This is a genomic window from Virgibacillus sp. 6R (assembly GCF_001895305.1).
Lineage (GTDB): Bacteria > Bacillota > Bacilli > Bacillales > Amphibacillaceae > Virgibacillus > Virgibacillus pantothenticus.
Genome location: NZ_CP017762.1, coordinates 3,113,533 through 3,171,203, shown reverse-complemented (window position 1 = coordinate 3,171,203; position 57,671 = coordinate 3,113,533). Strand labels below are relative to the sequence as shown.

Here is a 57,671-nt window from a genome sequence, read left to right as displayed (position 1 = left end):
GCAATGCAAAACGCAATCGGTCCTAAAAACCAAATCGAGTTCGCCCAATCAAGCAAGCTTATAGGTTCTGACTGTTCTATAAAGTCCTGTTTTGACATTCCCTCTTGGAAAATGGCTTCATTTGCTTCATTCATATATTGCTTCGAAACAGCGACAACACCAATTAATTGGGTAACAATCGTTAAACCGATTAGCACGAAATAAAATTTAAAAAATCTACCTAATTCAAATTCCGTTAATCGCAAATAGCTTTTCATGACTTGTACTCCTCTCTCATTACATCAATGACCGACTTACCTTCTGCTGCGCGGATTTCTTCGGTATAAAATTGCCTTTTAACAACACCGTCATCAAGCAAAACGACTTTGTCAATTAAATGTTCAATATCACCAATTTCATGGGTCGTAATAATAACTCCACGATCTTCAATTAAATGACTTGTAAACACATCGGCAATTTGTTCCCTGCTAAACATATCAATGCCTGAGAAAGGTTCATCCATGAGAATATAGTCCACATCAAGGGCAAGCCCCAGTAATAAGTTGGCTTTCGCCGTATTTCCTTTGGATAGGCTAGAAATTTTCTCTTCTGGCTTTAATTTAAAAAACGATAATAACTCTTGAGCACGATCATCATTCCATGTTGCGTAATAGTCTTTCATAAATTGCATGGATTCTTCAATTGTCATTTGTGGCAAAACAGTAATCGCATCAGGAATAAACGTAATATGATTAAACGTTGCGGGATTTAGTTTTTCACCATCAATTAAAATTTCTCCTGTCTTGATCGGGGTTAAAGCCATGATTGCATTCAATATGGTTGTTTTTCCAACACCGTTAATACCTATTAGACACGTGATTTCCCCTTTTTCCGCTGTAAAAGTTACTCCTTTTAACACCTGTTTCCGGCCAAATTTTTTGGTGATATCCTTGACTTCAATCATTGCTCCTCCTCCTTATCCTCACTTGCTTGCTCATATTTTTCTTGTAAAAGCGTTACGATTTCCTCAAACGGCACATGTACAGATTGAACCGTTGCTACAAACTCGTCTACTGCATCCATGATAAGTTCCTCACGTACCGCTTTAAGCACTTGCTCATCTCGCGTTATTTTACTAGGCAAATTTCCTTCCGTATAAATCAAGCCCTGTTCCTCCATTTCTTTATACGCACGTTGTACCGTATTCGGATTAATCTTTATTTCCCCCGCTAATTCTCGACGGGAAGGGATTTCCTGTCCTGGTTCGAACATGTTCGTCGCAATCTGCTGCTTAAAATAACGAATCACTTGCACATAAACAGGCTCCCTGCGATTAAAATTTATTTTCATAGCAACAGCTCCTATATATAACTTTGTGTGTATCAATAACTTAATACACCTCACGTAAAAAAATATGTTGAAATAACGTCCATTATCCAAATTGATATCAAGAGACAGCACTTTAAAATAATAACCCAAGTGTATGAAGCATTTAATACACTACCCAAACTGTATTATAGGCTTCATACACTTCTTTGTCAATGGTTTCTTTCACAGTAAAAATTGAACAAAAAGTGAATCCATACATCCCTTGCATAAAACTTATTTTTTTAAATGCTATATTTAGACATATCAGCTAGGCACGTCATGCAATGAAAATTCTTTACCTATGCTAAAATGAAGGGATGCTACACATCGACCCCTCATTTAACATTTTCTACACTAGCTGCTTTTTTTAAAGAAGAGCAGAAACCAAAAGTGTGTAATCTCCAATATTACGAAGGTAAAATGAAGGGAATCCAAACTGCTGGATTGTTGGGATTCATTTCTAATAGAAAAAGAACCGCAAGAAAGGAACTAATTAATCTATGAAACTCGTATCTTGGAATGTAAACGGTCTACGTGCCTGTATTCGCAAAGGATTTCTTGATTATTTTAATACAGTAAATGCAGACATTTTTTGCCTTCAAGAAATAAAATTGCAAGCAGGGCAACTCCATTTACCATTAGAAGGCTACCATCAATATTGGAACTATGCCGTCAAAAAAGGCTATTCTGGTACAGCTATTTTCACGAAACATAAACCATTGGCTGTCTCCTACGGGGTTGGCGAAGCAGCTACTGAAGAAGAAGGACGAATTATCACTTTAGAATTTGCAGACTTTTATCTAGTTAATGTGTATACGCCCAATGCCAAGCGAGATCTCTCTCGGCTTGATTACCGTCTGCAATGGGAAGATCAAATCTATGCTTACTTAGTCGAACTGGATAAGAAAAAGCCAGTCATTTATTGTGGAGACTTAAACGTTGCCCATCAAGAAATTGATATTCGCAATTACAAAACTAATTATGGTAACTCCGGTTTTACAATAGAAGAGCGGGGAAAAATGACTCGGTTGCTAAACAATGGATTTATCGATACATTGCGTTATTTTCATCCTCATACAGAAGGCTTATACACATGGTGGTCGTATATGAAAACGGTGCGCGAAAGAAACATTGGCTGGCGGATTGACTATTTTATTGTTTCCAACCGATTAAAGGAATGTTTATTACATGCAGCTGTAGACCCGGATGTGTTAGGAAGCGATCATTGCCCAATTAGACTAGAGCTAAAATAAATGAAAGTGAAATTTTGGATTATCCCCTAATGAATGTTAAAGGAAGCATCCCTTAAAACCTTATATATCAGCAGTCAACGAAAACTCCCAAAAGTAGTGAAATAATTAAAACTGACTATTGCACGTCAATTTGGCTAATTTCATATTCAACTAGCCCACTAAAGTACATGTGGGCTAGTTCCACTCCCATCCCAAAAAATAATAAGCCGCTAAATATATGACGCATATACGAGATTCTTTGAGTGGAAGCAAAGTTTGTTAATGTTTTATACGACTTAATCGATAAACATTGCTAATATCAGCCATTACTTTACTTTTGAATTCTTAAGCACTTCCGATCTTCTCATAAAGCTGAGAAACATATGCTTTTAATGAATTTGCTTTATCTACCCTTTCCCATGGTAGGTTATGATTGTCTTTAAAATGCCCATATACAGAAGTCTTAGAGAAGATAGGCTCTTTCAAATTTAATGACTCAATCATACCTTTAACAGAAAAATCAAATATATATTTGATCATTACATAAAGTAATTTCTTATTTACTTTCTCCGTATCGAAAGTATTTAAATAAATAGAAGTAGGGTTTTCAACTCCAATGGTATAAGTAAGGGAAATATTACAACGATCCGCTAACCCTGCTGCTACAATATTTTTAGCTACGTAGCGACACATGTAGGCACCTGTCCTATCCACTTTAGAAGCATCTTTTCCAGAAAAGGCGCCCCCTCCATGAGGAATAATTCCACCATATGTGTCTACCATAATCTTTCTGCCCGTTAATCCTGTATCACCTAAAGGACCGCCAATTACAAAGCGTCCTGTTGGATTAATGAGTAAACTGGTACTCTGCTTTAAGAGTCCTTTAGGAATAACAGGCTTTATCACATTTTGCACGATATCCTCAATAAGTTTATGTTGGTCTACACCATCCTTGTGTTGCGCAGATATAGTAATATTTTTGATCCCTATAGGACGATTAAATTCATCATATTCAACAGTTACTTGTGTTTTTCCATCTGGGTTCAAATAAGATAAAGTACCATTTTTTCTTACTTCACTTAACCGTTTTGCAAGTTTATGGGCTAAATCAACGGTCAAAGGTAAGTAACTAGCCGTCTCATTACAAGCAAATCCATACATGACCCCTTGATCCCCTGCTCCTATTTTCTTACAAAAACGGGACTCTATATCGACACCTTGATTAATATCAGCAGACTGCTCGTTGATATTCTTAACAATGATGCACTGATGCCCATTCATCCCCTTTACAGCATTATCATAACCAACAGACACTATCGTATTTCTAGCTATTTCTTCAATTGAAACGATCGCTTTACTTTTTACTTCTCCAGCAATAACTAGCAAATTCTTAGAAATCATACACTCAATTGCAACTCTTGAATCAGGATCTTGACGTAAGTATTCATCCAAAATATGATCTGATATTTGATCACATAATTTATCTGGATGCCCTTCTGTTACTGATTCAGAAGTGATTTGGGATGTTTCCACTTTTTTTCACCCCTTTTATTCATCAAAGGTATCAATAATTCCTACAATAGCAGCGTCGACGATTGTATCTGAACTTTTGGTAATATTTCTCGCTGCACTTCCGAGTGTCACTAAGACATATTCACCCTTGCCGGCGCCCACCTTATCAATTGCTATTACCTCTTGATAAACTTTTTTTGAAGGAATGCGAATCAAATCGACAATCATTAATTTATATCCTGTTAAACTATCTACTTTTTTGGTAGACACTACATTTCCTGCAACTTTTCCAATTTGCATCATTTTCCCTCCTAAAACGCCGTACTTTTAAGTGCAATTCCTAACGGGGTAACATATTTAGGGTGGTTAGGCTGAATAACTTGTAACTGCGTAACAACCTTAAATATCCTCGTGAACTGCGGATACATCATCATCCCACCAACTAAATATATCGTTTTAACTTTTTTTCCATAATCATCAAGGAATTTTTTCGTAATACTTGCCATTTTCTCTGCCACTGGTTGCATAATTAAAAAATTCTCATCATATTTCGTACTATCTCTCTTTAATATTTCTCCTTCTTCTAAGGTTAGCCCGTAATGTCCAGCTAAAACTAACGTCATATGGGTACCACCAGTTGCTTCGTCCCCCGAATATGCAACTTTTCCATTGTTGAATATACTTATCCCGGTAGTACCCCCTCCAATATCAACCACTGCTCCATCCTGTATATTTAAAACAGCTGCAGCAGCTGTTGGTTCATCGAAAATTTCCGTAACCTCCATACCTGCACCATGAATGACATTTTCAATGATTTTTTTATTGTTGCCAACGGTTCCAGGTGGCACAGCGCCTGCAGCCAAAGTCACCGGCCTTTGAAGCTGATTTTCTGCTTTATTCTTCAAGCGCTTTACAATGGATATTGCTTCCATAAAATTAACTACTAGACCATCTGCCACAACACTCGCATCCTCAGAAGCAACAAATACTGGATGATTACTTTCATCTACTACTACTAAAACAATTGATGACGTCCCTAGATCCACTCCTACTTTTATTTTTGTGTTATCTTCAATGATGACATTTGTAGAACAATTAGCCATTTGGCTAACCTGTTTCAATATCGTATTTGTCCTGTACACATTCTTCTTCATACTTTTTCTCCTCAAAGAATTCAGCAAAAAATAACGCCATTACGCTAATCGTTACTTTGTCATGGGTATTATTTTTTCAACGTCGGAGTGGGGTCTTGGAATAACATGTGTAGAAATTACTTCTCCCACATTTTTTGCAGCCATAATGCCTGCATCAACAGCAGATTTTACTGCTCCTACATCCCCTCTTACTAGAACGGTTACCAAACCCGCTCCAATTTGTTTATAGCCGATAATTTGAACATTAGCTGATTTAACCATCGCATCTGCGGCTTCAATGGCTCCAATAAATCCTTTTGTCTCTATCATTCCTAAAGCATCATTCATTTTCTTTTCCTCCTATTGTTTCACTTTTATTTTTCTGGGTACGCGTGTTTGATTTTGTAGTCGTTGTTCTCTTACTAGTTGTACTCACTCGTTTAGACGATTTAACGGGCTTCGTTTTATTTAGATCATTGTTAGCTTCGACCGCTTTTTGTGGCGATTTAGATTTCGTTTCCTCTTTTCTATCATTTATTTCTTTCTCTTCCGTCTTTTTGGATTGTTTTTTATTCCCGTTGGCTAATTCCTCAAGATCAGAAGTTTTATTCACAACCTTTTTCCGGGTACGTGATGCCTTTTTTTGGTTAAAAACATTTTTGAGCAGCTCATTTCCATGATCTGCACTTTGAAAAATATCATCGATTGGTCTTGGAATAACTTTAGAAGAGACAAGAGAATTTTTAAAAGCAGCAACTTTTTCCCCTGCCTCTATCGCAGCATTAACTGCTCCTATCTTTCCATTTACAGCAATCATCATCCATCCAATTCCTCTGGTGATGTTTAACTTTGTTAATTGAACATCAGCTGCTTTTAGCATCGCATCTGAAACTTCTATGGAGGAAACAAGTCCCCTTACTTCTATCATTCCTAGTGCGTCCCGCATCCGCTCACCTTCTCACATTAATTTTTAGCACACTTATACATTTCTTGAATCATTTGATAGCGATTATACCTTTTACGCGCATCTGCTTCATTTTCTTGAAGTAGTTGGTCAGCTTCATAAGCATTCAAATTTTCACTTGTTGCAAACCGCTTTTGAGTTAAAAGAAATCCACGGAAGGCTCCCCAATTTGGTTGTTTTGAATCGAACTTCATTGGGTTTTCACCTTGTAAGATTAAGCTGGGATTAAAACGATACAATGGCCAGTAGCCACATTCTGTTGCTTTTTTCCCTTCTAGCAGCATATTATCTTTGTTGCCGTTTAATATGCATGGACTATAAGCTATAATAATGGATGGACCTGGAAACTCCTCCGCCTCCGTTAGAGCTCGAATGGTTTGCTGAGGATTTGCAGGTAAACATACTTGTGCAACATAAACATGTTCATAGTTCATGGCAAATATTCCAATGTCTTTCTTTGCTTCCTTTTTGCCGCCTGATGCTAACTTTAGATTAGCTCCTTTCGGTGAAGCTTTAGAAGCTTGCCCACCCGTGTTCGCATATCCTTCATTATCCAAAATCAAAATATTCACATCTTCGCCTTTTGACAGCACATGATCAATGCCTGCAAAATCAATATCATAAGCCCAGCCATCACCGCCAATGAGCCATTGGGATTTCTCGATTACATAATGCCTTTTCTGATAAATACTTTCCAATATCTCTGAGTCCGCTCTTTCTTTATCTATGATAGAGATGAGTTTTTTTGATAGCTCAAACTGCTTTTGTTTATCAGAAGTACCTACCAACCATTGATTGAAAATATCCTTTACGTGATCCATTTGTAATGGGTTCCCTGTTTCTTTCTTTATTAACATCTTTACTTGGTTTTTAATTACCTGATTCCCAATTCGCATACCCATTCCAAATGCGGCATTATTTTCAAACAGGGAATTCGCCCATGTTGGTCCTTCCTTGTCTTGATTTAGGGTATAAGGTACAAATGGTGTCGATCCTCCCCAAATAGAAGAGCATCCTGTTGCATTAGCAATAGATAAACGTTCACCAAATAATTGTGTGAGCAGTTTTATATAGGGTGTTTCGCCACATCCAGCACATGCATTTACAAACTCAAACAATGGCTGTCTGAACTGGCTTTCATGAACCGTATGTCTTGCATTTGTTTTCCTGTCATTTTTTCTAAACATTATGAAATCCCAATTTTGCACTTCACGCTGGACATGGTTTTCCTTTGCCTCCACCATTTTAATCGCTTTATTTTTGGCCGGACATATGGATTCACATAATGAGCATCCTGTACAAAAGTTTGGGTTTACCTGAATTCTAAAGTGTTGGTTTTTATTCTTTTTTTCAATAGAGGTGCTCATTGTAGTTGGTTTGTTTGCGTTCTCCTCTTCATTCAAAACAAATGGACGAATAGTAGCATGAGGACAAATAACAGAACAAAGGTTGCATTGTATACAACTCTCACTGTTCCATTCAGGAATTTTATCCGCATAACCGTGATGTTGTTTCCAACTTGTTCCTAAAGGCAGACTTCCGTCGATCATTCCTGAGTCAATGATATCTTTTGTTGTAATGCTGGCTCCATTTAAATTTTTCATTGGGTGAATAATTTTTTCTGTAAATAAATTTTTTACGTGGATAGGCTCCGAATCCTCTTCCAGAACTTCATCACCCATTTCTTTCAACTTTACTTTTTTTATCCAATAAATAGATTCGCCCATCGCTGCATACATGTTCTTCTTATAAGCAGGGTGCTTGGATAACTTACCTCTATCTAGAATTTCTTGATATGTTTCCTTCGCTTTTTGAAATTCCAAAAAGTTAGTAAGACCAAGCATCGCTGTCATCATAATTGTATTTAAGATGGGACCTAACTCATATTTACGTGCAAGTCTGTTGGCATTAATTATATAGAAGTTTATCTTGTGCTCTATCAAATATTTTTTCACATGGTGAGGTAGCCTTTTATCTATTGCCTCTTCCCCCATAGAAGTGTTTAATAGAAAGGTTCCCTCTTCCTGTAGCCCGTCTAGAACATCATATTGTTTCAAGTACTGCTCTTTATAGCAAACTACCATATTGCTTCTCTTCACAAAATAGGACGATTGGATCTTATCATCGGCTATACGTAGATGAGATAATGTCATATTTCTCGTTTTACTTGGGCTATAATAGAATTGTCCTTGAACATCCTTTTCTGTTTCCTCGCCAATTATTTCAATAAAATGTCCTGCACCAGTTACTGCGCCATCCGAACCAAATCCCCATATTTTCGCCTGAAAAGTTCTCCAATCGGTCAAATCTTCCTCCCCATATCTTTCCAAAGATAGACCTGTCACATTATCATCTATACCGATAGTAAACCTTCTTTTAGGATGTTTTTTTTCAAGTTCGATAAAAATGGAACGGATCTGATCGGGAGTCACTTCTTTTGAACCTATGCCATACCTCCCACCAATTATTTTTGGCGGAATGTCCAAACTGTTACAAGCACTCTGTACATCTAAAAGTAAAGGTTCTCCAGTGGACCCAGGTTCTTTCGTTCGATCTAAAACTGCAATCTTTCGTATACTTTTGGGAATTAAGTTTAAAAAGGTATCCGTAGGGAATGGTCGATAAAGATGAACTGCCAGCAAACCATATTTTTTGCCTAATGCATTTTGTTCACAAACTACTTGCTTAATCGTCTCCTGAACAGAACCCATAGCAATAATGACATATTCAGCATTTTCTGCACCTTTATAATCTACAAGCGAACATTGAGTACCAAACAACGGATTTAATTTGCGAATTATTTGCTTGATGACAGACTCCATGTTCAGGTGAATAATGTTGCTAGCCTCACGTTGCTGAAAAAAGATATCTGGTGTTTCTGAAGCACCATATACTTTAGGAGCAAAATTGGACAGGCTATTATTTCTAAAAGCATCTAGCATTTCATCATCTACATATTTGTATAATATGTCATAGCTAGGTACTTCAATTTTTCTAATTTCATGGCTTGTTTGAAACCCGTCAAAGAAATGAAGAATTGGTAGTCTTCCTTTTATTGCAGCTAGATGAGCGGCTGTACTAAATAATGCAACTTCTTGTACATTACCTGAAGCAAGCATTACAACTCCTGTTTGTCTTGCCGCCATTACGTCACTATGGTCTCCATAAATACTTAAAGCGCTCGTAGCGATAGAACGGGAGGAGACATGAATAACTGCTGGCAAAAGTTCCCCTACTAATTTATAAAGGGTAGGAAGCATTAATAATAATCCTTGGGAGCAAGTATAGGCAGTTGCCAGTGCACCTGATTTCAACATCCCATGCATTGCCCCTGCAACCCCAATTTCTGATTGCATAGAAATGGTATGGACAGGATAATGAAATATATTGTTCTTCCTCTCTGCAGACCATTTTTCTATTTGTTCAGCCATAGGAGAAGAGGGGGTTATTGGGAATAAAGCGGCTACATCAGTAAAAGCATAAGAAATATAGGCTGCGGCATGATTCCCATTCATTATTTTCTTCATTTTTCCCATCTCCTAGAAGTAATCAGTCCATTCATTTATCCGCCAATTTTACAGCTCAGTTCCATTCCTTCTACCAATTCCTTTAATATGTTCATTTTTTTATCTGATGGCGGCTCCATGTTTTCCATCTTATAATCATTATCCAGAGAAGCGTATTTATTCGCACCATAACCATGATAAGGAAGTAAATGAACCATCTTTATATCACCTAATTTTTTTGCGATCATAGCAATCTCCGCTATTTCCTCAGGTGTATCATTAAATTTTGGGATTACTGGAACTCGAATGGATAATTCTACATTAGGGTAGTTAGCAATTATTTGTGCATTCTTTAGAATAAGATCATTCGGTTGCCCAATATGTTTATAGTGTTTCACACTATTTGCATGTTTTATATCCAGTAACACTAAATCAAGATGGGGAAGAACTTTCTCTAACGCCTCTTTACTTGAAAAAGCAGCTGTTTCAATCGCGGTATGCCACCCTTCTCGCTGACACGCTTGTAATAACTCCGCGGCGAAATCAGGCTGGGCCAATGCTTCTCCACCAGATAACGTAATACCTCCATTTGATTTGCGGTAATGTATTTCGTCTTTTCTAAGTTCTCTTATGAGTTCCTCTACGGTCATTTCTTTCCCAGTCATGGTTAAAGCTCCGCTAAAACATACATTGGCACACTTCCCACAATCTATGCATTTATCACGATCAATGGTTACTCCAGGTGTAAAGGAAATAGCTCCTACTGGACAAACGGGCTCACATAGTCTGCAATCAATGCAATTTTCAGTAAGAACCATTAATTGGCGATTAAAATGTTGACTCTCTGGGTTACAGCACCATTCACATCTTAAGGGACATCCTTTAAAAAATACAATCGTCCTTATTCCAGGACCATCATGAACTGAAAAGCGTTGTAAGTCAAAAATAGTTCCTGTTTTATTCTTTATCATTCTCTTTACCCTCCCTCTATAAAGTGAATTCAATCAGTGGGGGTTTTCCTTCATCCATTTAAAGTAGTAAATTAAAGGTTATAATCAAAGGCGTCCTTGAAAAAGAAAAACTTGATTTCTGTTTATCAAAACTCCTCAGGTAAACACCTTGTTTGCCACAAAGGAAACGGGGATTTGTTACCTTTCGTAAACTTTGTTGTTCTGACTTAAGCACCATAAAGTAGTCTTACAGTACCTTACATTAGAGATAAATTTAATTATGTTTAGAAAAACTTGGCTTGTCGCCAAGTCTTATGGCGGAAGCCTTTGTTTTTCTTATACTATAAACCAAAAAAATCTTATACTTTCCTATAGTGTAAAAAAGATTCTTTTATGTTTACTTATTCCTCCAATAACTGATTTGGAGGGATGTTTTAATTGGATGAAGAGCAATATATCAATTATTTGTTAAGTAAACAACTGTTAATTCCTCGTAAATATTTTAAGAGAATGTTCAAAAAACCATTAATACAAAAGTAAAAGCTTTGTCTTCGCACATCCATAACCTATAAGCTTTTCAATATATCTTTTTTTGAACACTCTCTTTAAGCAGCATGTTCGGTTAAAATTGTTGTTCTGTACGTGCTATGATATCTTGTTGAATACTTTTATCCAGAGAAACAAAATGGGCACTATATCCTGCTACACGAACTACAAGATTCTTGTATTTTTCTGGGTTCTTTTGCGCATCTAATAATGTTTCCTTACTAACCACATTAAATTGGACATGCATTCCTTTTTGCTCGAAATAACTACGGACTAATGCTGATAAGTTTCTTAAACCTTCTTCCCCAGCTAAGGCTGATGGATGGAATTTTTGATTTAGCAATGTTCCATTAGAAGCAATATGATGATCCAATTTAGCTACAGAGTTTAATGCTGCTGTAGGGCCATTTTGGTCACTTCCAGATACAGGTGAAACACCGTCTGCTAATGGCTCACCTGCAAAGCGTCCATCTGCTGAGGCTTTCGTTTCTATGCCACAAGAAACATTGGCTGATACTGGATATAACCCTGGTTGGAAAGTTCCTCCACGTGGGTTTAAATATTTTTGTACTTCTTTACAATAGATAAGTGCAACCTTTCTCACCATTTGATCCACCACGTCGATATCATTACCGTATTTCGGTGCACCGTTAATTAATAATTGACGTATATATTCTCCATCCTTTTCATTCATGGGTTGACTTGCATTGGTATCTTTTTTCTTGATGTTCGTATCGTTGTCATTAAGTAGATCTTTTAACATCTCTACTAATTCATCGGTCGAGAGTTGAGATAAATCTTTGTTCGTTCCAACAGGTTCGCTATTTGTGATTGCTTGGTTTTGCTCTTTACCAAAATTGGTATCTAATGCATTTTTTAACTCATGAATAGAGAGCTTGTTATCCTCATAGATTAATTTTTTAATCGCCATTAATGCATCTCCAGCATTCGCTATCCCTACACCTTGTGGTCCAGTAAAATTATATTTTGCTCCACCTTCTTGTAATGACAAACCTTTCTCGATACAACCTTCTACCATAGAGGATAAAAATGGTAAAGGTGCACGCTCTCCGTGCGCAACATCTACAGAATTATCGGCATTGACCAATAGCTTAACAAAGTATTTCATTTGCTCCTCAAATGCACTTTTTAATTGATCAAAGGTTGTAAATGATGAAAAATCACCAGTGGATAAGCCTATTTTTTCACCATTCGCATAGCCATTATTTAAAGTAATCTCCAGAACCTTAGGGATATTAAAGAATGCCGCATCATGCCATCCCTCTGTTTTCCCACCAACTTGTGGTTCAACACAACCAATAATGCCATAATCTCTTGCGTCAGTAAGTGAGATACCTCGATTGACTAATGACGGAATAATAACTTCATCACTATAATAAGCAGGCATTCCTAATCCCAAACGTGATACCTCCCCAGCTTTATGAATTAAAGATTCAGGGGTCTTATTCCATATACGAATAGAAATGGATGGTTGTGGTAATCTAGTATTGGCAGTAGCTTGTAAGCAAGCATACGATAATGGGTTTGTTGCATCCATTCCCTCTTTATCTTGTCCACCTACGATTAAGTTTTGGAACATTGGATATCCACCAAATGCCTTCGTTGATGCTTCATCGCGGATTTTATTTACATCATTGAATTTCACCCATAATACGTCTAATAATTTTTGCGCTTCTGCCTCGTCTAGTCGACCATTTTCTACATCTTTCTTATAAAATGGATACATATATTGATCAAAACGCATCGGCGAAATCGAATGACCATTTGATTCAATTTGAATAACTGCCTGGATAATCCAAAAAGATTGAAGTGCTTCATAAAATGATGTTGCTGGATTTGCTGGAACACGTGCACAGTTTGCGGCAATCTGTAATAATTCTGATTTCCTGTTCGAATCTGTTTCTCTATCCGCTTCTAATTTTGCTTCATCTGCTAATCGTCGGGCATAATTCATGACAGCATCTAATGAGATACTCATAGCTTTTAATGTTTGAGACTTTTTAACTATTTCAGGATCCCCGTAATCCAGACTTTTCAAAGCAGTACATACCTCTTCTTTAATTCCTTTCAAGCCTTTTTCCAACACAAGCTTGTAATCGACAGAAATATGACCCACACCATTAAAATAGTAGTTTCCAACCGTAAATACTCCAGCATTCATGGCATTCTTCGTTTCAGGAGACATTAATTCCGTAGCAAGCTCATTTGTAGTTCTTCCTTTCCAATATTTAAATGCCTCTGATAAATCTTGTTTTACTTGTTCAGGAACTATAAATTTATCCCCAGCCCTTTTTTCAATACGATCAAATTCATCTTCTAGCCAATCGTTTGAAAATTCCGGGAAAATTTGCGTTCCACGTGGTGACGTTGCTAGATTCCCTACAATTAATTCATTTGGGCGAATAACAACTTTCATCTTACCTAAGATATTTTCTAACGCTTTAGCTCTTCGGATTATCATGGGCTGATTTTCTGTTTGCTGATAAGATTCTGTTACTAATAAAGCTCTTTCTGATTCAACAATTGGATCATGATCATAGAGATGGTCAATTAATTGTTCAATACGTGAAGCTGTTCTTAGCATGTCTACTTCTCCTCTCGGGTTTTCATTTAAGTACGTGTTCAAAAAGAATGTAAAAAGGATCGAGGTTGGCCAAGGTCTCAGGCGTCCTTGAAAAAGAAACACACTTTTTCTATGTGCGATGTATTGCTGTCGTAGCTTTTCTTGTCCTGTTACGACACTAGCACGTTTTGAGCGACTGAGTTCGAGGGGCGAAGTTTCGAGATGTATGCTTGTAATAGGGTGTACTGGCTTCTATGTTGCCCACAGCGTGGGCAGTTTTAAAAGAAGATACATATGCTATACAGATACATGAGCACAAGTGAAGCTTCCTCGAAACACATTTTGACGTAGGACCTTTTACAAGGAACGGAGAAACAAGCCAACTAAAAATATCGATGTGTCATTTTTAGTGCACTTTTTGAACAACCTCTTTAAATATATTTGGGCTTCTCTTCTTCTACTCTCATTTCTTTTACTTTTGTTTTGTTTTCCATAGTTGGCACAAGAACTTTAAAGTACACGACTCCTGCGAAAATAGCTCCTAATATTGGTGCGAGAATCGGTATAATTAAACCATAATAATTCGGACCTAGTGCTACTTCTCCCCAGCCACTGATTAAAGTGAAAATTCTTGGACCCAAATCTCTTGCTGGATTCATAGCAAAGCCTGTTAAAGGTCCAAAGGCTAGCCCACACACCGCTATGGTTAAACCAATTATTGTTGCTCCAAGTCCACTGGATTGAACATTCGTATTATTAATTACAACAAATATGACTAACATTAAAATCATCGTAATAAGGAATTCAATTCCAAATGCTGTTAGTAAATTAATATTTTCTGCAGGAAAAGTCACAAATATATTCGCTGTCATCGCCCCTGAGCTTGTATTACGAACAATGGATTCCGTTTTCTCATAGTTTGCAATAATGGAATGATAGAGCCCGTAATTACAAACAGCAGCAAAAAAAGCTCCTATAATTTGTGCTAAAATATATGGAATCACTTTACGAAAAGGAAACTTATTCCATATTGCCATTGAAATGGTAACAGCTGGATTTATATGTCCACCCGATATATGCGCAGTACAATAGATAGCTAAAGCAACACTAATTCCCCAAACCATGGCCATTTCCCAGTAAGTAATACCTATGTCCATCATAATAAGCACAGCAACGGACCCAATACCAAGAAAGACGAATAAGAACGTACCAATTGCCTCAGCAATACATTCATTAAATAAATTCTTTTTCATAAGCTTTTTTTATCCCCTTCCTTAGTATAATGATAAATAAAGACCGGCCAATTCTTCTCTTGTTGGCACTCTTGGATTTGTAGTAGTACAATCATCCTGTAGCGCAAAATCAGCAATGAGATGTTTATACTCATAATAGTTGTCTTTTTCAATCGCTAATTCTGAGAAACCTTTTTCAATGGTTAATGCTTCATTTAAAAAGTTTATAGCGGAAATAAGACTCTTTGTGCCTTCCTCTGGTGTAGCTGCTGGTAAGTTGAGGAATTGGGATATTTCTTGATATTTATTTGCCGTTGGCGTGAGTTTGCCATCACATCCTGCATTGTAAGCTATTACATGTGGAAGTATTAAAGCATTGATCCTTCCATGAGAAATATGGAAAATACCACCAATGGCATGGGCAATACTATGACTAATTCCGAGAGATGCATTCGTAAAAGCTATACCAGCTAATGAAGAGGCCTTATGCATTTTATTGCGGTGTTCTATCTTACTTCCATCTCTAAATACTTCTATCAAACTTTCAAATACTAGCTTAATTGCTTTTTCAGCAAGCGCGTCAGTAAATTCAGTCGCTTTCGTCGATACATAAGCTTCGATTGCGTGGGTAAGTACGTCCATACCGGTATCAGCCGTAACTTTTGGCGGAACTGTTTTCACTAAATCCACATCCAATAAGGCAATATCTGGAATCATTACTTCATTTATAATGGGCTTTTTTTCTAACCCATTCGTAATAACTGCAAAGGAAGTCACTTCACTTCCAGTTCCACTTGTAGATGGAATGGCTATAAACAATGGTCTTTTTGCATCCCTGTCTATTTTGCTAAAAGACAGGATCATTCCCTTTGCAGCATCAATGGCTGATCCCCCGCCAATAGCAATTAGCACATCTGGTTTAAACGTCATCATTTCATGTAACCCTTCTGCAACTGTACTAAGTTGCGGATCTGGTGTGATCTTATCGAAAACTTTGCATGAATTATTTTGTTGCAAAATTTCATTTTTAATGATTTCGATAAATCCCAGTTCTTTCATCATCGGGTCTGATATAATAAAATATCTATTTCCTTGACACGTTCTAAGAAAATCTTGTGTCTTAACATCAAATAGCATCTTAGGTTTAACAAAAAAAGAATTCATATATTATCACCTTTTTATTATTTTCTACCGCTTTTACCTATGCTTCCTCTTTTGCTAATTTTTGAAGTGCAACTTCAATTAACTGTGCAATCTCTTTTTTTGAAATTTCTTTATTTAAGGAATTTAAATCTATATTATTTTGCCCATTGAATGTTATATCTTGATTCAATGTGAACCGTATATCTTCTTTTTCTCTTATTCCATAAGATGCACGACGAATGTTCAGCAGATTTAAAGGGGTGATATTATCAGACGTTGAACTTCCTCCAACAGTTCCACAGCCTAATGTTAATGCAGGAGATAGGTTTGTAGTAGCTCCAATACCGCCTAAAGCCCCTGGTGTATTAACTAAAAATCTGGACACAGGTTTCCGAAGTGCAAATTCACGAATCACCGCTTCATCGGACGAATGAATACACAAAGTATGTCCTATGCCTTCAACATTTAATAATTCAATACAGCGATCGCATGCACTTATCCAATCATTTTCTGTATAAAATGCTAATATGGGACATAATTTTTCACGAGCATATGGATTTACTTTTGATACTTCCGTTTGTCTAGATATTAAAACCGTTGTATTATCAGGAACAGTAATATCTGCCATTTGAGCAATGCTGTAAGCCGTTTTACCAACAATCTTTGGATTCATTGTCCCGTTAGATCTTAAAATAAATTTCGATAATAATTGGCTTTCTTTCTCATTTAGGAAATATGCTCCTTGTCGTTTAAATTCTTGGATAACTTTACTTTCACTAATTTGTTCAACTACAACAGATTGCTCTGAAGCACAGATAACTCCATTATCAAAGGTTTTACTGGAAATAATACGAGATACGGCCTTTTCAATATCAGCGGTTCTTTCAATAAAGGCAGGCCCGTTTCCTGGTCCGACGCCAATTGCTGGATTACCAGAGCTATAAGCCGCCCGAACCATTGCTCCGCCTCCTGTTGCAAGAATTAAAGCAACATCCTTATGTTTCATTAATTCAGATGTTCCTTGCATACTTAAGATGGTTAACGTTCCAATAGCGCCTGCTGGAGCACCAGCTTCTATTGCCGCCTTGTTTAAAATCTTTACCGTTTCCAAAATGCATTGTTTTGCTCCAGGATGTGGAGAAAATACAATTGCATTTCTTGCTTTAATTGCAATTAGTGCCTTGTAGATAACGGTTGATGTGGGATTTGTAGAAGGAATTACCCCCGCTATCACGCCAAGCGGAACAGCAACTTCCATCACCTTTTGCTTCTCGTTATCATTTAAAATACCCACAGTTTTCATATTTTTGATGCTTTCATAGACTTTCTCACTAGCAAATTTATTTTTAATTATTTTATCTTCAACATTACCAAATCCAGTTTCTTCATGTGCTAACATTGCTAACTTTTCAGCATTAGCAAAAGCTGCTTTAGCCATATGCTCAACTATCTGATCAATATCCTTTTGACTCATTTCAGCCAATTCAGCTTGTGCTTTTAGCGCAGATGCAATTAGTAATCTAGCTTCTTGGATTGATTGAAGGTCCTTATCAAATTCTGGCATTTTTAAGATTCCTTTCTTTTATCTCTTAAATAATCTCTTGCTAAATCGGTCATTTTAACTTCTGAACTTATGTCAATGGATGGATTATCTATTACATCTTTTAATGTAAGAACGTTTTTGTTCATAGCTTCCTTAACAACATATTTATCCCGCAATTGATTGGTTTCTTGTTCCTCAATTAGATTAAATAATTTTTGATCTATTTTCTGCTTTGCCTCGGAAAGTGGTACGGAAATAACACCAAATTCTGTGAGTTGCTTTTTATACTGGTTTAGCATCGTTATATAGGTTGCATTTTTATTTAATCCCTGTATCTTGCCAATTTCATTGTTAACATCCCAGGAATTTTCAAAGGCTATTATATTTTTCCCCGATAATATACTGTGTTGAGTAGCTAATAACGAAAGAGTATCCGCAATACCTAATGCGATTTTTGCTAAAGAGTTTCTCGTTAAAAATGGGAGAAGGACCATATCTATCTGATCAATAATCTTTCGAAATTGAGTAAAATCGACTATTTCACTCCCCATACTTTTCCACGTATCCGTATCAAAATTGCTTTTACATGCATTAGAAAAAATTAACAAGTAGTTACATTTATCTTGATAGTGAATAAATAGTTCTTCTACTTCCTTCGAATAATGATCCGCTCCAGTAAAAATCAACAATACATTTTTTTTGCTTTCTTTATATGAAATTAACTTGCTCAGTAACTCTTTTATTTGTTTTTCATCCAAAGAGTTCACCTCAACATTCTTTTATCAACTCCACATAATCATTTGGTTTTAGACCGGCTGCGTTTGCTTCATCTGTATCCAAATGACATTCTAACCGAAAATTATTTTTCACTCGTACGACCGTTTCCCCAAAAATAGTAGGTCTATCTCCCACCGTTTTAATGGAGACAACTTGTTGATCCTTTACACCTAATTTTTCTGCATCGTCTGGGTGCATATGGATATGTCTTTTTGCTATAATGACGCTTTGTTTTGCTTCAATGACTCCTTTTGGTCCAATGACGAATACGGAGCCTGCTTCTGTTAAATCTCCAGATTCTTGTACTGGAGCTTGAACACCGATTTTAAAAGAATCTGTCTTAGATATTTCAACTTGAGTTCTTGTACGTACAGGTCCTAACACTCTAACTTTTTCAATACTTCCTCTTCTACCAACAATTGTCACAACCTCTTGAGCAGCAAATTGTCCAGGTTGACTTAACTTCTTTAGCGGTGTTAATTCATAACCTTTTCCAAATAGTCTTTCTACGTCTTCTTGGCAGAGATGGATATGACGGTTGGATATACCGATTGGTATTTGTTTTATATTACAAGTATCTTCTGTTGTATGAGTATCCTGGTAGTTTAATCTTTTTAAAATATGCTCTGCAATTATAGTAATCTTTTCATCTGATAAACCTTTGAGCTGCATTGCTTTCTTATCCCTCCTATCCAGTATAGTTAACAGCATGTAGCGAAATTTTTTATATTAGTGTCGGAGTTGACCCTGACTTCGGAATCTCACCCATGGAACTAAGCACACTTAAACCAACCTCCTGGGCAGCTAAGAGTGATTGTTTAACAGCACCAGAATCTCCTGTAATAGAAATAATAATTTCGTTGGACCGCGCTGTCCCGTTATTTGGACTTGCGTAAGTAACTACATCCACATTGGCTGTTTTTACTGCTGTATCAGCCATTACCAGCCCAATCGCAGCTGGAGCGCCAACAATTATTCCAAATGATTTTCCTACTAATGCATTAAATCCTTTTTCTAAAGCCATACTTGCTCTAGCAGTATAGTGAAGTTCAATATGCCCTGCGTCAGAGCTGTACACATTGCCAAAATTTTTCTCAACAGCTTCCAGAGTAATTTCAACTGCACGGCGTGCATCTGATACATCTTCAGCTGCAAAAATGATCGTTGCACCATGCCCTGCTCCACCTTTTGTATCTCTGGCCATTTCAATGGAAACAACTTCAGTATTTGTAGCCTTTACAGCTTCATCAGCAGCCATAACATGAGGAGCTCCACCAGTTCGGGCGCTTAAAAAACCAATAGAACGATATTTTTTATCTAATTTCATATATTCATGTAATTGGGGATCTAAATTGGCAATTACTAATCCAACCGTATCCCCCATAGCAGTTCCCACAAATTCAGTAACATGTCGGTGTGGCGCTGACGATTCCTTAGAAGTTCCATTCATTCTACTTTGTGTTTCTCCTAATACTTTTTCTAAAATCTCTTCATTCACTTTTATTCACCTCCATTTGTTAATGAATTAATCATTACTTTTTCAATATCTGTATGTGGACGAGGGATTACGTGAACAGATACAACTTCTCCTATATTTTTAGCTGAGGACGCTCCTGCATCTACAGAGGCTTTTACTGCTCCTACGTCTCCTCGAACCATAACTGTTACTAATCCAGATCCAATCTTTTCATAACCAACCAATTGAACATTTGCCGCTTTTACCATCGCATCAGCAGCCTCAATTAAAGCTACCAATCCTCTCGTTTCTACCATTCCTAATGCTTCTTGTCCCACGAGAAAGCACCTCCTATTAATTTAACTTCATAAACAATATACAATTTAAACGTTTCCATTTATGTGATTTACAGGACCTTCTATATAAATAAATTGATGTCTTTTGTATAACTTTTTTGACATTAAGTAATTTTGTTACATTCTTCACATTTATATAGAAATTTTTGTTTGAAACAAGTACAATAAATGGTAGAAGGCGGTTACAAATACTTTGATTTTTAAAGTTAATTATTGGAATTTTTTCGCATGGAATATTTCATCTCATAGACAAAAGGATATGATAATTTTGCTTAATACAAATGATTTAACTTTAACAGATGTCGTTGATATAGACACATTATCTAATGTACAAAGCAAATTAGCCGATTTAGTCGGTATCTCAGTAGTAACAGCTGATGCGAATGGCAATCCGGTTGGTAGATTCAATAATTTCTCTCCGTTTTGTCAATTGATTCGGTCTTCAAAAATAGGGGCGAAAAAATGTATCGAATGTGATGCTCAGGCTGAACAAAAGGCTTTTGCAACTGGAAAGCCAACTATAAGTGATTGTCACTTGGGTTTAAAAGATTGTTGTGTTCCAATAATTGTAAATAATAAATTGTTAGGTGGCGTTTTAGGCGGGCAGGTGCTAGTCGATGATCAAGAAAATCCTAAAAGCAAATTTGATATCCCGAAACTAGCTAAAGAGCTAGATTTAGAGGAATCCGAATTAGCAGTAGCTATTGATAACCTAGCCGTGGTAGAACCCGAATATTTGCAAGACTGTGTTGATTTCTATGAGGTTTTAGCAAATTACTTTACAGAGATGGGAATAAAATCACTTTTCCAACAACAACTATTAAAAGAAACGCAGGAAAAACTGGATTATGAAAGACGATTAAAATATGCTGAATTAAAAACAGTAGAAGCTCAAATAAATCCACATTTTCTATTTAACACATTAAATTCTATTTCCAGAGTTGCAATGTCTGAAAATGCTCCCTTAACAGAAGAAATGATCTATAATCTTTCTGATCTCATAAGGTATAATTTAAAACAAACAGAAGAATTTCCTTTATTGAAAAACGAAATAAAAAATATTAGACGGTACCTATCTATACAAAAGGTGCGTTATGGGGATCGGTTAAATTATCAAATAGACCTTCCAAATCATTTAGAAGATTTTTGTATTCCGTATATGATTTTGCAACCAATAGTTGAAAATGCAATCATACATGGAATAGAGCCCCTCGCCAAAGGAGGGAGTGTTTACATCTCAGTGAGCAGAAACGAAGAAGACATCTCTATCCTTGTAAAAGATACAGGGGTGGGCTTTAAAAAAGCAACAGGCTTTGAAAATCCTAGAAGGAAAAGATGGTTCTTCTGACGGTATAGGTTTCTTAAACTCACATTTACGTTTACGGGATTACTTTGGAGAAAATTACGGATTGCAAATTTTAAACGATGAAACATTTAGTACAGTTATAAAAATTTTCTTCCCTGCTTTCACTGATTATAATCATTATAAAAATAAGGTGATCATATGACTTATAAAATCATGATTGTAGAAGATGAATCTTTGGAAAGAAAGGCTTTGAAAACAATTATCTCCAGAAATTTTCAAACCATAGATATTATAGCTGAAGCAGAGAATGGTAACCAGGCAATTGAGTTTGCTAAAATATATAAACCTGATATGATGCTTTTAGATATCGGTATTCCAGAAATGAATGGTTTAGCAGTTCAAAAAAATATCATTGAGTTCCTCCCTTCTATTCAAACTATTATTATAACGGCTTATTCCAGTTTCACATATGCTCAGGAAGCAATATCGAGTCATGTGAACGATTATTTGTTAAAACCAGTTCGTCCTTCTACACTAGTTAATTCTATTCATAATGCTCTTATGAATATCGGGGAAAAGAAATGCATCCCTTGTGATATACTTCCTGAACAACTTCCTGAAAATCCAATTATCCAACAGGCCATAGCATTAATTAAAAAAAACTATATGAAAGATATTCGACTTGATTGGATTGCTGATAATGTTCATTTAAATCCTCAATATTTGAGCAGGCTCTTTAAACGAACCATGAATGCTAGTTATAGTGAATTTTTAACCTCTATTAGACTCGAAAAAGCAATAGATTTACTATTGAATTCTGACTATCCAATTTATCGAATAGCAAATGAAGTTGGTTTCTCAGATGCTTCCTATTTTTGTAAAGTGTTTGTGCATTACAAAAAAATGAGCCCACATAAATTTCGAACAAGGACAGCGAATAGGAAATAATATTGATAATGGAGCGGATAGTAATATTAACCGCTCCATTATCAATAAACAGCATTCTATCTATATTCAAAGCTAAACATATTCTCGTTGTTTAAAGTGAATACGTACAGTAAAACATTGTTGCACTTTTCAGCTATTTTTGCTTAAAAGGAGCATTTATCGGCTCCCATATGGAGGGTGCAGGCGGGTATGAATTCCGTACGGTCCATGCACATATTCTTGTGGTAAGATGGCTCACTTTATTTTCTTGGGCTGTCTATTATAAAGTATTTACACCTACGAATAAAAAACTGCTGCACTTCATGTTTGGACAGCAATTATTGGCGCCATTGGGTTAACGACAGGCATGTGGAGCTATTATTTGCGTCCCTTCAACTTATACGAAACAATAACGACTATCTCTTTTATTGCCGGAGGTTCCATTTTATTAATCAGCTTTGCTACTTTTCTCTTTTTGAAAACGGAAGATGAGTTATAAAAAGAATGGAGCCTATTCGCTAGTAAACGGGCTCATTCTTCTTTCCTTTTTTGTAAATAATCAACCATACCTAACGCACATATTTGCATATCGACATTTAAAATCACGTAAATCTCATGGTCATCCGGAATCCCTTTTGCCCGTAGATCGACTTTAATCGCAGTTAACAGTCGTTCAGCTAGTTTATCATAGCCAAGGCCTTCTGTATATGCTTTTTCAGCGATATCCATAAATACATCAAGCCATCTAGAAACTTGCTGTAATGCAGCTTTCGGTTGATCGGTCATTCCAAAATGCCCATAATATATCCGATCTACCTGTAAATCATGGAAACGTCCCCATGAATGACGTAACTCATTTGGATCAAATTGGTTTGGTGATGTCGACGGTAAAAAGAAGGAGACACCCTGATCTATTAATAATTGATAGCGCACGCCTGCTGTATCTCCAGTAAACAATCCGTTACTAACCGGATCGTAAATACTGAAATGATGTTTTGCATGTCCTGGTGTGTTAAAAAATTGCAGCTTACAGTCCTCTCCAATTTCCAACATGTCTCCATCTTCTTTTGTAATAAGTCGTTCTTCTGGTATCGGAACAATCGGATCATATAAATCAGAAAAGCTATCTCCATATACAGCGCGTGCTCCAGCAGCTAGTTTACGCGGGTCAGCTAAATGACGTTTCCCTCGAGGATGGACAACTATTTTAGCATTTGGGCAAGATTTCAACAATAATCCAGCGCCACCAGCATGATCAAGGTGAACATGGGTAACGATAATGTATTTAACTACTTCCAATGAAAACCCCAATTGTTCTATCCCTTTTTTGATATGTTTAATCGATGGACTTGGCCCTGGCTCAATAATCGTTAACTGCTCTTCATCAAGAACATACGCCCCTGTACGGTTAGGAATTTCAAAATCAAAGCCATCAATAAGATGAATGCGCTGGTCGAGTCGGATCGGATTTTTCGTCTGCATTTCATAGCCCCCTAAAGAAATAATGATTTTCTCCATCATAGCACAGGATGAATAACTACATAGCTATTAAAAACAAGATTTTATGATAAAGAATATACAGGTTTAAGCATTTTCCTGTTTAGCAAAACCAGTCTCAACTGGAATGAATCTGATTATGAGGGCTACATGAAGACATGCGGAAATAGAGGAGTTAAAAACTCCAAATCTTTCGAACAAAGGCGCAGGGCGCCCGTTTAGCAACGTAGCGAATGGAACGAATCAACTAAAGATAAAGGAATCATGCCCCTACAACAGGGGTATGCCGACGCCTGAGCGGCAAGCCCGTTTTTAGTCGGCCTTCCTCTTTTCCACGAACCGATGAGGCCTTATCGTAGGGCGCATTTCTAAAGTCGCATCGTTGCTGGGCTCATGCGCCGGACGTGGCTATTCGGTTATTTCGTTATCCCCAAGCACCTCATTTTATGCTTTCTTATCTTTCTAAAATATACTGCACGTATTTTTCTTGCCGCCCCTTAGATGCTTTCTCTCCCATTTCTCAACTGGTCTAATGCCCTTTCATTCCTTTGTTATGCCTATCCATCCGTTATTGTTCTGTAAATGGTTTGAATTCCTGTGAATAAGCGAGCATTTACGAGTAAATTGAATCTACCTAAGGGAGTTTAAGTGTTTTTAAGTAAATATTTACAAGGTAGATGCCGTTCCGTTCTGCCCTATCTTGAATAAAGTTAATTATGAAAACTACGTCTGTAAACAAGGGGGGTATATTCATGATAATAAAAAAAAGACAAAGCTGCTCTTCTCACTATCGTTATAATGGTTGTAAATGTTGTAGAAAAAAGCCACCAACTCCCAATTGCTGTACATGCAATATTGAAATCAACAATAATTTTTGTTACTGTCCTCCTGTTCCGCCGACACCGCCTCCACCGTCCAACGTCCTAAAAGCGGAGACCTCCCAATACACAGCCATATCGGATGGAGTAAAGACAGTATATACAAACCAAGATAAGGTTCCAGAATACAGTACTTCAGATATTTTAAATCCCAATGATGTATCTTATATCAATCTGTTTATCAATGGAATCTTACAACCTGCTACCATCTATAATGTTCAACCAGGGAGTCTACAACTTCTTGTCGACCAAAGCGACATCCCAAGAAATGGTGTCCCTATTATTTTACAATTCATCAAAATACTTTCAAATTAGCAAAGGAAGAGTGTCTATAAAGTGAATCTTCAATCAGTTTGGGTTTTCCATTCACCCCCCGCTGATTGTTAGTACCGATGACATGACCTAATGACCTCTTACGAAATAGGGTGTTGAAGCGATGTCATCTCTCACTTAGGCTTGTTGCGGTACAGATTATCCAACTCCTGAAGCGGGTGACTTACAGCACCTTATACGGGATAAATTATAGAGAACCATTTTAATAAGAATTCTTCATTTTGGTTTAACGTCGCTTCAAAAAAAACGCAAGAGAATATTGTATGTATCAGGGAGTAACTTCGAGAGTCTTTATTTGCTTCGTTAATAAGACGTTAAAGAAGATACTCCCTAATATAATGATAGGAGGGAAATAAATGGCAATTGTTAAACAATTTATGGGTGCCGAAAGGTTTATTGCAACAATCGGAGATGGGACAGGTACTGGCGCAACGTTTACTATTCCCGCAACAGCTTTTACTGATGATACTGGAGCAGCTGCTACAGCATTTCCAACTGCACCTGCATACTACAACCTCTACCTTAATGGCGTACTTCAAACAGCTGATACTTCAACGCTTACTACGACTGAAGTAACAATTCCAGATGGAGATACACTTAATCCTGGTGTTCCAGTAATTATTGAGTGCGTAGTAAACTAACTTCTTAACGAGACACCGAGACTGTTCCATATGGAGCAGTCTTAATATATAAGCTTATCGCTATATTATTGGCTGTTAGACCTCCATTTCATTCTACGAAGTATAAGTCTAGAAAACCAAATGCCCGATTTTTTAGATAGCGTAAAGTGAAAATCTGTGCAGCTATTTAACAAATCCGTTTTGGGCTAAGAAATCACCGATTCCCTCCAGCAACCCCTTGGCTAGAGGTAAATCTGGATTTGTATACGTAGCCAAATTTTGCTCGCGATCTTTTGGTGCGTCTTTTAATACATGATTCATCTGCTCAAGAATCAACAACTCAGCATCAGCAGCTGCTTCATAGAGGAGGTCAGCTTCCTTTGCAGGAACTTGTAAATCATGCTCTCCTTGTACAATTAATGTTGGAGCTTTTACATCAGCGATCACTGCTGCCGGTTCGTACGTCATCCAGGAAATTAAAAATGGCTGTACAGATGGTCTAAATACAGCTTGCAATTCCGTACTCACTTCGTCTACTGTTTTTCTTTCTGTTAAGCTTTTCAGGATATCTTGACTCTCTTTAAGTAATTTCTTAGGAAGCTGTTCACGTAATTGATCGTATAATCCTTGATCAATCGATCGCCCCAAACCTGCTAGCGATATATATGCATCAATATCCTGTTCCTGAGCAGCGAGCATACCTACTAAAGAACCTTGGCTATGTCCAATGATACCAATCGTTGAGAATCGATCATCTGTTTTTAATTTATCGATAAAAGCAACTGCATCATCTACAAATTGTTCTAAACGCATATCTTCTTCCTTCGTAATGGCTTGACTGTTCTTTTTAACCCCCCGTTTATCATAGCGAATCGTTGCTATTCCTTGTTCAGCTAAACCATCTGCTAACAGCTTCAAACTATTATTCTTGCCAGCCATACCAACCGTATTGCCATCACGATCTGTTTGTCCAGAGCCAGGAATAATCAACAAAACTGGATAAGGTCTTTTTCCTTCTGGTAATTTTACTTCTGCAGACAGCGTTCCATATGCCGTTTCTACTTGGAGAAATTCTCCTTCCGCATCTATTGTCTTTTTGGCTTTCGTTAATTGAAACGGAAAAGCTTGATTATTTTGCTTAAATGTCCCTGCTATTTGATCGGAATCGATTTTGCCTTCAAATGAGATAATTTGATTTTGTATTTTCATCGTAAATAGAAGCTCATTTTCTCCCTTCTGCTCAACAGTAGATAACGGATAATCACTTAATCCTTGCATGGGAATACTCATTGTTCCCGATAATTCACCGTCTTTCTTTTGCAACGTTACTTCCAATCCTAATGGCTGATTCGGAATGTCAATTTTCCCTTCATAATATCCAATAGCATCAGTGGTAGCTTCCTTTTCCTTGGACGTTTCGTCTACGGACTTACATGCTGCCACTGTTAGAACGAACACACAGAGAAGGAGAAGCGTGCATACCTTTTTCATGTAAACCACCTTCTTGTTTTTATATATAGAAAAGCTTTCACTTTTAACGAACTCTTATAAAGTAAATACTATTATACTTTACTATATACGGGATAAAATAAATCTCACTCTATGTTCGCAGCACCACTTATAAAAATAACGACACAAGCCAAGGCGCTGCATACAAGGTCATAAACTGTACGCCATAATTAACTCCTTTACGATGCAGGAAACCAGCGACGAGTGCCACAACGATTACTCCGGCAATATTAACAATACCAGCATCCATATATGCAAGCATTATCACAAGACCAAAGAACACACCAAGCATAGCTTCATGCGGTATAAACCGAAAAACAAACGCGCATATTTGCTGTGCATACTTAATCGTAATGTAGAACGTTATGCTAATGGCAATAATCGAACCAATTAGCGTCGCGACAATAAAGTCAGACATGGAAAGCAGATGATGAATATTGTTTTCTTCTGTAAATACTGGCGGAGCGTTAAATAGTGGCCCCGCTGGACCGATTGCTGTAGGTGATAAAGGTAAACCGATAGCAATAAGCGGTATAAGCGTCCCTGATAAGTAAGCTGCATTCGTTAATCCGTCCATACTGGAAATCGCTCGAGCTGCCTTCTTTACCGGATCTTTGATTCGACTTGTTAATGTTTCCCCAAGAAAAATCGTCATTCCGACTGGACTCATAAAAAAGGTTAGCACCCCTAACACTGATGCTAGGGAAGTAGTGCCAATTTCTTTTCGGTTAAGGATCTTAAATGGATTCGGGAACCCCTTTGTTTTTGCAGTCCGTCGCATCGCGATATCCTTTTTACCATAGCGGGGAAGGCTACGCCTAATTCTGCCATTAAGCAATTCTGCCAACTTTAAAATCACCGGTCCAATTGTAATTCCTAAAAAGAACGATGTAAACACCGTTTGATCTTCAGGAACAATACCTGTCTCCCAATAAAACATGCGTAAGCCTTGAATAAGAAACGCAAATGGCAAAATGGAAAGCAACGCAATCCAGCGGTTCTTTGTCATAAGTGCTAAAAAAATAGCACCACCAAGGAAAATTTGGCTGGCATATTGCGTAATTTCATCTGATAAAGGAGCAATTAAATTGGCCATTAACAAACTCATGGGTACAGCAATAATCGTACCGATGACTGAACCAGAAGCCATCTTCCGAATACTAATTTCAGGCATACCATGTTTTTTAAGGACCATCGCATGCTCAACCATCGGAGCTGACATGACCCCACCAGGGATTCCTGCGATCGCAACAGGGATAGAGTCGGTTAGTTTTTTAGCAACAATTGCTGATATAAAAAAAGCTAAAATAACTATAGGCTCAAAACCTGATAGTACCAGTACTAACGTAACCGGCGCTAAGACAGCGGTTTCATCTGTTCCGGGGGCGATACCGATAATGGTATACAAAATAGCACCAATAACGGAAGCAGCTATCAATTGCAAAATTAACACAGGATCCATTGCCTATTTCCCCTCCTCATCAACATAACGAAAGCTTCGTTTTGGTTTAATCAGCAAACTACAAATAATAAATCCAACTAAAGCACCAATTAAGCCAAATATGAGCGGTTTTGGTGGGTCATTAGGCGCTATCAAATAAGCACCTAGCGTTGTGATAGTTGAAATAATAATCGCTAGAACGAGATCTTTAATATGTACCAGGTCTTCCCAAACCTCAATATTTTCCTCTTTCTCTTTGTGATCATACCTTTGTTCCATATCGTTTCCCCTTTACAATTAAACATGACATCTGAACCTTAATTATACAATGTACAGACTGATTCTTAAAGTTGCATATATGATGGAGTTTAGTCGAAGTTCACACCGTTTACGCTGATGTTCACAAGAAATTAGCCGAAGTTCGCAATTTCCGTAGTTCGTCCGGAAGCTTTTAGAACAAACATTTGCCACCCCTCATAAATATGAACCCCAATAATGCCCTAAGGAACAAAACAAAGCACTATTTTAACATAACAAAGAGGTTGTCACGGGCAACCTCTTTGTTAATATAATAACCGATTATTGTCATCTACTTCTATGATATGCGCAGGTTTCCGCTCTTCTCCCAAACGATAACTGCCATCTCCATTGCAGATGGTGCATTGGTATTCCAACCTTCATCATCGGCGAGTAACCCAGTACCATCACATATTTTACAGCGCTCTGACTTTTCCTCTATTCTCTTACCTCCTCATGCATTTCTGTCCTACACTTGCCGTTCTTTAACCCAGTTGATAATACCTCGCCGCACTTTGTAAAAACAAATGATCATCCGGATTTTTATTATCTTCTTGGATTAAGTTATGATCAACATATTGATCAGAAGCTTCCGTTTTTGTTCGTTCTAATTCCAACATTACTAATGTACTAGTCGCATCTTGTGTAAGCGTTTGATCCATTTTCAAACCAATCTCTTCACCTGTTGTATGACTCCAGTTACGAGATGTTCTTTAATTAACTTTTGCGTTAAATTACGTGCCAATGTATAACCTCCTTGTTATTTTCACCAAAACATCCTCCCACAGCGGTTTACTTAAAACGTATGAATTAAAGTGAATCTTCTATCGGTGGGGATTTTCATTCATCCCCTACTGATTGTTAGAGGAACGAATTGAGCATTTAGGCGCTGTTATCTCCCACTTAGACTTTTAGTACAAATTATCCAACTCCTAAAGCGAGAGTCTTACAGCACCTTATATAGGGAATAAATCACGTCTCCTAATAACTTTATAAATAGTTATACTCTTTTTAGGGAAACATAACTCATGCCCGCTTAGGTCAAAAAATATCACAAGCTCAAGCTGCATGTTTCAAGCTTTAATTAGCGTAATGTAGACGCTGGAAAAAAACAGCATCCACTATAATTTAAATGGAGGTGAAACAATGGGACGAGATGAACATCGAAAGTCTAAAAACAGCTTTATGGCACAGACACCAGCAAATCAAAAATCAGATGGGGTCGATGTAGAATTTGCACAAGAGGCTGCAGATCATGCTGATTTAGAAGCTCAAGAACGAGCACGACAAGCTGACAAACGAGCTAAACGAAAGTAATATGAACAAAGGCGCGGGGCGCCCGTTTAGCAACGTAGCGAATGGAACGAATCAACTAAAGATTTAGGAATCATGCCCCTACAACAGGGGTATGCCGACGCCTGAGCGGCAAGCCCGTTTTTAGTCGGCCTTCCTCTTAGTGACGAACCGATGATGCCTTATCGTAGGGCGCATTTCTAAAGTCGCATCGTTGCTGGCGCTTGCGCCGGACGTGACTATTCGGTTATTTCATTATCCCTAAGTTTATACTTTCTTATTCTTGGACCAAACACTTCCTGTCTTTTAAAACAGGAGCAAACCGTGTTAAATTCGTTATTAAACTTCCAATTTTAGCAGTTTTTAATTAGTAAGCAAGGTGCCGTAAGATTCCCACTTCAAGAGTTAAGGAAGTTATCAAAGAGGTCTAAGTGGGAGATAACGACACTCTTACAATCCCTAATTGTTTGGGAGGTGCCTTTAAATAATAGGCAATGGAGCGCAAGAGGTGTTGCAACAGGACAAGAAAAGCTTCATAAGCAATATAACACAAAAAAGCGGTTTTCTTTTCAAGCACACGGAAAGAGCCACTTTGAATAGACATGGTACGCAGAAAAAAGTTTGGTCTTATTTTCAAGCCCATGAAAGCCACTTTAGCGAGTAATGCAAATGTGTCTTTCTTTGCAAGAGTTTTTGAGATCCTGGTCTTTGATCTTTTATCACTAGGAGGAACCCTCTTTAATAAAGTTTCACTTTATTAGTTGTATTGCACTGATAAGAAAGCAATTCTTCTTCTGTTGTTAACTAAAATTTTTAAAAGGCGATCGGACACATATAGGCATTTTTATCTATTATTTATAAATGGATACGCCTACATACCCACTTTCATTGCTTATAGAGCCATGCCTTTGTACAATAGAATTATCATAAAACAAAGTGAGGAATACAAATCATGAGCAAGAAAAATGTCGACGATTATCTCACAGAAGGAATGTATGGAACAAGACTTCCTAAAGATCATGAACGAAAACAATTTTTAGGCACGCTACGTGAACGAATTGTGCTGGCACTTACCAAAGGACAAGTGATGTCCAATAAAGGATTAGAGCAACTTGAAGAAGCGATGAAAGAGAATCCTGAGGCTAAGTTAATTATTAATGGGCATGTTTCTAATCGCTTTTTAAAAGAAGAGAAAAAAATTGCCGATAAATACAACATCCCTCATTCCACCATTACCAATCAGGAAGCAGAAGATACGGACATTGGGGCGGTATTAACGTATGATTATGCGATTGATAAGGAAGAAATTTTTATTAAAGAAGAACCAGAACAACCTGATGCTAAGCAAGAAACAGAAACAGAGGATCCATCTTTTTTCTCTAAAATAAAAAGTTGGTTTGATTAAAGACCCTCCATTCGTGGGAATCCCAGCTTGTAGAGAGAGGTTCGGGCATAAAAAAATACTATATAGCAAAAGCCGAACAATTATAAATGGATTGTCCGACTTATTTGTATGAAAAAACTCAACATCGCTATGTCAAAATACCTCGCTTCCGCAGGTAACCTCAGCTTCCTCGGAAATCAAAAATCGCTATCCTGCGTGATCTTCAGCCTGTGCTATTCACGCAGGAACCTACATAGTTTTGACTACGCTGCGTATACACATGGTCGGTTTACCGTTCATTTTTTCATCCGTTGTTTTAGTTATGACCCAGCCTCATTCTACAACTATTTTCATTTCCCCGCTCCATGATCGGCACGAACTGTTTTGTAAAAGGAAGCAGCCATTAATAATATAACAATAGAAAAAGGTAATGCAGCAATAATAAGCATATTTTGCAATCCTTGTGTACCGCCAAAATAAACAATAATCGCTGCCAAAGCCGCCTGCATCACTCCCCACATAATTTTCACCGAATTATGCGGGTTCAACGTCCCATTGGTGCTTAACATCCCTAACACAAAGGTAGCCGAATCAGCAGAAGTAATAAAGAATATCGCCACCACAAAAAGCGTAATGATGGACATTACATAACCTAGTGGGTATTCTGCTAGCACCCCAAAAGTAGACGTTTCAAGTGAGAACTCGGAAATCTTTGCAATTCCATTTTGTTCTAAGTTTAATGCCGAAACTCCAAAAACAGCAAAAAATATGAAACAAATAATTGACGGTACTGCTAATACACCTAACATAAATTCTTTTACTGTTCTTCCTTTATAAATTCGGGCAATAAAAATACCGACAAATGGAGCCCATGAAATCCACCAGGCCCAGTAGAAAATCGTCCAGTTATTAATCCATGTTCGTTTGTTCTCATCTTAAGGTGCCAAACGTAAACTCATATCAAAAAAGTCGGACACATAACTTCCTAATGTATGGGTGAACATATTCAAAATGTCAAGCGTTGGACCAGCAATAAATAACATTAGTAATAACACAACCGCTAATCCCATATTGGCATTACTCAAATATTTAATTCCTCTTCAACTCCCGACCATGATGAAGCGATAAACATAGCGGTTGCTGTCCCTAAAATGAGCAGTTGCATCCAAAAGGTGTCAGGAGTATCAAATAAAAATGCCATCCCTCCGTTAATTTGCGCTGATCCAAATCCTAGTGTTGCAGCAACACCAATTACCGTAGCAAAAACAGATAACACATCGATAATCTTGCCAGACAAACCACGCATGCTTTTTTCTCCAAAAATCGGCATTAAGGTTACGCTTATAAGACCTGGCTGATCTTTGTGAAATTTAAAATAAGCCAAAACTAATGCCACAATGCCATATACAGCCCATGCATGAATTCCCCAATGGAAAAATGTATACTTTAAACTCTCTCTGATCGCTTCGTCCGAACCCGGTTCTGCTCCAGGTGTACTCGTAAATGCATGAGAGATTGGCTCTGCTGTTGTCCAGAACACGAGACCCATCCCCATTCCAGCACTAAATAACATCGCAAACCACGATGGCAAGCTGAATTCAGGTTCGTCTTTTTCTTTTCCTAGTTTAATATTTCCATATCGAGATAAAATTAAATAAATACAAAACGCCAATATAACCATAACAGCTAGTAAATAATACCAACCAAAATAATCGGATACCGCAATCGTTACTTTTGCTGTAAAACTTTCCAACCCAATTGGAGCTACGGAACCCCAAATTACCACTGCAATACAAATTACCAGAGAATACCAGAACACACTCGTGACACTTTTCATCCACTCACCTCTTCAACAATTTACGAGCTTATAACTTTACTAGCTTAATTTATACCCCATTTAGCAGTGATTGAAACAACCATTAAACTTACTTTATGCGTTGCCACATAATATAAGAGGCTTTAATCAGTGGAGATTTTCTATTATCTCCACTTAGTTAGAATCGCAAAGTCATGGCCTAAGGGACTTTGAACAGAGTCGGGCATTTGACTTGCAAGTTGGAACCTCCACTTAACCTCTTCGTATTCATTTTCTAAAATTAAAAGGAGGTCTTACTACTAGTTACATGCGGGATAGATTATATCGTTTTAAACATAAAAGATGGAATCTTATGCAAATCTATATTAGTTTTTTATGGATGCTTTGGCATAATAAATGGGAGGCAGAAAAGAGGCTTCTAAAATAGTCAATGTAAATCAGAATGATCATTCAGGCGAATAGGTAGTCCAAGGAATGAGAAAACATTGTCAATTATATTGACAGTAAAGAGAGGTTACAATACGCTTGTTTGCTACTCACAACGACCGGGCGATACGGTTTGCAACCAGAGCTGATTATGTTTACGCTGGGAAAAGAAAGACATTCGCTGTTGTAGGAGATAACCATTTTGAAGTTAGAACGTAGTTTATACGTGCACATGTTTTCGGTTTATGCGCTTTTCTAAAATTTATTGGAAACTTACTTCATAATACAGTGTTTTGAGCATATTTACAGCCCCCGAAAAAGTCTCCCTCTTCAAGTAACCTGTAAGGGCAATAAGTGGTGAGCATTGTCATTCAGAAAAATAAAGAATATACCACCCCGAAAATATGTAAAAGCAATAAAAAGAAAATTAATGATGGAAGGCAATTTAAATGAATTTAAAGTAATGAAACATATCATGAACGAGATTGCAATTGCCGACTTAGTAACTTTTATTGCGCTCACTATTATCACATTACAACAAATCGAGGTCACGACAATGCAAGTTTGGAAGGGTATGTCGGCTAACATTTTCATTAATATATTTTGTGGAAGCGTCTCTTGTTTTTCAGATCAAACAGTGGAAACATGAAAGCAGCTCTAACCCTTCTTTCCTATTCTATTTACCGTTTTCTCTCTAGGCAGGATAGTTATTCTAGCCATATTTTCTCTCGTACTTACCATTGTTTTATTTAGTGTCCTCTATGTTTTATTTTGGATTAGTGGTATGTGAATCGTTGCTCTGTTAAATGCAACCATAAAACGAAGCTTTATTAAAGAATTGTTTTAATAGTTTATCATGACCATTATTATTGGGTCTTTAACCTTAACTACGCCAATTTCATATAGCAATTGCTAGCACGCTGTCATTACATTGGGAAGCTGTGGATGCTGTAGTAGGCTTTTTTTATCAACGAACTTTTGTTTGGTTTGGCAGATGTCGGACAATGGGAATGGAGGAATCCACCCCCAGTCCGGAGGCAATTTCTCTTCATTTACTTATTAGCTTATTGTCACTTCTACTTCCTTGAAGGTGGTGATTTCTCCTTCATTTACTACCTAGCATATCAAAAACAGCTTCAAATTCAGCCTTACTTTTATCAATCATAGAGTCGAGGTTAGCTTCTAGTTCATCTAATTGATTTGTATCAAATGGTTCACTTCGATCATTCTCATACTTCTTATCTACATTCATAAACAAATAGGTCATGATCATTTGCAGTATATTGTTTTCTAAATACACGAAGCTTCGATTGTCAACTTGTAATTCCTGACTCAATTTCTCCATGTGATTCTTTACAAATAGATGCATGGATTGTTTAAATAACCTCTCCATTTCCTCATCCTTCATCGTCATTTTCCTCCTTTACATTTCCACTGACACTGATTTGGTTTACTGCACTAATTCCCTCTTTTATTTCATCTCCGTATATAAACCCGGTTACATAACCTGCATATGACTTATTAGCCTCCCATTTTAATTGGAAATTTTGAAATGTGAGCGTTTCTTGAGGTTCCAATATTTGTTGATTGTTTGGCTTAAGCCAAAATTCCTGACGATTTTCCGCTTCATTAAATCTTAACCAAGCATTTGCTAGCTTCATTTTTTGTTGGGTATCTGGATAGAAATATTTACCAGAAAAATCAAACACATCTTCGGAGCTTAGCTTTATACAAATGTATGGATGATGTAACGGCTTAAAACCAAAATTTGTTATGTGGTACGAGCCAATAATAAAGTTTTCACCCTCTAATTCGTGATTGAGATGAAGCGAGTATGTAAAATAGCTGACGATTTGAAATTGCTGAGACTTCATTTCCGTTGCTACTATTTTTAATTCTTTTAAATACGTGTCATTCATTTTCTGCAATTGGAGCAATTTCTTTTGGATGTTTTTCATTTTTTCCAATTTATGAACCTCCTATAAAGTGAAACTTCGATCAGTAGGAATTTCGCTTACCCCCTACTGCCTTCCTCTTAGCGACGAACCGATGAGACCTTATCGTAGGACGCATTTCTAAAGTCGCATCGTTGCTGGCGCTTGCGCTGGACGTGGCTATTCGGTTATTTCGTTATCCCCAAGCACCTCATTTTATGCTTGCTTATCTTTTGAAATAAAACAAAGGGTAAAATTTTCAAGCATTCTTAAAGATTGTACCAATATACGCTCTGTCACTTCCAAATCTTCCTTTCTTCTTGGAAAAGAAGTACTTTTTCAGCGTGTGGTTTATAGATGATCTAGCTTTTTTCCCCTGTTAAATCACAAAGTAAAGCATTTTTAAGAAGCATTACCCCCTACTTGAACTTTTCTACATCCTCGATAAATCTTATAGCAAGAGTCTACGGATCTTACAATCGAATTAAAAATGAAAGAGAGGATATGCTCCTCTCTTTATATTTATGCCGACAACTTATCCGTTATCACCATTATTTGGGAAAATAACTGGGCATTGTGGCGGCATAGTTGGTGTAGGACATGGAGTGACTGGGAGAACGTCTCTTGGCTCACAGAATTCTGCTACAATTTCAAGGGTTACATCAAATGTGGATTGGATGCTTTGACATAGACGAACAGTAAGCGTTACATCAAGCTGATTTGGGTCAATGGTTTGATCACAAGCAGCGGTACACACAAAGCAATCTAAATCTGTGTAACATACATCAATATCTGTTCCTTCAGGTGCGCAAAGAACCACTTGTTCACAACGAGTGAAATCTGCTTCACATACCTCGACTGTTCCTCCTCCTAGTTCTGCTATTAAATCAACAAAAACCGTTACTTCAAAATTTTTACGAATGTTTACCAGTTGCAATGTTACCTCTGTACCATCAATAACAAAATCCTGGTCAACTCTGTCCAAAATAACAATTGGTTCCATACAATTAGGTGTAACTGCACATGTAACCGTATCTACATCGATATCTTCACATGTTAATTGTTCACCAGTATTTGGGTTTAACGGCAATTCTAAATCCATTAAGTTTAAATCAAATATTGATTCATTAAGAACCCAGTCATATACTTTCTCTGTATTAATACATAGGAGTTCTTGACCTCCAGATAAATTATTTGCTTGCATAATAGCAAACACCTCCGAATAAGATTAATTTCTTTCACTGGTAGCCTATGAACAAAGCTCCCAAACGGTATAGTAATATAGCGGAATTATCGTGATAATCATGGATTTAGTTAAACGTCATAGTCATAGCGGCATCAATACAATTTTAAAACACCCAATATATCCAATATGTTATTTAGATTAAATCGTAAAACTGGCGCATAAGATGTTATGGAAAAACCATTTTTTCAAGCCTCCAAAAAATACACATTTGTCACATATTGATGTTTCATAAATAGTATATTAATGTGCTGTAAAAGGGTGAATGAAAATGTATCGATATGAATTGTATAATGTTGATGATATTGATAAGTTAAAACAAGAGCTTCATGCCTACAAGCAAACGGTTAGGATGACAACAGAGGGAAAGTTTTTCGAAGATTATCTTAAGACAAAAGATGATTTCAATGATTTAAAAATGAAAATTTTTCAACTAGAAGGAGACATGAAGACGATGGAAAAGAATTATCAAGAAGAAATTTCTGATTATGAATTAGAGATGCAAAACCTTATGATCCAACTGACATCCATTGCAGAGTCCGTACAGCAATTAAAACAAGAGACGCAATTAATGAAACATCAATTTGAACAGCTACCATTTGTCGATCTGTCCGAAAAAATAAATCAATTATTAAGTACGCAACACACAAATGCAAAAGAGCAGAAAATAGAGTTAGAAAGGATAAAAGGAGAACTTTTACAAGTTAGAGAATGGGTAAAACCAAAGGTAGATACTGCTAAGAACAATTTGACAGTCAAGAAGTCAGAATACAGACAATTGCAAGGCATTCTTCAATCGCCAACCAATGTGGAGCAATCATTCAATCAAAAAAAAAATAACCAAATAAATAAACACTACTACAGTCATACAAAGACAAACACTAAAAAGTCTTATTACACACACCCTACCGAGCGAACAGAATCGGATACGATTTCCAATAACAAAGCAAAAAAAGTGTTCCGACACCCCAAATATGAATTAAATAAAAATATTATTACTCGGACAGCAGCTCCAAAAAATAAACCTAAACAAGTACATGTTGAAGAAAATATTCCTACAGACAACACTATATCTACTTATGAAAATCATACTCCTGCTGAAAATAACAGTATGCCCATTGAAAGTAATCGTATGCCTAGTGACAATAACAGCATGATTAATGATAATAACAGCGTTCACAATGACAATAATAGTATGATCCATGATGGTAACAACATTTCCAATCACAATAACAGCATGTTCCAGGATAGTAACAGCATTCACAATGACAATAACAGCATGTTCCAGGATAGTAACAGCATTCACAATCACAATAACAGCATGTTCCAGGATAGTAACAGCATTCACAATGACAATAATAGTATGATCCATGACAATAACGTCGAAGAAGAGAAAATAGCAAGCTCTGATGTGGAATTAGAAAAAAGCTTAGAAAATAATTCCCAATTTATTAAAAACCAAACAGACGCAACAGAAAGCAATTCTGGACATACGGAAGAACAGAATAAAAAATCTTCATTTCTTTCCCTCTTCAAAAGAGGCTAAAATGAACGATAAGCAAATAATTATCCCACTTTCTATAAACAATCAAATGATTGAGCACGGATACTCAGCATTACCCTATGAGGCATGCGGCTTATTAGCTGGCAACAGGATGAAGGTACAATCTATTTGGCAATTAGAAAATGAGCGGAAATCGGATAGACGCTTTTTTGTAAGTAAGGAAAAAGTTGAGGATACGTTGAACAAAATTAAGCTAATAAACCAGCAGGTCCTAGCTATTTATCATTCTCATCCTTTTACAGCACCAATTCCCTCCACATTCGATCTTAGAAATCATCCCACCACCACCGCAAAAATGGTTATTGTATCCTTTAAGGGAGGTTCACCCTCTGTAAGATGCTATCGAATACGTGATACAAACTATGAAGAATGCCTTTTTTGTATTGAAACCACACGATAGCCCGGCCTCTTCTGCAAAATAATACTATAATATATTATAAAACCTAAGGAGTTGAAAAAGGTTGAAGGCAAAAGAAATAAAGAAAGCAACAAGTAGTTGTACTAAATTAAAGAAACCCATGAAGCCTATTGTATTGAATTCATCACCAACGATTAAAAGGGGAATGTTCCGAAGAGGTGGCTGCTGCGGTAAAGCAAAATAACATGAAATGAATTACATCCTCCGAATAGGTTATAAGAACGAACGGTTTAGAATAATAGTTTTACATTTATAGAGGCAATTTTGGGAATTAAAATAATATCTTACTGCGATGTATATAGATAGCATTTATCTATAAAGCGGCTAGACAATACTTCTATTTCCAATTAAAAGCCTCTTTCTGTATATTTCGACATGGATTCTCCACTTTTATACAGCGAGGTCAGATTACGAATATATCAGCTGCCTATTTTTTTCATTTCCTTCCGAAAAATCAATTCTTTTAAAAGATGGAGCTGCTTTTAAAATCAATTCCACCCTCTACAGCTAGATTATAAAAGCAAAATTTCAGCCATCACCTAAGCAAATCAATTCCTACAGCTACGCTTTTCCCAAACTCCCATATTACTGCTATAGATGAGAATGAGTTTTTTTCCATCCTGCACCATAAAATAGATTCAAGTACATCTACCTATTTACATAAGCCCTATTAACCGTATGTATGCTAGGGAAATGACTTAATAATCAAAAAGTCCAATCACAAAGCGCATTTGGCTAATAGTATAATCTTGAAAATAATATTTTATTTTCGAACAGAATTCGAGAAAGGGGGGAGGATGTAATGTCCTCTAAAAAATGTTTCAATAGTGTTGTAATGGTTGGCGGCAATCACGTAAAAAAGCGCAAGCCACCAAAACATCATTCCTGCTGTAAACACGATGCAACCTGCGACTGTAATTTCAGGAAGCCACAACCTAAAGCAACTAAGTTAAACAGTGATTGTTTTCTAGTTAATTCCCTGGTAGGTACTAAATCCGTTCAAAAGGTGGCAGAGACAACGCTCCCTATTACACTATTTACTGGTTTAACTGTTCTAGAAGATATTGTTTCTATCAGCGTTGTGCCAAATTTAGCTGGAATAACACAAAATGCTAGAGTAATCAAGGATAAAGTAGTAAATATTGGCCTTATACCTGCAACAATTACGATAACAATTGCCGGCGTCGCTTTGCCTGCTGTTGTAAATACGACTCTCCCATTCCAAGAGCATACCGATTTCCCAGGCGCTTGTCCACAGGATATTTTACAAGAAACACCGCTTGAAATAGAAGGAACCTTCAGTCAACCAGGGGTACCAGTTGTAGACGTTGCTGGGGTTACTCTTGTTGAAGGTATTTTATTTAAGATTGTATTACGCACAACTATTACAGTAACTCGTCCAGTGATTAAAGATGCTGAGGGGAACTTTTGTGATGCTAATCCTAATCGCTGCGAAACCCCAGCAACTCCTCCATCATTCACTTTTCCACCGCCAGAGAATGGTGGAATAATATAGTAGTAAATGTAGCTACAAACAGTTAAATAGGGCTGCCCCAATGGCTTCCATGGCTTTTGGGGATAAGCCTATTTATATACAGCACAATATACTTTTCTCCTCATGTACTTAAAGAAAGATTAATCATGTGAATCTTCAATCAGTGGGGTTTTTTATTCATCCACCACGGCTTGTTAGTACCGTAATGGTATGACCTAAAGGTCTCTAAACGAATTGGGTATTTAGGTGCTGCTATCTCCCACTTAGACTTGTTGCAGTAAAGATTATCCAACTCCTGAAGCGGGAGACTTACAGCACCTTATATGCGGGATAAATAATAGCTCCTCAATAGCCCTTAGCTTCATATTGCCAATGTAGGATGCTTAACGAAATCTTCTACCAGAAGTTATTACTATGCAACTTCTTATTAGTAGGACTTTATCTGCTACTGAAAAGAGCAGAACAAGCATATGAACAAAGACGCGGGGTGCCCGTTTAGCAACGGAGCAAATCAAATGAGATAAAGGAATCATGCCACCAAACAGGGGTATGCCGACTTCTGGGCGGTAAGCGTGTTTTTAGTCGGCCTTCCTCTTAGTGGCGAACTGATGAGGCCTTATCGTAGGGTGATTCAGTGAAGTCGCATCGTTGCTGGACGATGGATCCGGACGTGGCTATTCGGTTATTTCGTTATCCCCAAGCTCCTCATTTTATAGTTTCCTATACAGTAAAAAACTGGGAATACGGAAAGATCCCAGTGATGACTGTAGCAATTTTCCTCGTTTTGAATTTATTCATAGTGCTTCCATCTTCCCTATGAAAGAAACAATTTGATACAATCGTATTATACGAAAACATGGAGGGATACAATGCCATTAAAGGATAAAAAGGTTATTGCACTTGTAGAGAATGAATTTGAAGACTTGGAACTTTGGTACCCAGTCCTTCGTCTGCAACAAGATGGTGCTGTCGTTCATTTGGTAGGGGATGAAGCTAAGAAGACGTATCAAGGCAAGTATGGGGTACCAGCAACATCTGACTACGCGTTTTCTGATGTGAATGCTGCTGAATACGATGCTATTTTAGTTCCAGGTGGTTGGGCTCCGGATAAGCTTCGCCGTTATGCCGGAGTCATTAAACTAGTTCAGGAAATGGATGAACATAGAAAACCGATTGGTCAAATTTGTCATGCGGGCTGGGTATTAATCTCCGCTAAAATCTTAACAGGTAAAAAAGTGACCAGTACGCCAGGAATAAAAGATGATATGAAAAATGCTGGGGCAACTTGGATAGACGACCCCGTCGTTGTCGATGGACATCTTATTTCAAGCCGCAGACCACCTGATCTGCCAGCTTATATGAAAGCCTTTTGTGATGTATTAGCAAACGAATAACATCCAGTTATCCTACTAGCCTGCCGCAATGTGCTACAAAATAGTAATTTAGCGGAGTGTAAAAAGAATCATGAATGTAAACTCTATGCATTGTCTAAGGAAATAAGAACACCCTACCGCATGAAGCCCAAAATAAGTCTCCAACGAATGAAATACGATTTGTCGGAGACTTATTCATTTACAGCTATCCTTTACATAAAGAAACCGTTTCCATATAATGAAAAGAAGGAATCATCTGATAATAAGGAGGGGTAAAATGAAGCAAGTAGAGGAAGGGATATTGCTTTGGGAGCCAAGTGAAGAAAGAAAAACAACCGCTAAAATTAACAGCTATATCAAATGGCTAGGTGAACATAAAAACATGCATTTCCAAGATTACCATGCTTTATGGGATTGGTCGGTTCATGAAATAGAGGCATTTTGGGCTAGTATTTGGGATTATTTTGACCTTCAGGCAGAAGAAGGCTATCAAACTATTTTATCCTCCCATCATATGCCAGGGGCAAAATGGTTTCCAGAAGCAACGGTAAACTATACGGAACATATCTTTCGAAACCGTGCGACTTCCAACCAACCCGCCATCATTCACACATCGGAAAGTAGAAAAATAAAGACAGTATCATGGAGGCAGCTCTATCAAGATACAGCGGCTATGCAACAAGTATTAAAACGTCTCGGCATTCAGAAAGGAGACCGCGTCGTCGCTTATTTGCCGAATATTTATGAGGCAGTCGTTGCGTTTCTAGCCACTGCAAGTGTTGGGGCAATCTGGTCTAGTGCTTCTCCTGATTTCGGTACACAAAGTGTCATTGATCGCTTTCAGCAAATAGAACCAAAATTGTTTTTTACCATTGATGGCTACGTATACGGCGGTAAAGCTTTTGACAGAACAGATGTAGCAGCTGAGATTCAATCCAGTTTACCAACATTAGAAGCAACCATTGCGATTTCCTATTTAGAAGAACAAGCAACTTTCGCTTCTTTACAGCATGTTATTCATTGGGAGCAAACAATTAAAGAAGCCCCTGTTCGTCCATTAAGCTTTACGTATGTCGCTTTTAACGATCCCCTATGGGTACTCTTCTCTTCTGGAACAACAGGAAAACCAAAACCCATTGTTCAGAGTCAAGGCGGTATCTTATTGGAGCATTTAAAAGCACTAACGTTTCATGTCGATCTCGGAGAAGGTGATCGTTTCTTCTGGTTTACGACAACAGGATGGATGATGTGGAATTTCCTTATTGGAGGGCTACTAACAGGAAGTACCATCATTTTGTATGACGGAAATCCTGCTTATCCTTCTAAAGGTAGATTGTGGCAGTTAGCAGAAGAAACGAAAATGACTGTATTCGGAACAAGTGCGAGTTACATTACTTCTTGCATGAAGGATAATATAAAACCGTATGAGAATTATGACTTGAGTCAGTTAAAAAATATCAGCTCAACCGGATCTCCGCTTCCACCAGAAGGTTTTTTATGGTGTTATGAAAATGTGAAAAAAGATTTATGGATCGCTTCTGCCAGTGGAGGAACAGACGTATGTACTGCATTTATTTTAGGAGTCCCAACTTTGCCAGTCTATGCTGGAGAATTGCAATGCCGTGGCTTAGGAGCTAAAATCGAATCTTTTAATGACAATGGGAAACCGGTGATAGAAGAGGTTGGTGAACTTGTATTAACGGAACCTTTCCCATCTATGCCGATTTATTTTTGGAATGACCCGGACGGCTCCCGTTTAAAGGAAAGCTATTTTAATGTTTTCCCGGGTATATGGCGGCATGGAGATTACTTAAAAATAACTAAACGAAAAACATGCGTCATTTACGGACGCTCAGATGCAACGATTAATCGAGGTGGTGTGCGCATTGGCACAAGCGAAATTTATCGAGCTGTGGACCATATCCCCGAAATTGCGGACAGCTTAATTGTCGATATTCCGCAACCAAATAGTGATTCCTTTGTTCCATTGTTTGTTGTGATGAAGGACGGTTGTCAGTTAACAGACGATTTAAAACAACAGATTAACCAGCATATTCGAGCACACTGCTCCCCTCGACACGTTCCTACTGGCATTTACGAAGTTCCAGATTTGCCAAGAACGTTAAACGGTAAGAAACTGGAAATTCCAGTGAAGAAAATATTACAAGGGAAACAAATGGAGCAAATTGTTAATAAAGGTTCATTACACAACGCTGCGGCATTAGATGCCTTTTACCAATTTGCCGAAAAAATAAAGACTTGAACTTAAGTCCATGCAGAAGAGTCTAGGACAAATGATGCTATTAACTCCAGACGAGTGATGCTCTGAAAATACTTGTAAACTTCTGCGGGAGGGAAAACATCAGTGAAATCCCGCAGTACATTAGCACTAGGAACTTCACAATCGTCCTAAAGTGCGCGAAGTATGTTTCCGGAGCGGATTATATGCACATTCATCATTTCTATCTAGGGGAAACTTTTGCAATTAGGCATTGTTAAAAACACGTATTATGAAAGCTGCCTAAGCTTTCACCAACATAACTATCCCGAATATTAGGTGTGCAGTACGATCCCACTTCGGGAACCAGAGTAGGTGCATAGCGGGGTTAACGATACCTAAATTCCCCATTCATTGGACCTGTAAGTGTTCAACCGCGAAAGGTGTGTCACGCATAATTTTCAAGAACGCTCTACTTCAATCAGTGGGAGATGAGTAAACCCTCCACTGATTGAAGATTCACTTTATACGTGTAATTTTGCTACCTGCTTTTGTGTAAGTAGGCTCACTACAACATAAACGAAAAATGAAATGACAACTGGCATGACGACCGAATGGATACCAAACGGCTGTGGAAAAAAGGTGTCTGATAAAATATACAGCCCGACTCCAGCAATCATGGAAGCAAGCGCACCGTATTTATTCCCTTTTTCCCAATATAATCCCAATACGATCGGCCAGATGAATGCTGCCTCTAATCCACCAAAGGCAAACAGATTTAACCAAATGATCAAATCAGGCGGGTTTAAAGCCATCAAAAATATAATCACGCCGAGCAATGCAGTAATACCAATGCTAATTCGTTTAATTGTCTGTTGTGAAGCGTCTGGTTTTACGTAATTTAAGTAGACATCCTTAACTATTGTTGAACTAACTAACAATAATAACGAATCTACTGTCGACATAATGGCCGCCATAGGCGCTGCCAGCACAATTCCCGCCAGCCAATTTGGCATTACTTCTAAGGCAATTAAAGGCATCACCTTATCCCCGACTTCAATACCAGGTAATATTGGTCTTGCAAATACACCAATTAAATGCATATTCAGCATAATAAATCCAACGACAATTGTTCCAATGATAATGGCACGGTGCATCGATTGAGAATTTTTATAAGACATCGCTCGTACCGCTATTTGCGGTAAAGCAACAACCCCGACTCCAACAAGGATCCAAAAAGAGGAAACGTAAGCAGGTGTTAATTGCCCTTCGGAACCATAAGGGGTAATCAAATTCGGATTTTCAGCACTTAAATCAGCTATAATTGCTGGTACTCCCCCACCTGCTATAATGACCGCAATAAGCAGGATAAGTGTACCACCAAACATGATACTACCTTGAATCGCATCTGTAAGAGCGACAGCTCGAAAACCGCCTACTGTAACATAAATTAACACAGCTACAGCAAAAATGAACAATGCACTCGTATAATTAATCCCCATCAACGATTCAATTAGTCTCGCTCCCCCAATCCATTGAGCAGCCATCGCGGAAAATAAAAAAACAATAATGCTAACTGCCGAAAAAATAACCACCCATTTGGACTGATAACGCTCTTTTAGAAAATCGACCATTGTCAACGCTTTGTACTTTCTCGTTATGACAGCAAATTTTTTCCCTAACACCATTAAAACGAAATAGCCTGTAGCGACTTGTGACATAGCAAGCAGCACCCAGCCGAGCCCTTCATTATATGCTGTTCCAGGTCCACCTATAAAACTGCTTGCACTTCCGTACGTTGCCGTCATTGTCATCGCAAGCACAAATCCACCAAGGCTTCTACCACCTAAAAAATAATCCTGAGCAAAATTTGTCGATGCCTTTAAATATCCTCCTGCCCAAATTCCCACTCCAAAAATAATGATTAAAATTACAATTAATGGTACAAGTGATTCCCAATTCATTCTGCGTCCTTCTCCTCATCAAATGAAATAGCTACGAAAAACTTTTTCACAACGATTGTAACGAGAATTGCCATAACAATAAATCCAAGCACACAACTATAAAAAAACCATGCCGGCAACCCCAAAATATATGTATATTGATCAGGCTGTTTATTTCCTAATCCGTAAGCGAAAGCAAACCACCACACAAAATTAAACACAACTAAACCTAGGCCTATCCATGCTTCCCGATTGGCAATTTTTACATCTTGTTTTTTCACCGATACTTCACTCCTTTACGAATCTACAATTTTTTAATTACCAACAATATATCGCAATTATTTCATGAATGTAAAGAACGGGGTAGAAAAACGACTTTGGAAAATACTGCTTCACAAAAACTGAATCTTCCATCCGTGGGGGTTTTCATTCATCCCCACGGCTTGTTAGTACTGTAATGGTATGACCTAAAGGCATCTTACGAAATTGGGTATTTAAGTGCTGTTATCTCCCACTTAGACAATTATCCCACTCTTGAAGTGGGAGTCGTACAGTACATTATATACGGGATAAACAGAATAAAATTTCACAGCATAAGGTTCCCTCTCCCGCTACGTAATGAATATCACAAATGGAAAACATACTATTCCTATTTCGAGAATAGAGGGCTACACTTATAAAATACTGAAAAATTTGGGGGGTAAATGTAGGTACCCATTCCTTTAATAAGATGTTACCCATTAAACCTTCAAAATACTGACGCTTGACAAGCATGTGTTAATAAGCCTACATTGATTAACTAAGAGATTGTTTTTATGAAGGCCAAGTCAAAAACTCTTAAAAGCAGAATTTTAAACTAAAAAAGTATATAATAAATAAAAATTTATAATGGGGTTATAGAAATGAGTAAACCTGAATTATATGTAAGTTTAGCTGTGGGGCCTGATTGCGCTATGGAATCCTATGCATTACGATCAACTCTTGAATACTTTGGGGTAAGGGTTACTATGCATTGGTTAGGAAGACCAAATGATCTTGTAAATATATTATCGGGTAAAGATCGCGAAGATAAAATAGATTATTTAATATTAAACTTCCATGGTGATGAAGGCAGATTTTGTATAAACGAATTAGCTGAGGAAATCTATGAACCTGATGAGCCAAGCGGGAAGTTTTTTGACGCTCAAGATGTACTACGATTTGCAAAACTGGAAGGCATAAGAGTTATTGCAGCAGGTTGTACGTTGGGTAGAGAATCATTGGGAAAAGCCTTCCTTAAAAGTGGATGTCATTCTTATCTAGGCCCTGATGATTATATAGATGGTAATTCTAACTTAATGTTTATCATCAGATTTATGTATGAGATGGTAAATAATAATAAAAGCCAGCAAGAAGCATTTGAAATCGCGAAGTCTATCGATCAAGAAACCTCCATGTTTAAAATTTATTCAACCTAAGAAATAAAAAACTGGAAATTAGTTTGTCTAGCGCAAACAGAAGAGTAAAGAGGCTGGGACATAAGCAAATACTATATAGCAAAAGCCGAACAATCCATTTATAATTATTCGGCTTATTTGCACTATAGGAAAGTATAAGGTTTTTTTGGTTTATAGTATAAGAAAAACAAAGGCTTCCGCCATAAGACTTGGCGACAAGCCAAGTTTTTCTAACATTAAAAAATTTTTATTACCGTTATGTCAAAATACTTCGCTTTCCGCAGGTCTCTTCAGCTTCCTAGGAAGGCAAAAACCGCTTTTCTGTGGGATCTTCAGCTCGCGCTGTTCCCGCAGGAGTCTACCTATTTTGACTACGCTAAAACTTGCGTATACACAATTGGCGATTTATGGTTCGTTTTTAATCAGCCGCTTTCGTTATGTCCCAGCCTCTTAAAAAATGACAGAACAAACATTCAAGAAATACACTGTGAACTACTCCCACCACTTACCACCCTTACGGGTTGCTTGAAGTGGGGGCTTCTTGGGTAATCGCCACTTTTGGTAGCTGACGAAGTTGACCAAGCTAACCCTCTTGTTCCAAAAGTTTATATTTTTATTAGGCGGCACTTGATAATAGGCGAATGCCTTCTTTTTTGATATTGAGTGCTGAATTATAATCTCTATGGAGACTTAGACCGCAAGTACATTGGTAGGTACGTTCAGATAACCTGACTTCTTTTACCGAACCACAATTTGAACAGGTTTTGGTGGATGGAAACCATTTGTCAATTTTGATAAGTTGTTTCCCTTGTTCTTTTAGTTTGTATTGTAAGAAAGAGGTGAACATTCCCCAACCATTATCAGCAACACTTTTGCCAAACTTTAGGGCTTGTGACATCCCTTTCATGTCCAAATCCTCAATCACAACGGCATCATAACTAGTCGCTAATTTCTTTGATTTATGGTGAAGAAAATTCTTGCGTTGATTGGCGACTTTTTCTTGAATTTTAGCTACATGAATGCGTTGTTTATTCCAGTTCGAAGACCCTTTCTTTTTACGAGAAAGTTTACGTTGTTCTTTAGCTAATTTTTCAAGCATTTGTCGATAAAACTTAGGGTAATTGGCTTTCTCACCCTCACTGTCGACAAATAGTCCATCCATCGCAAAATCTAATCCGACAACGCTTTCAATTTCCTTGTGATCAATCTCCTTCTCGTATTCTGTAAGAATAGAAATATAGTATTTTCCTGATGCAGTCATAGACAGGGTACAAGATTTGATGTTGTACTCTGAAGGAATTTCTCGATGTTGCTTGATTTTGACCATTTTTAATTTGGGTAATTTGATATGACCATCCAACAATTGAATATTACCGTTTACGACATTTGTTGTGTAGCTTTGCTTGTGTCGTTTACTTTTGAATTTTGGGAACTTGGCCATCCCTTTGAAGAATGCTTTATACGCCCTATCCAAGTTTAGTTGTGCGTTCGCTAACGCTAATGAATCTACTTCCTTTAGCCATTCATACTCTTTTTTGTACTTGGCGGGTGTAGGGTGCTTCACCTTTTTTAAGGCATCTTTATCATCTTTCGATAATTCATAAGTCCCTTTACGTTCAGCTAACATCTTGTTGTAGACTAAACGAACACATCCGAAAGTTTTGCGTATAATCAAAGCCTGTTCATCTGTTGGATACAACCTAAACTTGTACGCTTTATTTTGTTTAGCCATATCAAATCACCTCACTTTATCCCTTGATTTTCAATATATTTTTTTACCACTTCCATAGGTGAACCGCCCGTTGTCAACAAACAAAAGCTTCTTGACCAAAACATTTCTTTCCATAACTTTTTACGAACATGGGGAAAATCCTTCTTAATAAGCCTTGAACTGGCACTTTTATAGGTATTGATGAATTTATAATTCACTGTTGGGGTGTGCTTTGAACAAAATATGAATATGGTCAATATCATGGTTTCATTCGACTAATGTGATATTATATTTTTCACTCAATGACACAAATTTATCTTTGGCATAGTCTGAAATGGTATCATTTATTACTTTTCTTCGATACTTCACGACTAACACGAGATGGTAATACATCGAGAACACTGAATGATTATTACTGTCCAATTCCATTGTTATATCACCCCTTATACTTTATCAAACTGATTATACTATGTTGAACAAAAAGGGAAAAGAAAAAGCCTTTGGGCTGTCGCCCAACCGAAATTCATCTCCCCCTTACCGTTGGGCTACGCCCTTCACACGCTTGAAGAGGGAGATGAATTTCGAAAGTACTTTAAAATAAAATTGTTTTAATAACGTTATTTCTGATTTACTCTTAATAATGTCTTCAGCGTTAGATGGAGGGCATATCCCCGGTTACATGTGGATACAATAACTAGTACTAGTATAGCACTACATGTAACCCGTACCAACATAACAAGGATTAACGAATACCTTTCATGAAACGTTGAATTATTGGTGATAACAGGAATAATGCTAAACCTAGAAAAATAGCAATTGTTCCAATGACGCCAAAATATATTATTTCTGTTGCTGGTTTATAAAGCTTCACAATTTGCGCATTAATGGCCTGTGCTGAAGCATTGGATAAAAACCAAAGACTCATTGTTTGCGCAGAAAATGCTACTGGAGCAAGCTTTGTTGTTGCGGATAAACCTACAGGAGACAAGCATAGTTCTCCAATAACAACGAGTAAAAAGCTAAGTACAAGCCATATAGGGCTTACTAAGCTATCCGTTCCATTGATCGAAGCTGGGATAATCATAACTAAAAAGGATAAGCCAGCAAAGAACAAGCCGAGAGAAAACTTTTTCGACGTTGATGGTTGCCGTTCACCTAATTTCATCCATAGCCCGGCAAATACTGGAGCCAAAGCGACGATAAATAATGGATTTAGCGACTGAAACCAAGACGATTTTAGATCTATACCAAGAAATTCTAATTGTGTCCGTTTGTCCGCATACTCTGCTAAAATAATAGAGCCCTGCTCCTGTATCGCCCAAAACATAATGGCAGCGATGAACAAAGGAATGTAGGCAAGCAATCTTGATTTTTCGTCTGCATTTGTTTTTGGACTACGATACATAACGATAAAATAAAGCGTAGGTATTATAATACCTAATATACTAACAAGATAAGTAAATCGATTAATGGTTAACAATCCTGTTTGCATAGTGATAGCACCTAATAAAATGATAATAACAATACCTGTAGTGATTCTACCAAATACTTTTTTCTTTTCTTCTTTGGCAAGTGGATTCGGTACATAAGTTCCTGCTAAACCAAGGTATTGTTTTTTAGTAATTACAAAAACGATCAAACCTAATAACATACCTACTGCCGCTACACCAAAGCCTAAATGATAATTATATTCTTGTCCTAACGTACCAACGATTAACGGTGCAATAAGTGCCCCCATATTAATTCCCATGTAAAATATGCTAAATGCTGAATCTCTTCTTACATCTGATAAACGGTAAAGATCCCCAACGACACTGGATACATTTGGCTTTAACAAACCAGTACCCATAACAATTAAAAACATGGATAAAAACAATCCTGTTACTCCTGCAGGTAGTGCTAACACAATATGACCAGCCATAATCAGTACGCCACCGTAAAATACTGTCTGTTGCGTTCCTAATAATCGATCGGCAATCCACCCGCCGATAATTCCTGACATATACACGAGTGATCCATAAATTGCCATAATGGATTTAGCCGTATCATTGGCGATACCCAAGCCGCCACTAGCAACTTCGGTATACATATAATAAAGTAAAAGCGCACGCATTCCATAGTAGGAGAAACGTTCCCAAAATTCTGTGAAGAAAAGTGTAAATAGACCTCTCGGATGTCCAAAAAAACCTGTCTGGGGGACGCTCTGTACAATTTCTTCTTTACTATGTGTTGACATAATTCAAACTCCTTCAGAATAAACTGATAATTATACTTTTTGTTGTACTTATGGTACTCCTCTGTATTTCAAACGTCAAACTTCGAAAAATTGTGATATTTTCACAATGAAAACTAATTATTTATAACCAAATGACAATCGTGTTCCCTTTGATTCACGCTTGGTTTAGCCATGTTTATTATTTTTAATAGAAACGTAACTATTTATTCTAAAATAGTCTTTGGAAATAGTTAAAGTTCAAAAAATAGTCATCTATTTATATTTTAATCGTTTTCCCTATACATAACACTTGAAATAATGTACATAGTTACTTATAATAAGATTTGTGTCTATACGGGGTCATAGCTCAGCTGGGAGAGCGCTACGCTGGCAGCGTAGAGGTCAGGGGTTCGATCCCCCTTGACTCCATCACAATAAGGGGAGTGCAGTGACATTAGTTACGGTACTCCCCCTTTTGTATGCTTAAATAAAAATATGCCTCAAGCATGAATCTTTCTCTTCGCATATCTTCCTGTTCAAGCATTGTACTCTGCTTCCATTTCTATCACATGTATTTGTCTATGATGAGGAAAGCGTTTAGCAAATGTGGGATGTTTTTCTTGTTCTTATTGCCTACGTCCTAACTTCTTGTGAACAGTGTAGCTTTAAATAAAGTTTGCTCAAAAAATCCTTAAAAACCAATATGTTAAGTTATAATTAAATGAACCTGTTTTGAAAATAGATTTATCAAAACAGGTTCGTTTCCCGTGAAACTCTATACAGTTATAATAATAAAGTTTGATTATTTATTGCCTGTGATCCTCAACAATCGCTCTCGTTAATGGAGCATCTATTTAGTATTTACCAAGAAAAATTTTTTGTCACGTCTTAAATTGACAAATCAAATGATAAAAACTCAGGCAGTTCTTGTTTATGCTTGTCGAGCATAATCTGTTTCGGCTTGATGCCCTGCCCACGCAGTACTTCAATGTTCTGCACGAGGAATTCGTCGCTGCCGACAACATAGAAGAGTCCATCCTTGTCTACAGCAAGATTTTTCACTTCTTCATAGTAATCTTTACGGTTATCGACGAATTGTGATGTGAACTTCTTGTCAGGTACAGATTCAAAAATATTAGTGAATAAAAAATCTTTTGACGAATCGATGTTCAGAGAATGTATTTGATTTACGTTGTCAGAACGTTCGAAATAATCAAGTACAAGCGGTCTGAAAGTTGCCAGACCGACGCCTGATGACAGTAGGCAAACATTTTTGTCTTCTCTTTTTAGTGGTACATTCGAATGAGTTTTAAATATTGCAACTTCATTGCCGACCTCAAGATTTCTTAAAATTGTTTTAAACTCAGAGCACTGCTCTCTGATGCGTGTTGTGATACCGATTGAATTTTCGTGCGGTAAAGTGGAGATTGACATGTGGCGAATCAGGCTACGGTTTGGTTTATCTCCAGCATTAAAACCTTTTAGTGCGAAGTGGGTGTGGGAACCTTCTTCCCATGTGAAGTCTTCCGGACAGTCGAGCAGGTACGTTTTAACCTCAGGCGTTTCTTCAATAATCTTATTTATTTTAGTCCAGTATATTTGCATTATATATTCTCCTTATTCAATCATATGTATCGTTACTATCTAATATACAATAATTGATAACAATTCTCAACTGAACGAATTGATTATTTCAGGTATTTTATGCGACTTCAATTTACTGACAATTAAAAAAATACTTAAACCTGAATTATTCATACCTCTAAAATGACCGGAGAAAAAATTAAAAAGTAATGATATGAATCAATAATAGGTCTAAAAAATAGAAGACATGCAATTTTTTCTCCATGGATGACTCCAGTCCTTAAAAAACTCTGTTTTTGGGCGTACTAACCCCTTGGCCTTTCCAGTATTTTTTTTAAAATAATGGAGAAATAATGACTCTTTACCAAATTCTAATGAAACCGCTTCGGAAAAACAATATGCTTCCCGCGGGATTGCGCTCAGCCTCCTCGAAAAAGAAGTTCGCTTTTTCTGCGGGCGCTTCCCACTGTGCTTTCCCACGGGAGGAAGACTACGTCAGCGAAACATCGCACGAAGAAAATGTGTTGTTCATTTTCAAGGAGTCTTCGTGCTTTTCCTTTGCTAGCTAAATTATTCTATTCTAATTGTAGGGTTAGGACTCGTTGTAGTATCTTCCAGAAAAAAGATTGGTACACAAAACTAGACGATAGTTTAAAGTACAAAGATCTACCCGATTTAACCAATCTCCTAGCGACTTTAATGATCTTGGTGCGTATCGTATGCATTTGCATATTCTATTGTTCATCTGGAAAACAAAGCGTGCGGAACCAGTTTGTTAAGTTATACGCTAATAGGTTCAGCATCATTCTTGCATGTTCATTTCAAAAGAATGGTTGCTCGTACGGTCAAAATAAAAACCATTTTTAGCTTCTTTGATATAGTTTTCATCGTTCCCCTCTTTTGATAAAATCGAACGCCAGCTTTCTTGACTTCATTCTTTAGTGTATAAGCATTCATAAGTTATAACGTTATTTCTATGAATCATTCAGGTTTATTATGATCAAACTTTATATTAAATCTACAAATAGCATTCTTCCAATTAATTTAATAGGAGCTCTCGATGCCAATCAATTCTGACATCCCCTTCCATTAAATAGAATTAAACTATGTTAATTATTTCATGTTTCGTTTGTCTCCATCAAGAATCCCGCTTGCTTTAAAGCTATTTCTGCTTCATTTAGTTGTTCTTCTTTATCGGCAAGCAATGTATGCAAATGGACGCCACCTGTAAGTTCAGACAAATATGCTGCACCAGTGGATGTGATTTTGTGAATAAATTGCTCTACTTCCTTTCGATTCGATACCATAATGGAAGCTGTCAAATCGCCATAAACGAGATGCTCTATCGTTACATCCTTTACCGTTATTCCATAGTCGACAAGGATCGTTAATTCCGCTTCTGCTTCATCAGGTGTATGCTGACAGGCAATCGTCTTTTCTACGCTACCATCGGCCCTGGGAGACAAATATATATATCCTTGGCTCGTAGCAATAATTGGTTCCTTCCTCGCTTTTAGCAAAGTTACATCATTAACAATAACTTGACGGCTAACATTGGTCCTTTTTGCCAGTTCCCCGCCAGTAATTGGGGTATTGGCATTTTTTAATAGACTTAAAATTAAATCCCTTCGTTCTTCACCGAACACTTTTTTCTTTTCTCGCAATCTTCATCACCTATTTCCTTATTTAATCCAACAATTTCCTTCAATACTTGTACTAATTGAACAATATCATTTTCGCTCGTATCTTTGCCGAACGAAATTCGAATAAACTCCTTTTGTCTCTCCTCTGAATATCCCATCGCTACCATTGTTTTTCCTGCTGTCGCTGATGCTTGCCCACAGGCAGTTCCAGTTGATATGCAAAAGCCTTTTCGACTACATTCTAACATAATTAATTGACCTTCATAATTAGGAAATGTAAGACCAACAATATGAGGTAACTGTGATACAGATGATTCAATTACTTGTTGCTGCGACTTTAGCTCTCTCCTTAACTCTGCTAAGAACAGCCGCCTTAATTTAATTGCTCTCTCCCATTCTTCTCCAACGTACTTTAATGCCGCGGCAACAAAAGCCGCAATACCAGGAGCGTTAACCGTTCCGCCACGAATCCCGTGTTCATGAGTTTGTAAAGGAAATATACCTTTAACAGCACATCTAGGTTGAATATAAACTGCTCCTACACCTTTCGGACCATATAATTTATGTGATGAGATGGAAAAGCTGTCGACGACCTTATGCAGATTTGACAGATCAACTTTACCAAAGGCTTGGACAGCATCAGTATGAAAAATTATTTCTGCGTGCAATAGCTGGCGAATTTTCTCAAGTGGTTGAATAGAGCCAATTTCTGAGTTAACATATCCAATCGTTGTCATAATTGTATCAGAACGAATTGCTTTTTCTAACTGAAGCAGATCTACTTGTCCATCTTTCGTATACGGTACCTTCGTAACCTCAAACCCACTGTTTTCCAGATACGATAAAGCTGAAAAAACAGAAGAATGTTCTGCTTGTGAAGTTATAATATGCTTGCCTTTATACGACTGACTGAGTGCAAGTGATACAATTGCAAGCTGGTTGGATTCTGTGCCACCTGAGGTAAAATAAATCCCTCTTGGCGGAACATGTAATAATGACGCTAAACTTTTACGACTGTTTTCCAGTACTTGTTTTGCTTCTCCTCCTATATGGTGTAGGCTACTTGTATTTCCCCAATAATTTGCAGCCACCTGCTGATAGATGACTAATACTTCTTCATCTATTGGCGTTGTAGCGGCATAATCAAGATATATCACTTTATTTTCATCCCCTTTCCGTCAACCCGATTCATATTTCTTACCTACTCTTAGAAAAACTTGGCTTGTCGCAATCTTTTAGTGAAAGCTGTAGTTTTTCTTATACTTAGAGCCTAGCGTTTTATACTTTATTATATTTTTCAGACAACATTTCCCCTTCTTCCCCCTCTTTAAAGCACTTATTTTTAACAACTTTTTTGTCCAAACTTGCTTTTTATTTTTAACTGATTTTTATAGCCTATAAAAAATAATGATATAACACTTGTATTTAGCTTAATAATATGTAATGATATGTGTCAAGACATATGTAAAAAAGGTGAGTTCACAGTGAAAGGAACAGACATAATAATTATTGGCAGTGGGATTGCTGCATTACAACTTGCCTGCCAACTTAAAGAACAGTTTAATGTGATGATAATCACAAAAGGTTATATAAAAGATAGCAATTCTTATCGAGCTCAAGGAGGGATTGCTGCTGCTATTTCCGCAACCGATAGCCTCTATGATCATTACATGGACACTATTACTGCTGCAGATGAACATGGACATGCCGCAGCCATTCACACATTAGTCACGGAAGGAAGGCAAATCATTAAGGATTGGATTCGAGTTGCTCCATTTGATATGCATTCAGATGGCAATATCGCCTTAGGCTTAGAAGGAGCCCACAGTAAAGCACGCATTACCCACTGTGGGGGAGATCAAACTGGAAAATATATGACAGAGTTTCTTCTCCGCCAGTTGTATTTGTCAAAGCGTGTCCAATGGCTGGAAAACAAAATGGTAATCGATTTATTGCAAAACAAAGCAGAAAGATGTATTGGCGTTATAACGAAAGACATAGATGGATCATGTCATACTTATGTCGCTCCACACGTCGTTCTCGCAACCGGCGGAGCTGGTGAACTATATGCAAGCACGTCTAATACTTGGTCTGTTGCAGGCGATGGTGTAGCACTTGCTTATCGAGTAGGAGCAAAACTTAGTGACATGGAATTTTTCCAATTTCATCCAACCCTCCTCCATATAAATGGAAGAAGTATAGGACTTGTTTCTGAAGCCGTTCGTGGGGCGGGCGCGACCTTAAAAAATGATTTAAATGAACAATTCATGGTGCATGTTCATCCGTTAGGTGATTTAGCCCCTAGGCACATCGTTGCACATGAAATATTTCAGCAAATCAAAGCAGGAAGAAAAGTATATTTAGACATTACACCAGTAAAAGATTTCAGCTCCAGATTTCCTGCAATAACTAACATGTGCAAACAACATGGTGTTTCCATTCAAAAAGGAAAAATTCCTGTCGTCCCTGGAGCACACTTTATGATCGGAGGTGTCGTTATTGACGATTGGGGCGCTACCTCAGTGAAAGGCTTATATGCTATTGGTGAAGTTGCAGCAAGTGGTGTTCACGGTGCAAATCGTCTTGCCAGCAACTCTTTATTGGAGGGGCTTGTTTATGGAAAACGTTTAGCAGCCTACATCGTCCAACAACATGACAATTTGCAAACGATTGATTTCACACCAAAGAAACAACATCGAGAACAACTTACTAAACTACCATTTACCAAACAAGAACTACAGCAATCTATGATGCAAGCAGTTGGAATTATTCGTGATCATGATTGTTTATCTAAACAATTAAGATGGCTAGACGCTTATCAAATTGATCCCTTTAAACAAATCGAACAAAGCGATCGTTCCACGATTCAAGTATATTTTATGTGGA

Annotated in this window: 48 protein-coding genes, 1 tRNA gene and 4 pseudogenes (2 of these 53 only partly in view); 17 read left to right on the top strand and 36 right to left on the bottom strand. The window is 37.4% G+C overall.

Going from position 1 to position 57,671, the window contains the following annotated elements; genetic code table 11:
* The 3 genes in view from BKP57_RS14505 to BKP57_RS14495 are tightly spaced (each overlapping or abutting the next) and all read right to left on the bottom strand, a layout consistent with a single transcriptional unit that may run on beyond the window.
* Nucleotides 1-257: the beginning of a hypothetical protein gene (locus BKP57_RS14505; protein WP_050351396.1), read on the bottom strand. It extends 577 nt beyond the left edge of the window; 257 of the gene's 834 nt are visible here — the first part of the coding sequence; the start codon lies at nt 255-257; its stop codon lies beyond the left edge, outside the window.
* Nucleotides 254-943, bottom strand: coding sequence for an ATP-binding cassette domain-containing protein (locus tag BKP57_RS14500; RefSeq protein ID WP_050351397.1), 690 nt, complete (start codon nt 941-943; stop codon nt 254-256). Before BKP57_RS14500 ends, BKP57_RS14505 begins: the two co-directional genes overlap by 4 nt.
* On the bottom strand, nt 940-1,329 hold the full coding sequence (locus tag BKP57_RS14495) for a GntR family transcriptional regulator (protein ID WP_050351398.1): 390 nt from the start codon (nt 1,327-1,329) through the stop codon (nt 940-942). The genes BKP57_RS14500 and BKP57_RS14495 overlap by 4 nt, the downstream gene beginning before the upstream one ends.
* 327 nt (nt 1,330-1,656) lie before the next feature.
* On the opposite strand from BKP57_RS14495, the gene BKP57_RS22525 reads away from it, so the two are divergent.
* Both BKP57_RS22525 and BKP57_RS14490 read left to right on the top strand, forming a co-directional pair.
* Nucleotides 1,657-1,851 (top strand): hypothetical protein, encoded by a 195-nt coding sequence (locus BKP57_RS22525; RefSeq protein WP_198034997.1) that lies wholly within the window; start codon nt 1,657-1,659, stop codon nt 1,849-1,851.
* On the top strand, nt 1,848-2,600 hold the full coding sequence (locus tag BKP57_RS14490) for an exodeoxyribonuclease III (RefSeq protein WP_072741810.1): 753 nt from the start codon (nt 1,848-1,850) through the stop codon (nt 2,598-2,600). Before BKP57_RS22525 ends, BKP57_RS14490 begins: the two co-directional genes overlap by 4 nt.
* Before the next feature lie 324 nt (nt 2,601-2,924).
* Here BKP57_RS14490 and metK read toward each other — a convergent pair whose 3' ends face one another.
* From metK to BKP57_RS14415, 15 genes are all read right to left on the bottom strand, one after another.
* The gene (gene metK / locus BKP57_RS14485; RefSeq protein ID WP_072741809.1) at nt 2,925-4,112 is read right to left on the bottom strand and encodes a methionine adenosyltransferase; all 1,188 of its coding nucleotides are present in this window, start codon (nt 4,110-4,112) and stop codon (nt 2,925-2,927) included.
* Nucleotides 4,113-4,127: 15 nt separating this feature from the next.
* Complete coding sequence (locus BKP57_RS14480) at nt 4,128-4,391, bottom strand: EutN/CcmL family microcompartment protein (RefSeq protein WP_050351401.1); 264 nt, start codon at nt 4,389-4,391, stop codon at nt 4,128-4,130.
* 11 nt (nt 4,392-4,402) lie between these two features.
* Nucleotides 4,403-5,245 carry an ethanolamine utilization protein EutJ gene (gene eutJ / locus BKP57_RS14475; protein WP_072741808.1) on the bottom strand — a complete coding sequence of 281 codons (843 nt, stop codon included), beginning with the start codon at nt 5,243-5,245 and terminating at the stop codon, nt 4,403-4,405.
* 51 nt (nt 5,246-5,296) lie between these two features.
* Nucleotides 5,297-5,572 (bottom strand): BMC domain-containing protein, encoded by a 276-nt coding sequence (locus BKP57_RS14470; protein ID WP_050351402.1) that lies wholly within the window; start codon nt 5,570-5,572, stop codon nt 5,297-5,299.
* Nucleotides 5,565-6,152, bottom strand: coding sequence for a BMC domain-containing protein (locus tag BKP57_RS14465; protein ID WP_198034996.1), 588 nt, complete (start codon nt 6,150-6,152; stop codon nt 5,565-5,567). Before BKP57_RS14465 ends, BKP57_RS14470 begins: the two co-directional genes overlap by 8 nt.
* 35 nt (nt 6,153-6,187) lie before the next feature.
* Entirely contained in the window at nt 6,188-9,715 is a 3,528-nt protein-coding gene (gene nifJ, locus BKP57_RS14460) for a pyruvate:ferredoxin (flavodoxin) oxidoreductase (protein ID WP_072741807.1), read from the bottom strand.
* Nucleotides 9,716-9,750: 35 nt separating this feature from the next.
* On the bottom strand, nt 9,751-10,665 hold the full coding sequence (locus BKP57_RS14455; protein ID WP_072741806.1) for a glycyl-radical enzyme activating protein: 915 nt from the start codon (nt 10,663-10,665) through the stop codon (nt 9,751-9,753).
* Nucleotides 10,666-11,266: 601 nt separating this feature from the next.
* Complete coding sequence (locus tag BKP57_RS14450) at nt 11,267-13,795, bottom strand: glycyl radical protein (protein ID WP_050351406.1); 2,529 nt, start codon at nt 13,793-13,795, stop codon at nt 11,267-11,269.
* Nucleotides 13,796-14,205: 410 nt separating this feature from the next.
* Nucleotides 14,206-15,027 carry an MIP/aquaporin family protein gene (locus BKP57_RS14445; RefSeq protein WP_072741805.1) on the bottom strand — a complete coding sequence of 274 codons (822 nt, stop codon included), beginning with the start codon at nt 15,025-15,027 and terminating at the stop codon, nt 14,206-14,208.
* A gap of 21 nt (nt 15,028-15,048) precedes the next feature.
* Nucleotides 15,049-16,143: a 1-propanol dehydrogenase PduQ gene (locus tag BKP57_RS14440; RefSeq protein WP_257786716.1), complete on the bottom strand. Its 1,095-nt coding sequence runs from the start codon at nt 16,141-16,143 to the stop codon at nt 15,049-15,051.
* A gap of 64 nt (nt 16,144-16,207) precedes the next feature.
* Nucleotides 16,208-17,713: an acetaldehyde dehydrogenase (acetylating) gene (locus tag BKP57_RS14435; RefSeq protein ID WP_050351408.1), complete on the bottom strand. Its 1,506-nt coding sequence runs from the start codon at nt 17,711-17,713 to the stop codon at nt 16,208-16,210.
* Between the two features lie 2 nt (nt 17,714-17,715).
* Nucleotides 17,716-18,450, bottom strand: a complete 735-nt coding sequence (locus BKP57_RS14430) for a flavoprotein (RefSeq protein ID WP_072741804.1) — start codon at nt 18,448-18,450, stop codon at nt 17,716-17,718.
* A gap of 10 nt (nt 18,451-18,460) precedes the next feature.
* The gene (gene pduL / locus BKP57_RS14425; RefSeq protein WP_082240905.1) at nt 18,461-19,141 is read right to left on the bottom strand and encodes a phosphate propanoyltransferase; all 681 of its coding nucleotides are present in this window, start codon (nt 19,139-19,141) and stop codon (nt 18,461-18,463) included.
* A 52-nt stretch (nt 19,142-19,193) separates the two neighbouring features.
* Nucleotides 19,194-19,919 (bottom strand): propanediol utilization microcompartment protein PduB, encoded by a 726-nt coding sequence (gene pduB / locus BKP57_RS14420; RefSeq protein WP_077303456.1) that lies wholly within the window; start codon nt 19,917-19,919, stop codon nt 19,194-19,196.
* A 50-nt stretch (nt 19,920-19,969) separates the two neighbouring features.
* Nucleotides 19,970-20,242 carry a BMC domain-containing protein gene (locus tag BKP57_RS14415; protein WP_198035054.1) on the bottom strand — a complete coding sequence of 91 codons (273 nt, stop codon included), beginning with the start codon at nt 20,240-20,242 and terminating at the stop codon, nt 19,970-19,972.
* A gap of 232 nt (nt 20,243-20,474) precedes the next feature.
* Between BKP57_RS14415 and BKP57_RS14410 the strand changes: the two genes are divergently transcribed.
* The gene (locus tag BKP57_RS14410) at nt 20,475-21,629 is read left to right on the top strand and encodes a sensor histidine kinase (RefSeq protein ID WP_083547277.1); all 1,155 of its coding nucleotides are present in this window, start codon (nt 20,475-20,477) and stop codon (nt 21,627-21,629) included.
* Between the two features lie 156 nt (nt 21,630-21,785).
* Nucleotides 21,786-22,535 carry a response regulator transcription factor gene (locus BKP57_RS14405; RefSeq protein ID WP_050351413.1) on the top strand — a complete coding sequence of 250 codons (750 nt, stop codon included), beginning with the start codon at nt 21,786-21,788 and terminating at the stop codon, nt 22,533-22,535.
* 510 nt (nt 22,536-23,045) lie between these two features.
* On the opposite strand, the gene BKP57_RS14395 is transcribed toward BKP57_RS14405, so the two are convergent.
* On the bottom strand, nt 23,046-23,996 hold the full coding sequence (locus tag BKP57_RS14395; protein WP_050351414.1) for an MBL fold metallo-hydrolase: 951 nt from the start codon (nt 23,994-23,996) through the stop codon (nt 23,046-23,048).
* Nucleotides 23,997-24,727: 731 nt separating this feature from the next.
* Here BKP57_RS14395 and BKP57_RS14390 point away from each other — a divergent pair.
* Together BKP57_RS14390 and BKP57_RS14385 are read left to right on the top strand one after the other, a co-directional pair.
* Nucleotides 24,728-25,204 carry a DUF4183 domain-containing protein gene (locus BKP57_RS14390; protein WP_311998246.1) on the top strand — a complete coding sequence of 159 codons (477 nt, stop codon included), beginning with the start codon at nt 24,728-24,730 and terminating at the stop codon, nt 25,202-25,204.
* Nucleotides 25,205-25,578: 374 nt separating this feature from the next.
* Nucleotides 25,579-25,863, top strand: a complete 285-nt coding sequence (locus BKP57_RS14385; protein WP_050351416.1) for a DUF4183 domain-containing protein — start codon at nt 25,579-25,581, stop codon at nt 25,861-25,863.
* Nucleotides 25,864-26,025: 162 nt separating this feature from the next.
* On the opposite strand, the gene BKP57_RS14380 is transcribed toward BKP57_RS14385, so the two are convergent.
* From BKP57_RS14380 to BKP57_RS14365, 4 genes and pseudogenes are all read right to left on the bottom strand, one after another.
* Entirely contained in the window at nt 26,026-27,333 is a 1,308-nt protein-coding gene (locus BKP57_RS14380; RefSeq protein WP_072741802.1) for an alpha/beta hydrolase family protein, read from the bottom strand.
* Between the two features lie 127 nt (nt 27,334-27,460).
* A complete protein-coding gene (locus BKP57_RS14375; RefSeq protein ID WP_072741801.1) occupies nt 27,461-28,813 on the bottom strand; it encodes a tripartite tricarboxylate transporter permease in 1,353 nt (450 codons plus the stop codon).
* 3 nt (nt 28,814-28,816) lie between these two features.
* Nucleotides 28,817-29,071, bottom strand: coding sequence for a hypothetical protein (locus BKP57_RS14370; RefSeq protein ID WP_050351419.1), 255 nt, complete (start codon nt 29,069-29,071; stop codon nt 28,817-28,819).
* A gap of 509 nt (nt 29,072-29,580) precedes the next feature.
* Nucleotides 29,581-29,834 (bottom strand): annotated as a pseudogene (locus tag BKP57_RS14365) (aconitate hydratase); the annotation flags it as partial.
* A 401-nt stretch (nt 29,835-30,235) separates the two neighbouring features.
* On the opposite strand from BKP57_RS14365, the gene BKP57_RS14360 reads away from it, so the two are divergent.
* Both BKP57_RS14360 and BKP57_RS14355 read left to right on the top strand, forming a co-directional pair.
* Nucleotides 30,236-30,406 carry a YfhD family protein gene (locus tag BKP57_RS14360; protein ID WP_072741800.1) on the top strand — a complete coding sequence of 57 codons (171 nt, stop codon included), beginning with the start codon at nt 30,236-30,238 and terminating at the stop codon, nt 30,404-30,406.
* Between the two features lie 928 nt (nt 30,407-31,334).
* Nucleotides 31,335-31,787, top strand: a complete 453-nt coding sequence (locus tag BKP57_RS14355; RefSeq protein WP_050351421.1) for a YueI family protein — start codon at nt 31,335-31,337, stop codon at nt 31,785-31,787.
* A gap of 329 nt (nt 31,788-32,116) precedes the next feature.
* Here the strand turns inward: BKP57_RS14355 and BKP57_RS14350 are convergent.
* Nucleotides 32,117-33,603: pseudogene (locus BKP57_RS14350) on the bottom strand (BCCT family transporter).
* Nucleotides 33,604-34,438: 835 nt separating this feature from the next.
* Between BKP57_RS14350 and BKP57_RS14345 the strand changes: the two are divergent.
* The gene (locus BKP57_RS14345; RefSeq protein WP_156875344.1) at nt 34,439-34,657 is read left to right on the top strand and encodes a hypothetical protein; all 219 of its coding nucleotides are present in this window, start codon (nt 34,439-34,441) and stop codon (nt 34,655-34,657) included.
* A gap of 456 nt (nt 34,658-35,113) precedes the next feature.
* Here BKP57_RS14345 and BKP57_RS14340 read toward each other — a convergent pair whose 3' ends face one another.
* The 3 genes from BKP57_RS14340 to BKP57_RS14330 all read right to left on the bottom strand — a co-directional run bounded on the left by BKP57_RS14340 (nt 35,114) and on the right by BKP57_RS14330 (nt 37,146).
* The gene (locus tag BKP57_RS14340) at nt 35,114-35,416 is read right to left on the bottom strand and encodes a hypothetical protein (protein ID WP_050351424.1); all 303 of its coding nucleotides are present in this window, start codon (nt 35,414-35,416) and stop codon (nt 35,114-35,116) included.
* The gene (locus BKP57_RS14335; protein ID WP_050351425.1) at nt 35,406-35,975 is read right to left on the bottom strand and encodes a hypothetical protein; all 570 of its coding nucleotides are present in this window, start codon (nt 35,973-35,975) and stop codon (nt 35,406-35,408) included. Before BKP57_RS14335 ends, BKP57_RS14340 begins: the two co-directional genes overlap by 11 nt.
* A gap of 502 nt (nt 35,976-36,477) precedes the next feature.
* Nucleotides 36,478-37,146, bottom strand: coding sequence for a BMQ_0737 family morphogenetic spore coat protein (locus BKP57_RS14330; RefSeq protein ID WP_050351426.1), 669 nt, complete (start codon nt 37,144-37,146; stop codon nt 36,478-36,480).
* A 310-nt stretch (nt 37,147-37,456) separates the two neighbouring features.
* Between BKP57_RS14330 and BKP57_RS14325 the strand changes: the two genes are divergently transcribed.
* The 5 genes from BKP57_RS14325 (at nt 37,457) to BKP57_RS14305 (ending at nt 44,298) form a co-directional block, all read left to right on the top strand.
* Nucleotides 37,457-38,731 carry an AAA family ATPase gene (locus BKP57_RS14325; RefSeq protein ID WP_072741798.1) on the top strand — a complete coding sequence of 425 codons (1,275 nt, stop codon included), beginning with the start codon at nt 37,457-37,459 and terminating at the stop codon, nt 38,729-38,731.
* A 1-nt stretch (nt 38,732) separates the two neighbouring features.
* Entirely contained in the window at nt 38,733-39,149 is a 417-nt protein-coding gene (locus BKP57_RS14320) for a M67 family metallopeptidase (RefSeq protein ID WP_050351428.1), read from the top strand.
* 820 nt (nt 39,150-39,969) lie between these two features.
* A complete protein-coding gene (locus BKP57_RS14315; protein WP_050351429.1) occupies nt 39,970-40,683 on the top strand; it encodes a hypothetical protein in 714 nt (237 codons plus the stop codon).
* Between the two features lie 848 nt (nt 40,684-41,531).
* Nucleotides 41,532-42,056: a type 1 glutamine amidotransferase domain-containing protein gene (locus tag BKP57_RS14310; protein ID WP_072741797.1), complete on the top strand. Its 525-nt coding sequence runs from the start codon at nt 41,532-41,534 to the stop codon at nt 42,054-42,056.
* 256 nt (nt 42,057-42,312) lie between these two features.
* Entirely contained in the window at nt 42,313-44,298 is a 1,986-nt protein-coding gene (locus BKP57_RS14305; RefSeq protein WP_072741796.1) for an acetoacetate--CoA ligase, read from the top strand.
* Nucleotides 44,299-44,777: 479 nt separating this feature from the next.
* On the opposite strand, the gene panF is transcribed toward BKP57_RS14305, so the two are convergent.
* On the bottom strand, nt 44,778-46,217 hold the full coding sequence (gene panF / locus BKP57_RS14300; protein ID WP_050351432.1) for a sodium/pantothenate symporter: 1,440 nt from the start codon (nt 46,215-46,217) through the stop codon (nt 44,778-44,780).
* Entirely contained in the window at nt 46,214-46,477 is a 264-nt protein-coding gene (locus BKP57_RS14295) for a YhdT family protein (RefSeq protein WP_050351433.1), read from the bottom strand. Before BKP57_RS14295 ends, panF begins: the two co-directional genes overlap by 4 nt.
* 621 nt (nt 46,478-47,098) lie before the next feature.
* Here BKP57_RS14295 and BKP57_RS14290 point away from each other — a divergent pair.
* Nucleotides 47,099-47,653 (top strand): delta-aminolevulinic acid dehydratase, encoded by a 555-nt coding sequence (locus BKP57_RS14290; protein ID WP_072741795.1) that lies wholly within the window; start codon nt 47,099-47,101, stop codon nt 47,651-47,653.
* A gap of 595 nt (nt 47,654-48,248) precedes the next feature.
* Here BKP57_RS14290 and BKP57_RS14285 read toward each other — a convergent pair.
* The 3 genes and pseudogenes from BKP57_RS14285 to BKP57_RS14275 form a co-directional block, all read right to left on the bottom strand.
* Nucleotides 48,249-49,364, bottom strand: coding sequence for an RNA-guided endonuclease TnpB family protein (locus tag BKP57_RS14285; protein WP_072741794.1), 1,116 nt, complete (start codon nt 49,362-49,364; stop codon nt 48,249-48,251).
* Nucleotides 49,365-49,375: 11 nt separating this feature from the next.
* Nucleotides 49,376-49,772: pseudogene (gene tnpA / locus BKP57_RS14280) on the bottom strand (IS200/IS605 family transposase).
* 313 nt (nt 49,773-50,085) lie between these two features.
* A complete protein-coding gene (locus tag BKP57_RS14275) occupies nt 50,086-51,579 on the bottom strand; it encodes a peptide MFS transporter (RefSeq protein WP_050351436.1) in 1,494 nt (497 codons plus the stop codon).
* Between the two features lie 335 nt (nt 51,580-51,914).
* On the opposite strand from BKP57_RS14275, the gene BKP57_RS14270 reads away from it, so the two are divergent.
* A tRNA-Ala gene (locus tag BKP57_RS14270) sits at nt 51,915-51,987 on the top strand.
* A gap of 459 nt (nt 51,988-52,446) precedes the next feature.
* On the opposite strand, the gene BKP57_RS14265 is transcribed toward BKP57_RS14270, so the two are convergent.
* The 4 genes and pseudogenes from BKP57_RS14265 to BKP57_RS14250 all read right to left on the bottom strand — a co-directional run bounded on the left by BKP57_RS14265 (nt 52,447) and on the right by BKP57_RS14250 (nt 55,942).
* Nucleotides 52,447-53,163, bottom strand: a complete 717-nt coding sequence (locus BKP57_RS14265) for a ferredoxin reductase domain-containing protein (protein WP_072741793.1) — start codon at nt 53,161-53,163, stop codon at nt 52,447-52,449.
* A 554-nt stretch (nt 53,164-53,717) separates the two neighbouring features.
* Nucleotides 53,718-54,057, bottom strand: a pseudogene (locus BKP57_RS14260) (transposase); the annotation flags it as partial.
* Between the two features lie 203 nt (nt 54,058-54,260).
* Entirely contained in the window at nt 54,261-54,806 is a 546-nt protein-coding gene (locus tag BKP57_RS14255) for a transcription repressor NadR (protein ID WP_072741792.1), read from the bottom strand.
* Nucleotides 54,761-55,942 carry an IscS subfamily cysteine desulfurase gene (locus tag BKP57_RS14250; protein WP_072741791.1) on the bottom strand — a complete coding sequence of 394 codons (1,182 nt, stop codon included), beginning with the start codon at nt 55,940-55,942 and terminating at the stop codon, nt 54,761-54,763. Before BKP57_RS14250 ends, BKP57_RS14255 begins: the two co-directional genes overlap by 46 nt.
* 327 nt (nt 55,943-56,269) lie before the next feature.
* Here BKP57_RS14250 and nadB point away from each other — a divergent pair, with 327 nt between their 5' ends.
* Nucleotides 56,270-57,671: the 5' portion of an L-aspartate oxidase gene (gene nadB, locus BKP57_RS14245; RefSeq protein WP_232231173.1), read on the top strand. The gene runs 185 nt beyond the window's last position; only the first 1,402 of its 1,587 coding nucleotides appear in the window; its start codon is at nt 56,270-56,272; its stop codon lies beyond the right edge, outside the window.

Coding starts and splice junctions, on each gene's coding strand:
- BKP57_RS14500 (WP_050351397.1), bottom strand. CDS start 943: ATGATTGAAGTCAAGGATATCACCAAAAAATTTGGCCGGAAACAGGTG.
- BKP57_RS14495 (WP_050351398.1), bottom strand. CDS start 1,329: ATGAAAATAAATTTTAATCGCAGGGAGCCTGTTTATGTGCAAGTGATT.
- BKP57_RS22525 (WP_198034997.1), top strand. CDS start 1,657: ATGAAGGGATGCTACACATCGACCCCTCATTTAACATTTTCTACACTA.
- BKP57_RS14490 (WP_072741810.1), top strand. CDS start 1,848: ATGAAACTCGTATCTTGGAATGTAAACGGTCTACGTGCCTGTATTCGC.
- BKP57_RS14480 (WP_050351401.1), bottom strand. CDS start 4,391: ATGCAAATTGGAAAAGTTGCAGGAAATGTAGTGTCTACCAAAAAAGTA.
- eutJ (WP_072741808.1), bottom strand. CDS start 5,245: ATGAAGAAGAATGTGTACAGGACAAATACGATATTGAAACAGGTTAGC.
- BKP57_RS14470 (WP_050351402.1), bottom strand. CDS start 5,572: ATGAATGATGCTTTAGGAATGATAGAGACAAAAGGATTTATTGGAGCC.
- BKP57_RS14465 (WP_198034996.1), bottom strand. CDS start 6,152: ATGATAGAAGTAAGGGGACTTGTTTCCTCCATAGAAGTTTCAGATGCG.
- nifJ (WP_072741807.1), bottom strand. CDS start 9,715: ATGAAGAAAATAATGAATGGGAATCATGCCGCAGCCTATATTTCTTAT.
- BKP57_RS14455 (WP_072741806.1), bottom strand. CDS start 10,665: ATGATAAAGAATAAAACAGGAACTATTTTTGACTTACAACGCTTTTCA.
- BKP57_RS14450 (WP_050351406.1), bottom strand. CDS start 13,795: ATGCTAAGAACAGCTTCACGTATTGAACAATTAATTGACCATCTCTAT.
- BKP57_RS14445 (WP_072741805.1), bottom strand. CDS start 15,027: ATGAAAAAGAATTTATTTAATGAATGTATTGCTGAGGCAATTGGTACG.
- BKP57_RS14440 (WP_257786716.1), bottom strand. CDS start 16,143: ATGCTATTTGATGTTAAGACACAAGATTTTCTTAGAACGTGTCAAGGA.
- BKP57_RS14435 (WP_050351408.1), bottom strand. CDS start 17,713: ATGCCAGAATTTGATAAGGACCTTCAATCAATCCAAGAAGCTAGATTA.
- pduL (WP_082240905.1), bottom strand. CDS start 19,141: ATGCAGCTCAAAGGTTTATCAGATGAAAAGATTACTATAATTGCAGAG.
- pduB (WP_077303456.1), bottom strand. CDS start 19,919: ATGAATGGAACTTCTAAGGAATCGTCAGCGCCACACCGACATGTTACT.
- BKP57_RS14415 (WP_198035054.1), bottom strand. CDS start 20,242: ATGGTAGAAACGAGAGGATTGGTAGCTTTAATTGAGGCTGCTGATGCG.
- BKP57_RS14405 (WP_050351413.1), top strand. CDS start 21,786: ATGACTTATAAAATCATGATTGTAGAAGATGAATCTTTGGAAAGAAAG.
- BKP57_RS14395 (WP_050351414.1), bottom strand. CDS start 23,996: ATGCAGACGAAAAATCCGATCCGACTCGACCAGCGCATTCATCTTATT.
- BKP57_RS14390 (WP_311998246.1), top strand. CDS start 24,728: ATGAAAACTACGTCTGTAAACAAGGGGGGTATATTCATGATAATAAAA.
- BKP57_RS14385 (WP_050351416.1), top strand. CDS start 25,579: ATGGCAATTGTTAAACAATTTATGGGTGCCGAAAGGTTTATTGCAACA.
- BKP57_RS14380 (WP_072741802.1), bottom strand. CDS start 27,333: ATGAAAAAGGTATGCACGCTTCTCCTTCTCTGTGTGTTCGTTCTAACA.
- BKP57_RS14375 (WP_072741801.1), bottom strand. CDS start 28,813: ATGGATCCTGTGTTAATTTTGCAATTGATAGCTGCTTCCGTTATTGGT.
- BKP57_RS14370 (WP_050351419.1), bottom strand. CDS start 29,071: ATGGAACAAAGGTATGATCACAAAGAGAAAGAGGAAAATATTGAGGTT.
- BKP57_RS14360 (WP_072741800.1), top strand. CDS start 30,236: ATGGGACGAGATGAACATCGAAAGTCTAAAAACAGCTTTATGGCACAG.
- BKP57_RS14355 (WP_050351421.1), top strand. CDS start 31,335: ATGAGCAAGAAAAATGTCGACGATTATCTCACAGAAGGAATGTATGGA.
- BKP57_RS14345 (WP_156875344.1), top strand. CDS start 34,439: ATGATGGAAGGCAATTTAAATGAATTTAAAGTAATGAAACATATCATG.
- BKP57_RS14340 (WP_050351424.1), bottom strand. CDS start 35,416: ATGAAGGATGAGGAAATGGAGAGGTTATTTAAACAATCCATGCATCTA.
- BKP57_RS14330 (WP_050351426.1), bottom strand. CDS start 37,146: ATGCAAGCAAATAATTTATCTGGAGGTCAAGAACTCCTATGTATTAAT.
- BKP57_RS14325 (WP_072741798.1), top strand. CDS start 37,457: ATGTATCGATATGAATTGTATAATGTTGATGATATTGATAAGTTAAAA.
- BKP57_RS14320 (WP_050351428.1), top strand. CDS start 38,733: ATGAACGATAAGCAAATAATTATCCCACTTTCTATAAACAATCAAATG.
- BKP57_RS14315 (WP_050351429.1), top strand. CDS start 39,970: ATGTCCTCTAAAAAATGTTTCAATAGTGTTGTAATGGTTGGCGGCAAT.
- BKP57_RS14310 (WP_072741797.1), top strand. CDS start 41,532: ATGCCATTAAAGGATAAAAAGGTTATTGCACTTGTAGAGAATGAATTT.
- BKP57_RS14305 (WP_072741796.1), top strand. CDS start 42,313: ATGAAGCAAGTAGAGGAAGGGATATTGCTTTGGGAGCCAAGTGAAGAA.
- panF (WP_050351432.1), bottom strand. CDS start 46,217: ATGAATTGGGAATCACTTGTACCATTAATTGTAATTTTAATCATTATT.
- BKP57_RS14290 (WP_072741795.1), top strand. CDS start 47,099: ATGAGTAAACCTGAATTATATGTAAGTTTAGCTGTGGGGCCTGATTGC.
- BKP57_RS14285 (WP_072741794.1), bottom strand. CDS start 49,364: ATGGCTAAACAAAATAAAGCGTACAAGTTTAGGTTGTATCCAACAGAT.
- BKP57_RS14275 (WP_050351436.1), bottom strand. CDS start 51,579: ATGTCAACACATAGTAAAGAAGAAATTGTACAGAGCGTCCCCCAGACA.
- BKP57_RS14265 (WP_072741793.1), bottom strand. CDS start 53,163: ATGCAAATATACTGGACTAAAATAAATAAGATTATTGAAGAAACGCCT.